Source organism: Pseudomonas asuensis, from assembly GCF_014646755.1.
Lineage (GTDB): Bacteria > Pseudomonadota > Gammaproteobacteria > Pseudomonadales > Pseudomonadaceae > Chryseomonas > Chryseomonas asuensis.
In genome coordinates this window covers 317517-373184 of record NZ_BMNW01000001.1, presented here as the reverse complement: position 1 = coordinate 373184, position 55668 = coordinate 317517, and the positions used below count along the sequence as shown (strand labels likewise).

The 55668-nt window shown below is 52.8% G+C and carries 63 protein-coding genes and 1 pseudogene (2 of these 64 running past the window's edge); 50 read left to right on the top strand and 14 right to left on the bottom strand.

Annotated elements, in window-relative coordinates:
- Nucleotides 1–1376, top strand: partial view of a metalloprotease TldD gene (gene tldD / locus IEX86_RS01785; RefSeq protein WP_188864351.1) — the 3' portion only. Its footprint begins 67 nt before the window's first position; only the last 1376 of its 1443 coding nucleotides appear in the window; its start codon lies off the left edge, out of view; the stop codon is at nt 1374–1376.
- Nucleotides 1377–1398: 22 nt separating this feature from the next.
- On the opposite strand, the gene yjgA is transcribed toward tldD, so the two are convergent.
- The gene (gene yjgA, locus IEX86_RS01780; protein WP_188864350.1) at nt 1399–1923 is read right to left on the bottom strand and encodes a ribosome biogenesis factor YjgA; all 525 of its coding nucleotides are present in this window, start codon (nt 1921–1923) and stop codon (nt 1399–1401) included.
- Nucleotides 1924–2015: 92 nt separating this feature from the next.
- Here yjgA and pmbA point away from each other — a divergent pair, with 92 nt between their 5' ends.
- The 3 genes from pmbA to IEX86_RS01765 all read left to right on the top strand — a co-directional run bounded on the left by pmbA (nt 2016) and on the right by IEX86_RS01765 (nt 5238).
- Nucleotides 2016–3365, top strand: a complete 1350-nt coding sequence (gene pmbA, locus IEX86_RS01775) for a metalloprotease PmbA (protein WP_188864349.1) — start codon at nt 2016–2018, stop codon at nt 3363–3365.
- Between the two features lie 294 nt (nt 3366–3659).
- On the top strand, nt 3660–4271 hold the full coding sequence (locus IEX86_RS01770) for a superoxide dismutase (protein WP_188864348.1): 612 nt from the start codon (nt 3660–3662) through the stop codon (nt 4269–4271).
- Between the two features lie 85 nt (nt 4272–4356).
- Nucleotides 4357–5238 (top strand): ZIP family metal transporter, encoded by an 882-nt coding sequence (locus IEX86_RS01765; RefSeq protein ID WP_229685230.1) that lies wholly within the window; start codon nt 4357–4359, stop codon nt 5236–5238.
- Nucleotides 5239–5248: 10 nt separating this feature from the next.
- Here IEX86_RS01765 and IEX86_RS01760 read toward each other — a convergent pair whose 3' ends face one another.
- The 9 genes from IEX86_RS01760 to IEX86_RS01720 form a co-directional block, all read right to left on the bottom strand.
- Nucleotides 5249–5521: an HPr family phosphocarrier protein gene (locus IEX86_RS01760; protein ID WP_188864346.1), complete on the bottom strand. Its 273-nt coding sequence runs from the start codon at nt 5519–5521 to the stop codon at nt 5249–5251.
- A gap of 21 nt (nt 5522–5542) precedes the next feature.
- Nucleotides 5543–6406 (bottom strand): RNase adapter RapZ, encoded by an 864-nt coding sequence (gene rapZ / locus IEX86_RS01755; RefSeq protein ID WP_188864345.1) that lies wholly within the window; start codon nt 6404–6406, stop codon nt 5543–5545.
- Nucleotide 6407: 1 nt separating this feature from the next.
- A complete protein-coding gene (gene ptsN / locus IEX86_RS01750) occupies nt 6408–6872 on the bottom strand; it encodes a PTS IIA-like nitrogen regulatory protein PtsN (RefSeq protein ID WP_188864344.1) in 465 nt (154 codons plus the stop codon).
- 16 nt (nt 6873–6888) lie between these two features.
- Entirely contained in the window at nt 6889–7197 is a 309-nt protein-coding gene (gene hpf / locus IEX86_RS01745) for a ribosome hibernation-promoting factor, HPF/YfiA family (protein WP_010797283.1), read from the bottom strand.
- A 122-nt stretch (nt 7198–7319) separates the two neighbouring features.
- The gene (locus IEX86_RS01740; protein ID WP_188864343.1) at nt 7320–8816 is read right to left on the bottom strand and encodes an RNA polymerase factor sigma-54; all 1497 of its coding nucleotides are present in this window, start codon (nt 8814–8816) and stop codon (nt 7320–7322) included.
- Nucleotides 8817–8923: 107 nt separating this feature from the next.
- Entirely contained in the window at nt 8924–9652 is a 729-nt protein-coding gene (lptB, locus tag IEX86_RS01735) for an LPS export ABC transporter ATP-binding protein (protein WP_188864342.1), read from the bottom strand.
- On the bottom strand, nt 9649–10194 hold the full coding sequence (gene lptA, locus IEX86_RS01730) for a lipopolysaccharide transport periplasmic protein LptA (RefSeq protein WP_188864341.1): 546 nt from the start codon (nt 10192–10194) through the stop codon (nt 9649–9651). Before lptA ends, lptB begins: the two co-directional genes overlap by 4 nt.
- Nucleotides 10181–10753, bottom strand: coding sequence for an LPS export ABC transporter periplasmic protein LptC (gene lptC, locus IEX86_RS01725; protein WP_188864340.1), 573 nt, complete (start codon nt 10751–10753; stop codon nt 10181–10183). The genes lptA and lptC overlap by 14 nt, the downstream gene beginning before the upstream one ends.
- Nucleotides 10754–10920: 167 nt before the next feature.
- Nucleotides 10921–11895 (bottom strand): KpsF/GutQ family sugar-phosphate isomerase, encoded by a 975-nt coding sequence (locus IEX86_RS01720; protein ID WP_188864339.1) that lies wholly within the window; start codon nt 11893–11895, stop codon nt 10921–10923.
- A 209-nt stretch (nt 11896–12104) separates the two neighbouring features.
- Here IEX86_RS01720 and IEX86_RS01715 point away from each other — a divergent pair, with 209 nt between their 5' ends.
- From IEX86_RS01715 to hisC, 10 genes are all read left to right on the top strand, one after another.
- The gene (locus IEX86_RS01715; RefSeq protein WP_188864338.1) at nt 12105–12914 is read left to right on the top strand and encodes an ATP-binding cassette domain-containing protein; all 810 of its coding nucleotides are present in this window, start codon (nt 12105–12107) and stop codon (nt 12912–12914) included.
- Nucleotides 12914–13708: a lipid asymmetry maintenance ABC transporter permease subunit MlaE gene (gene mlaE, locus IEX86_RS01710; protein ID WP_188864337.1), complete on the top strand. Its 795-nt coding sequence runs from the start codon at nt 12914–12916 to the stop codon at nt 13706–13708. Before IEX86_RS01715 ends, mlaE begins: the two co-directional genes overlap by 1 nt.
- The gene (gene mlaD, locus IEX86_RS01705; RefSeq protein ID WP_188864336.1) at nt 13708–14184 is read left to right on the top strand and encodes an outer membrane lipid asymmetry maintenance protein MlaD; all 477 of its coding nucleotides are present in this window, start codon (nt 13708–13710) and stop codon (nt 14182–14184) included. Before mlaE ends, mlaD begins: the two co-directional genes overlap by 1 nt.
- Nucleotides 14185–14196: 12 nt before the next feature.
- Nucleotides 14197–14844, top strand: coding sequence for an MlaC/ttg2D family ABC transporter substrate-binding protein (locus tag IEX86_RS01700; RefSeq protein ID WP_188864335.1), 648 nt, complete (start codon nt 14197–14199; stop codon nt 14842–14844).
- The gene (locus IEX86_RS01695) at nt 14841–15152 is read left to right on the top strand and encodes an STAS domain-containing protein (RefSeq protein WP_188864334.1); all 312 of its coding nucleotides are present in this window, start codon (nt 14841–14843) and stop codon (nt 15150–15152) included. The genes IEX86_RS01700 and IEX86_RS01695 overlap by 4 nt, the downstream gene beginning before the upstream one ends.
- A gap of 98 nt (nt 15153–15250) precedes the next feature.
- The gene (locus tag IEX86_RS01690; RefSeq protein WP_188864333.1) at nt 15251–15490 is read left to right on the top strand and encodes a BolA family protein; all 240 of its coding nucleotides are present in this window, start codon (nt 15251–15253) and stop codon (nt 15488–15490) included.
- A gap of 22 nt (nt 15491–15512) precedes the next feature.
- Nucleotides 15513–16778, top strand: coding sequence for a UDP-N-acetylglucosamine 1-carboxyvinyltransferase (gene murA / locus IEX86_RS01685; protein ID WP_188864332.1), 1266 nt, complete (start codon nt 15513–15515; stop codon nt 16776–16778).
- 6 nt (nt 16779–16784) lie between these two features.
- Nucleotides 16785–17420: an ATP phosphoribosyltransferase gene (hisG, locus tag IEX86_RS01680; RefSeq protein WP_188864331.1), complete on the top strand. Its 636-nt coding sequence runs from the start codon at nt 16785–16787 to the stop codon at nt 17418–17420.
- A gap of 121 nt (nt 17421–17541) precedes the next feature.
- Entirely contained in the window at nt 17542–18852 is a 1311-nt protein-coding gene (gene hisD, locus IEX86_RS01675) for a histidinol dehydrogenase (protein ID WP_188864330.1), read from the top strand.
- 4 nt (nt 18853–18856) lie between these two features.
- Nucleotides 18857–19918: a histidinol-phosphate transaminase gene (hisC, locus tag IEX86_RS01670; protein ID WP_188864329.1), complete on the top strand. Its 1062-nt coding sequence runs from the start codon at nt 18857–18859 to the stop codon at nt 19916–19918.
- Nucleotides 19919–19932: 14 nt separating this feature from the next.
- On the opposite strand, the gene IEX86_RS01665 is transcribed toward hisC, so the two are convergent.
- Nucleotides 19933–21114, bottom strand: a complete 1182-nt coding sequence (locus tag IEX86_RS01665) for a S1C family serine protease (protein WP_188864328.1) — start codon at nt 21112–21114, stop codon at nt 19933–19935.
- Nucleotides 21115–21238: 124 nt separating this feature from the next.
- Here IEX86_RS01665 and IEX86_RS01660 point away from each other — a divergent pair, with 124 nt between their 5' ends.
- From IEX86_RS01660 to cysN, 3 genes are all read left to right on the top strand, one after another.
- Nucleotides 21239–21997 (top strand): Nif3-like dinuclear metal center hexameric protein, encoded by a 759-nt coding sequence (locus IEX86_RS01660; RefSeq protein ID WP_188864327.1) that lies wholly within the window; start codon nt 21239–21241, stop codon nt 21995–21997.
- 117 nt (nt 21998–22114) lie between these two features.
- Nucleotides 22115–23032: a sulfate adenylyltransferase subunit CysD gene (cysD, locus tag IEX86_RS01655; RefSeq protein WP_188864326.1), complete on the top strand. Its 918-nt coding sequence runs from the start codon at nt 22115–22117 to the stop codon at nt 23030–23032.
- 1 nt (nt 23033) lies between these two features.
- Complete coding sequence (gene cysN, locus IEX86_RS01650; RefSeq protein ID WP_188864325.1) at nt 23034–24932, top strand: sulfate adenylyltransferase subunit CysN; 1899 nt, start codon at nt 23034–23036, stop codon at nt 24930–24932.
- A gap of 46 nt (nt 24933–24978) precedes the next feature.
- On the opposite strand, the gene IEX86_RS01645 is transcribed toward cysN, so the two are convergent.
- Nucleotides 24979–25413 carry a Z-ring associated ZapG family protein gene (locus tag IEX86_RS01645; RefSeq protein WP_188864324.1) on the bottom strand — a complete coding sequence of 145 codons (435 nt, stop codon included), beginning with the start codon at nt 25411–25413 and terminating at the stop codon, nt 24979–24981.
- 134 nt (nt 25414–25547) lie between these two features.
- Between IEX86_RS01645 and IEX86_RS01640 the strand changes: the two genes are divergently transcribed.
- The 4 genes from IEX86_RS01640 to nfi all read left to right on the top strand — a co-directional run bounded on the left by IEX86_RS01640 (nt 25548) and on the right by nfi (nt 29625).
- Nucleotides 25548–26180, top strand: a complete 633-nt coding sequence (locus IEX86_RS01640; RefSeq protein WP_188864323.1) for an alpha/beta hydrolase — start codon at nt 25548–25550, stop codon at nt 26178–26180.
- Nucleotides 26181–26261: 81 nt separating this feature from the next.
- Nucleotides 26262–27614 carry a tryptophan--tRNA ligase gene (locus IEX86_RS01635; protein ID WP_188864322.1) on the top strand — a complete coding sequence of 451 codons (1353 nt, stop codon included), beginning with the start codon at nt 26262–26264 and terminating at the stop codon, nt 27612–27614.
- Nucleotides 27615–27721: 107 nt separating this feature from the next.
- Nucleotides 27722–28816 (top strand): cell division protein ZapE, encoded by a 1095-nt coding sequence (zapE, locus tag IEX86_RS01630; protein ID WP_188864321.1) that lies wholly within the window; start codon nt 27722–27724, stop codon nt 28814–28816.
- Between the two features lie 92 nt (nt 28817–28908).
- Nucleotides 28909–29625: a deoxyribonuclease V gene (gene nfi / locus IEX86_RS01625; RefSeq protein WP_373290375.1), complete on the top strand. Its 717-nt coding sequence runs from the start codon at nt 28909–28911 to the stop codon at nt 29623–29625.
- A 33-nt stretch (nt 29626–29658) separates the two neighbouring features.
- Here the strand turns inward: nfi and IEX86_RS01620 are convergent, their stop codons facing one another.
- Complete coding sequence (locus IEX86_RS01620; protein ID WP_188864319.1) at nt 29659–30696, bottom strand: NADP(H)-dependent aldo-keto reductase; 1038 nt, start codon at nt 30694–30696, stop codon at nt 29659–29661.
- A 226-nt stretch (nt 30697–30922) separates the two neighbouring features.
- On the opposite strand from IEX86_RS01620, the gene rplM reads away from it, so the two are divergent.
- The 7 genes and pseudogenes from rplM (at nt 30923) to IEX86_RS01585 (ending at nt 35610) form a co-directional block, all read left to right on the top strand.
- A complete protein-coding gene (gene rplM / locus IEX86_RS01615; protein ID WP_010797309.1) occupies nt 30923–31351 on the top strand; it encodes a 50S ribosomal protein L13 in 429 nt (142 codons plus the stop codon).
- Nucleotides 31352–31366: 15 nt separating this feature from the next.
- Nucleotides 31367–31759: a 30S ribosomal protein S9 gene (gene rpsI, locus IEX86_RS01610; RefSeq protein ID WP_188864318.1), complete on the top strand. Its 393-nt coding sequence runs from the start codon at nt 31367–31369 to the stop codon at nt 31757–31759.
- Nucleotides 31760–31943: 184 nt separating this feature from the next.
- Complete coding sequence (gene petA / locus IEX86_RS01605) at nt 31944–32540, top strand: ubiquinol-cytochrome c reductase iron-sulfur subunit (RefSeq protein ID WP_188864317.1); 597 nt, start codon at nt 31944–31946, stop codon at nt 32538–32540.
- The gene (locus tag IEX86_RS01600; protein ID WP_188864316.1) at nt 32537–33748 is read left to right on the top strand and encodes a cytochrome b; all 1212 of its coding nucleotides are present in this window, start codon (nt 32537–32539) and stop codon (nt 33746–33748) included. The genes petA and IEX86_RS01600 overlap by 4 nt, the downstream gene beginning before the upstream one ends.
- 92 nt (nt 33749–33840) lie before the next feature.
- Nucleotides 33841–34494: pseudogene (locus IEX86_RS01595) on the top strand (cytochrome c1); the annotation flags it as partial.
- 74 nt (nt 34495–34568) lie between these two features.
- Nucleotides 34569–35186: a glutathione S-transferase N-terminal domain-containing protein gene (locus tag IEX86_RS01590; protein WP_188864314.1), complete on the top strand. Its 618-nt coding sequence runs from the start codon at nt 34569–34571 to the stop codon at nt 35184–35186.
- Nucleotides 35187–35199: 13 nt separating this feature from the next.
- Nucleotides 35200–35610 carry a ClpXP protease specificity-enhancing factor gene (locus tag IEX86_RS01585; RefSeq protein WP_188864313.1) on the top strand — a complete coding sequence of 137 codons (411 nt, stop codon included), beginning with the start codon at nt 35200–35202 and terminating at the stop codon, nt 35608–35610.
- A gap of 34 nt (nt 35611–35644) precedes the next feature.
- On the opposite strand, the gene suhB is transcribed toward IEX86_RS01585, so the two are convergent.
- Complete coding sequence (gene suhB, locus IEX86_RS01580; protein WP_188864312.1) at nt 35645–36460, bottom strand: type III secretion system regulator SuhB; 816 nt, start codon at nt 36458–36460, stop codon at nt 35645–35647.
- A gap of 133 nt (nt 36461–36593) precedes the next feature.
- Here suhB and trmJ point away from each other — a divergent pair, with 133 nt between their 5' ends.
- The 22 genes from trmJ to IEX86_RS01470 all read left to right on the top strand — a co-directional run.
- The gene (trmJ, locus tag IEX86_RS01575; protein ID WP_188864311.1) at nt 36594–37367 is read left to right on the top strand and encodes a tRNA (cytosine(32)/uridine(32)-2'-O)-methyltransferase TrmJ; all 774 of its coding nucleotides are present in this window, start codon (nt 36594–36596) and stop codon (nt 37365–37367) included.
- A gap of 131 nt (nt 37368–37498) precedes the next feature.
- The gene (gene iscR / locus IEX86_RS01570) at nt 37499–37996 is read left to right on the top strand and encodes a Fe-S cluster assembly transcriptional regulator IscR (protein ID WP_188864310.1); all 498 of its coding nucleotides are present in this window, start codon (nt 37499–37501) and stop codon (nt 37994–37996) included.
- A 31-nt stretch (nt 37997–38027) separates the two neighbouring features.
- The gene (locus IEX86_RS01565; RefSeq protein ID WP_188864309.1) at nt 38028–39242 is read left to right on the top strand and encodes an IscS subfamily cysteine desulfurase; all 1215 of its coding nucleotides are present in this window, start codon (nt 38028–38030) and stop codon (nt 39240–39242) included.
- A 28-nt stretch (nt 39243–39270) separates the two neighbouring features.
- Entirely contained in the window at nt 39271–39657 is a 387-nt protein-coding gene (iscU, locus tag IEX86_RS01560; RefSeq protein ID WP_125889373.1) for a Fe-S cluster assembly scaffold IscU, read from the top strand.
- 10 nt (nt 39658–39667) lie between these two features.
- Nucleotides 39668–39991 carry an iron-sulfur cluster assembly protein IscA gene (gene iscA / locus IEX86_RS01555; RefSeq protein WP_188864308.1) on the top strand — a complete coding sequence of 108 codons (324 nt, stop codon included), beginning with the start codon at nt 39668–39670 and terminating at the stop codon, nt 39989–39991.
- An 8-nt stretch (nt 39992–39999) separates the two neighbouring features.
- Nucleotides 40000–40521, top strand: a complete 522-nt coding sequence (hscB, locus tag IEX86_RS01550; protein WP_188864307.1) for a co-chaperone HscB — start codon at nt 40000–40002, stop codon at nt 40519–40521.
- 44 nt (nt 40522–40565) lie between these two features.
- Nucleotides 40566–42425: a Fe-S protein assembly chaperone HscA gene (hscA, locus tag IEX86_RS01545; RefSeq protein ID WP_188864306.1), complete on the top strand. Its 1860-nt coding sequence runs from the start codon at nt 40566–40568 to the stop codon at nt 42423–42425.
- Between the two features lie 7 nt (nt 42426–42432).
- Nucleotides 42433–42771 (top strand): ISC system 2Fe-2S type ferredoxin, encoded by a 339-nt coding sequence (gene fdx, locus IEX86_RS01540; protein ID WP_188864305.1) that lies wholly within the window; start codon nt 42433–42435, stop codon nt 42769–42771.
- An 11-nt stretch (nt 42772–42782) separates the two neighbouring features.
- The gene (gene iscX / locus IEX86_RS01535) at nt 42783–42983 is read left to right on the top strand and encodes a Fe-S cluster assembly protein IscX (RefSeq protein ID WP_188864304.1); all 201 of its coding nucleotides are present in this window, start codon (nt 42783–42785) and stop codon (nt 42981–42983) included.
- Nucleotides 42984–43072: 89 nt separating this feature from the next.
- Complete coding sequence (gene ndk / locus IEX86_RS01530) at nt 43073–43504, top strand: nucleoside-diphosphate kinase (RefSeq protein ID WP_010797326.1); 432 nt, start codon at nt 43073–43075, stop codon at nt 43502–43504.
- Between the two features lie 15 nt (nt 43505–43519).
- Entirely contained in the window at nt 43520–44665 is a 1146-nt protein-coding gene (gene rlmN, locus IEX86_RS01525; RefSeq protein ID WP_188864303.1) for a dual-specificity RNA methyltransferase RlmN, read from the top strand.
- Between the two features lie 15 nt (nt 44666–44680).
- On the top strand, nt 44681–45442 hold the full coding sequence (gene pilW, locus IEX86_RS01520; protein ID WP_373290374.1) for a type IV pilus biogenesis/stability protein PilW: 762 nt from the start codon (nt 44681–44683) through the stop codon (nt 45440–45442).
- Nucleotides 45439–46443 (top strand): RodZ domain-containing protein, encoded by a 1005-nt coding sequence (locus tag IEX86_RS01515; RefSeq protein ID WP_188864302.1) that lies wholly within the window; start codon nt 45439–45441, stop codon nt 46441–46443. The genes pilW and IEX86_RS01515 overlap by 4 nt, the downstream gene beginning before the upstream one ends.
- 138 nt (nt 46444–46581) lie before the next feature.
- The gene (gene ispG / locus IEX86_RS01510) at nt 46582–47694 is read left to right on the top strand and encodes a flavodoxin-dependent (E)-4-hydroxy-3-methylbut-2-enyl-diphosphate synthase (RefSeq protein WP_188864301.1); all 1113 of its coding nucleotides are present in this window, start codon (nt 46582–46584) and stop codon (nt 47692–47694) included.
- Nucleotides 47695–47725: 31 nt separating this feature from the next.
- Nucleotides 47726–49039, top strand: coding sequence for a histidine--tRNA ligase (hisS, locus tag IEX86_RS01505; RefSeq protein ID WP_188864300.1), 1314 nt, complete (start codon nt 47726–47728; stop codon nt 49037–49039).
- A gap of 9 nt (nt 49040–49048) precedes the next feature.
- Nucleotides 49049–49693 carry a tetratricopeptide repeat protein gene (locus IEX86_RS01500; protein WP_188864299.1) on the top strand — a complete coding sequence of 215 codons (645 nt, stop codon included), beginning with the start codon at nt 49049–49051 and terminating at the stop codon, nt 49691–49693.
- Entirely contained in the window at nt 49693–50835 is a 1143-nt protein-coding gene (gene bamB / locus IEX86_RS01495; RefSeq protein WP_188864298.1) for an outer membrane protein assembly factor BamB, read from the top strand. Before IEX86_RS01500 ends, bamB begins: the two co-directional genes overlap by 1 nt.
- Nucleotides 50836–50913: 78 nt before the next feature.
- On the top strand, nt 50914–52401 hold the full coding sequence (gene der / locus IEX86_RS01490) for a ribosome biogenesis GTPase Der (protein WP_188864297.1): 1488 nt from the start codon (nt 50914–50916) through the stop codon (nt 52399–52401).
- 165 nt (nt 52402–52566) lie between these two features.
- The gene (locus IEX86_RS01485) at nt 52567–53715 is read left to right on the top strand and encodes a pyridoxal phosphate-dependent aminotransferase (RefSeq protein WP_188864296.1); all 1149 of its coding nucleotides are present in this window, start codon (nt 52567–52569) and stop codon (nt 53713–53715) included.
- Nucleotides 53703–54494, top strand: coding sequence for an amidohydrolase (locus IEX86_RS01480; protein WP_188864295.1), 792 nt, complete (start codon nt 53703–53705; stop codon nt 54492–54494). Before IEX86_RS01485 ends, IEX86_RS01480 begins: the two co-directional genes overlap by 13 nt.
- 128 nt (nt 54495–54622) lie before the next feature.
- A complete protein-coding gene (locus IEX86_RS01475) occupies nt 54623–55546 on the top strand; it encodes a 3-hydroxyacyl-CoA dehydrogenase family protein (protein ID WP_188864294.1) in 924 nt (307 codons plus the stop codon).
- 20 nt (nt 55547–55566) lie between these two features.
- On the top strand, nt 55567–55668 hold the 5' end (the start) of the coding sequence (locus IEX86_RS01470) for a sigma-54 interaction domain-containing protein (RefSeq protein ID WP_188864293.1). Its footprint extends 1335 nt past the window's final position; 102 of the gene's 1437 nt are visible here — the first part of the coding sequence; its start codon is at nt 55567–55569; the stop codon falls past the right edge of the window.

Here is a 55668-nt window from a genome sequence, read left to right as displayed (position 1 = left end):
TGCCAGCGGTTCTCCATCAATTGGCGGGAGCAGGGATCGATGCCGCCGATCTGTATTTTCAAAGCATGATTTCCGAGTCCTGGCTGCTTGAAGACGGTATCGTCAAGGAAGGCGGTTTTCATATGGACCAGGGCGTCGGTGTCCGCGCTCAATCAGGCGAAAAGACCGGGTTCGCATACAGCAATGCGATTACCCTGGACGCTTTGAGTCAGGCAGCCCAGGCGGCACGGTCCATCTCGCGTAGTGGAGAGAATGGAAAGGTTCAGGTATTTACCCGAATCGAGCCGACGCGTCTTTATCCCAATGAGAATCCATTGGATGTGTTGAGTCGAGCGGAAAAAGTCGAGCTGCTCAAAAATATTGACGTGGCCACGCGAGCGCTAGACCCCCGGATTCAACAGGTTACAGTTAGCCTTTCCGGTGTCTGGGAGCAGGTACTGGTTGCCGCCAATGACGGGACGCTGGCCGCAGATGTGCGACCGCTGGTGCGCTTCAACGTTAATGTCGTGGTCGAGCAAAATGGCCGTCGCGAGCGGGGCAACAACGGCGGCGGTGGCCGTACTGATTACCGCTACTTCCTGCGCGAAGATCGCGCCATGAGTTATGCGCGGGAAGCGGTGCGGCAGGCGTTGGTCAATCTTGAAGCTGTTGCCGCTCCTGCAGGTACGCTGCCGGTTGTGCTCGGCTCGGGCTGGTCTGGCGTACTGTTGCATGAAGCCGTGGGTCACGGCCTTGAAGGCGACTTCAACCGCAAAGGCAGTTCAGCGTATAGCGGACGTATGAATGAGCGTGTGGCGTCATCGCTCTGCACGATTGTCGATGACGGCACTATTCCTGATCGGCGTGGTTCAGTATCGGTTGACGATGAAGGCACGCCAGGGGCTTACAATGTGCTGATTGAAAACGGCATTTTGAAAGGCTACATGCAAGACAAACTCAATGCCCGGCTTATGGGAGTGGCGCGTACCGGTAATGGTCGCCGTGAGTCCTATGCCCATCTGCCTATGCCCCGTATGACCAATACATATATGTTGGCAGGTGAAAGCGATCCGGCCGAAATCATTGCCTCGGTTGAACATGGCTTGTATTGCGCAAGCCTGGGGGGCGGCCAAGTCGATATCACAAGCGGTAAATTCGTATTTACAACCAATGAGGCTTACCTGATCGAAAACGGTAAGGTGACTCGACCGGTAAAGGGCGCCACGCTGATTGGGAACGGTCCGGAGGTTATGACGCAGGTATCAATGGTCGGTAATGACCTGTCACTGGATAACGGCGTCGGAACGTGTGGCAAGGAGGGCCAGTCGGTTCCGGTTGGCGTAGGCCAGCCGACGCTGAAGATCGATGCCATTACTGTGGGAGGAACGGGCGCCTAAGGGGCTGGGCAAGGGCCGCGTATTAACGCAGGCCCCGCTTGGTATCATCCAGTTCACGAATGTACTTGAACAATTTACGTGCCGCTGACGGCGGCTTGTTATGAGCCTGCTCGTGCTGGGCATGGCGAATCAACTGGCGCAGGTGCTGACGATCGGCGTCCGGATAGTCTTCAACAAAAGACTGCAGGGCCTCATCGTTACCACCTAACAGACGATCCCTCCAGCGCTCAAGGGCGTGAAAGCGTTCGTTGTACTGGCGGGTTGAAGAGTCGACCTGCTCGATCATGGCCATAATCGCGTCGAGGTCCTGGTCACGCATGAGCTTACCCAAGTACTGGGTGTGCCGCTTCTTGGCGACATTAGCCTTGTGCTTGGGAGCTTCTGCCAGGGCACGCCGTAGGGGTTCTGTCAGGGGCAGGCGGTCTAGCAGATCAGGGCTCATTCCGGCGAGACGCTCGCCGAGGTCCTGCAGGGCATGCAGTTCGCGCTTGACCTGCGATTTGCTCTTCTCTCCGGAGAAGGAGTCATCGTCAAGAAAATCAGACATGAGGGTGGTCCATAACTAAAGGGCGCCATCATAACGAGTTGAAGGTCGGTTGTCCGGTCCGCCGGGCTGCCAACGCTGTATAGGAGAGAAGCATGAATCAATCCGTGGAAGCTGTCGGCCCGGCTGCCTTGCCTGCCTTACGTGAGCAGGTCGAGCGAATCCTGGCAGAGGCACGTCAGCAGGGCGCCACTGCTTGCGAGGTCTCCGTATCCGTTGAACAGGGATTGTCTACCACTGTTCGCAAGGGAGAGGTCGAAACAGTCGAATTCAATCGTGACGAAGGGTTTGGTATCACGTTGTATGTAGGGCACCGTAAGGGGTCAGCCAGCACGTCTGCTACAGGTGAAAATGCCATTCGTGAAACGGTAGCCGCTGCGCTGGCTATTGCCCAGCATGCTTCCGAAGATGAGTATTCAGGCTTGGCTGATCCGGAAAAAATGGCCAAGGATCTGCCTGATCTTGATCTTTTCCACCCCTGGGGAATTACCCCTGACGAGGCAATCGAAAAAGCACTCCTTTGTGAATCAGCGGCTTTTGCAGCCAATCCCAAAATTACCAATGCCGATGGTACAAGTCTCAATACCCATCAGGGGTGCCGCATCTATGGCAACAGCCACGGTTTCATAGGGGGTTATGCCAGCAGTCGTCACAGCCTCAGCTGCGTTATGATCGCGGAAAGCAACGGTCATATGCAGCGTGATTATTTCTATGATGTCAATCGCGTAGCTGAGGAGCTTATGGATCCGGCCTATATTGGCCAGCGCGCAGCCGAGCGTACGGTAAGTCGCTTGGGCGCTCGGCCGGTTCCAACTGCTCAGGTTCCCATATTATTTGCACCGGAACTGGCCTCGGGTCTGTTCAGTAATTTTCTAGCAGCAATTTCTGGCAGCAATCTCTATCGAAAGACTACTTTTCTAGAAGGTGCGCTAGGTCAGCAGCTCTTTCCTGAATGGTTATCGATCGATGAGCGACCACTGATTCCTCGAGCGCTGGGTAGTGCATCCTTTGACAGCGAAGGTCTGGCAACCTATGCCAAACCCTTTATCGATAAGGGCGAGCTGGTCTCGTATTTGTTAAGTACCTATTCTGCTCGCAAGTTAGGGATGCAAAGCACGGCCAATGCTGGCGGTGTACATAATCTTTTCATCAGCCATGGCAGTGATGATCAAGCTGCTTTGATCCGTCGCATGGGGAAAGGATTGTTGGTGACGGAGCTGATGGGGCAGGGGATTAATCTGGTAACAGGTGATTACTCAAGAGGCGCTGCCGGCTATTGGGTTGAGAATGGCGAAATTCAGTTTCCGGTACAGGAAGTAACTATTGCAGGCCGCCTTCAAGATATGTTCCGCAACATCGTTGCGGTTGGCGCAGACGTAGATCGTCGTGGCGGTATTCGAACCGGATCGGTGCTGATTGAGTCGATGACTCTGGCCGGGCGTTAATTCTGCTCTGTTACGCCTGTTCGCTAATGAGTCCTAGCAGGCAGGCGTAAAACATTGCTTTCGTTTGTCGAATCTTTTAGATATGTTGTTGATAAAGAATCTCATTTCTTATGCGGTTCAGTTGTATATGGGTAATACAGTCTTTAATTCTGTTCAGATAACCCATACCTAATAGTATCAGCGGCGCTAAAAATCTTGGCGCGCCTTCACTCAGCAGTAAACAAGTGAACGTTCGAGCAATACGGGCCTGTCATTTGGCAGGCGGTAGTTATCCTCACATCAGGAGACGACATCATGCCTCATACGCTTCCAGCTTTACCCTATGCCTACGATGCATTGGAACCTCACATCGATGCGCAAACGATGGAGATTCACCATACCAAGCACCACCAGACTTATATCAATAACCTGAATGCTGCACTCGAAGGTACAGGTCTTGAGTCATTGCCTGTAGAAGAGCTGCTGACCCAGTTGGACAAGGTGCCTCAGGACAAGCGTGGCGTTGTCGTAAACAACGGCGGCGGGCATGCTAACCACTCTCTGTTCTGGACAGTCATGACCCCCCAGGGTGGTGGTAACCCAGAAGGCGAATTGGCTCAGGCTATCGACTCCCAGCTAGGCGGGATGGATGCATTCAAGGAGGCCTTTACCAAGGCAGCAGTATCTCGCTTTGGTAGCGGTTGGGCGTGGTTGAGCGTTACACCCGAGAAGAAGCTTGTGGTTGAAAGCACGCTTAACCAGGACAGCCCTATCATGAATGGCAATACGCCCATTCTGGGGCTGGATGTATGGGAGCACGCTTACTACTTGCGTTACCAGAACCGTCGCCCTGAGTACATTGGCGCTTTCTACAATGTGGTCAACTGGCCTGAAGTGGCTCGCCGCTATCAGGCAGCTATGGCCTAATAGGGTTCAAGCATTGTGATCTGCGCGGTGTAAGCATTTTCTTGCACCGCGCCGTCAATCCGTCTTTCTTCGCCTAAGCAGGTCTATGCGTTCGATACAGGCGTTTTTATCAAGTTGCCGCGGGTTGACGTTATGCATCGTCTTTGTCTGTATTGGAGTCACTTTCCTTCAGTTTGACGCACTACAGACTCTATTTCAGAAGCCGACCATGCAGAGCGCTCTAAAGGGCGGCATGCTTTGCGCGCTAGGTACTGCGCTCGGTGCGCTACCTGTTCTTGCGCTTTCCCATATTTCTGAGCGTCTTTCCAATACTATGCTGGGCTTTGGTGCAGGCGTAATGCTTGCGGCTACTGCCTTTTCGCTTTTATTGCCTGCCTTGGATGCTGGGGGCTCGTTAGGCTATTCCAAGTGGGGGAGTGGAGCTGTAGTCAGTTGTGGAATTCTGCTAGGGGTGATTGGCATGCTAGGGCTCGAGCGCGTCATGCCAGAGCAGCGACTGGAGCAGTACGATTCAATTTCCGCAGTAGAGCCGCGTATTCTATTGTTTGTCGCAGCTATTATCCTTCATAACATTCCTGAGGGAATGGCTGTTGGCGTGGCTGCAGGTGGGGGAGTTGAGGGCGCAGATAGCTTGGCGCTTGGCATTGCCTTGCAGGACTTCCCAGAGGGAATGGTCATTGCGTTGGTCCTGGCGGGTGCAGGTGTAAATCGTTACAAAGCAGTAGCTATTGGCGCAGCCTCTGGATTGGTTGAGCCGCTTTTTGCAGTTATCAGTGCCTGGTTGGTAGATTTCAGCCAAGTCATGCTGCCGTGGGGATTATCACTGGCCGCTGGTGCGATGCTGTTTGCTGTAACCCACGAAGTCATTCCTGAGGCACATCTTAAGAAAGGTCACCGCAGCGCTGCTACCATGGGGCTTGCCATTGGTTTTTGCCTGATGATGGTGATGGATACAGCGCTAGGGTAGGAAAAGGCGATTACTCGCCTTCGTCGAAGCGGTCGTTGATTAGCTTGATTAGCGCTTGCAAGGCTTCTTCGCTCTGTTCGCCTTCCGTTGCCAGGTGAAGCATCGTGCCTTTGCCAGCAGCCAGCATCATGACAGACATGATGCTTTTTCCATCGATTGTGCTTTCAGCACTTCTACCGACTTTGACTTCGCACGGAAAGCGCCCAGCCACACCGACGAACTTAGCAGCTGCGCGTGCATGCAGCCCTAGCTTATTGATGATGGTAATTTCTTGGGCGGGCATTACGTTAAGTGTCCTTAATGACTATTGCCCAGGTAGATCGCGATGACGAATCTGGACTTTCTTCAATTTTGATTTTAGGGCTGCTCCCAGTCGCTGGGCTAAGTAAACCGAGCGGTGGTGACCTCCGGTGCAACCAATCGCGACTGTTACATAGGAGCGATTGTTGGCAGCGAAGTTAGGCAACCATTTAGACAGATAATTATAAATGTCTTGGTAGAGCTCTTCGACCTCGGATTGCTCCTCCAAGTACTCGATCACAGGTTGATCAAGGCCTGATAGCTCCCTGAGCTCTGCTTTCCAGTAAGGATTAGGTAGAAAGCGGATATCAAACACCATGTCTGCATCGACGGGTAAGCCCCGCTTGAAACCAAACGACTCGATCAGAAATGCAGTGCCAGGCTCTGGTGCATTAAGCAGGCGCAGCTTAACAATATCCTTGAGCTGGTAAAGATTTAGATGAGTGGTATCGATTTTGAGGTCAGCCAGATCCGCAATAGGCATTAAAAGCTGCCGCTCATCCTCAATGGCCTCAGCCAGGGAACGGTATTCACTGGTAAGCGGGTGACGACGACGGGTTTCCGAGAATCGCTTGAGCAGTGTCTGGTCATCTGCGTCCAGATACAGCACATCGCACCGGATATGACGTGATCTAACCTGCTCGAGCAATTCAGGAAAGCGCTGCAGTTGGCTAGGCAAATTGCGAGCATCAATAGACAAGGCTATCTGCGACTGTGTCCCCTCGGACTCGGTCAGGGCGCGCTCGGACAGATCCGGCAAAAGGCCTGCAGGTAGATTATCGATACAATAAAAGCCGTTATCTTCAAGCACATTTAATGCTGTGCTTTTGCCGGATCCGGAGCGTCCACTGACGATAATCAGATGCATGTTAATGACCGCTTTGAGCGTCGATAACTATTTGATAGAGCCCAGCACTGGTAGTTGCATGACGCAGGCGATCCCGGATCTCAGCTTTATCCAGCATGGCAGCAATCTGACGTAGCAACTCCAGATGCTGTTCAGTAGCGGCTTCGGGTACCAACAGAACAAAAATCAGGTCTACCGGCGCTCCGTCCAATGAATCAAAATCGACTGGAGTTTGTAGATGACACAAAACGCTGATGGGCTCTTTAGAGCCACTCAGGCGGCAGTGGGGAATAGCTATTCCATTGCCAAAGCCTGTCGACCCTAGCTTTTCTCGAGCCATCAGGCTTTCAAAAATCGAGTGAGCGTCATGCCCTGGCAGGTCAAGCACAGCAATTTCAGCAATCTGCTGAAGCACGCTTTCTTTGCTGACGCCTGGCACGTTCACGTGTGAACGGCCAGGGGTCAGAATGGTTTCTAATCGAATCATAGGGTGATGTTAAGTCTCAACGGACGCCCAACCCTTGCTGCCTCTCGAGCTGTTTCTCTTTGTGCTTGATCAACTGGCGATCGAGTTTATCGGTGAGGAGGTCGATGGCTGCGTACATGTCTTCATGTTCGGCATTTGCAACGACCGACGCACCTGCGACGTGCAGGGTGGCTTCAACTTTCTGTTTCAGTTTGTCGACCTGCATGATTACCTGAGCACTGGTAATGCGATCGAAGTGGCGTTCAAGTCGGGCGAGCTTTTCTCCAACGTAGCTGCGAAGGGAGTCGGTAACATCCAGTTGATGCCCACTGATGTTAACTTGCATACCGCGTTCTCCTTATTGCCGTGGTGTAACAGGCAGGCGTTAGGCCTGCCAAAGAAACACTGTTGAGCGATAAGCGCCTCTAGCCTCCGCGCTCGCAGTCCGCTCGTGGCGAGTCGCCGAGTCTACACTAACCTTTTCCGCTCACTCGATGGGGCAATGCCCAGGGACTCGCGGTATTTGGCTACCGTTCGACGTGCGACTTGTATGCCTTGTGACTCCAGTAAACCAGCGATCTTGCTGTCGCTCAATGGCTTTTTTGCATTTTCGGCAGCCACGAGTTTTTTAATGATCGCGCGAATGGCGGTTGACGAGCATTCACCGCCCTCAGCTGTGTTTACATGGCTGGAGAAGAAGTATTTCAATTCGTATATGCCACGAGGCGTGTGCATATATTTTTGAGTGGTAACACGAGAAATGGTGGACTCGTGCATGCCAACGGCCTCGGCGATGTCATGAAGAACCAATGGCTTCATGGCCTCTTCGCCATACTCTAAAAAGCCTCGCTGATGCTCAACGATTTGTGTCGCTACCTTCATCAGGGTTTCGTTGCGGCTTTGCAGACTCTTGATAAACCAGCGAGCCTCCTGCAACTGATTGCGCATGAAGGTATTGTCGGCACTGCTGTCAGCCCGCTTTACGAAGCCGGCATACTGCGAGTTCACACGTAGCCGTGGTACGGATTCCTGATTCAACTCGACTAGCCAGCGATCGTTATGCTTGCGCACAATAACATCGGGAACCACGTACTCAGCCTCGCCAGATTCGATCTCCGAGCCTGGGCGAGGGTGAAGGCTTTGAATCAGTTCGATTACGCCACGTAACTCATCTTCCTTGATCTTCATGCGACGCATGAGCTGGCTGTAATCCCTGCTGCCTAGCATGTCCAGATAATCACTGACCAGGCGTTTGGCCTCTGTAAGGCGAGGTGTCTTAACAGGCAACTGATTGAGTTGCAGCAAAAGACACTCTTTGAGGTTGCGGGCACCTACGCCGGCAGGCTCAAATTGCTGGACACGACGCAGGACCACCTCAACTTCATCGATCTCTACGTCTAGTTCAGGATCTAGCGAGGCATGAATGTCCTCAAGGGACTCCTCAAGGTAGCCATCATTGTTGATGCCATCAATGATCGACATGGCGATCATGCGATCTATATCTGACATGGGCGCCAGATTTAGCTGCCAGAGCAGGTGGCTCTGCAAGCTTTCACCGGTCGACGTTCTTGAGGTGAAGTCCCATTCATCATCATCAGAGCTAGGAAGGTTGCTTGCGCTTGTCTGATAAATGTCTTCCCAAGCGGTATCGACGGGAAGCTCATTGGGAATGCGGTCACTCCACTCCGACTCGTCCGACTCTGAGGCCTCTATCGAAGGAGCTGTATCTTTGTAAGTGACCTCTTGGCTACCAGGTTTAGAGAGCTCATCACCATCAGCAAGCGGGTCACTGTGATCAAAATCCTCACCTTCTTCTTGCCGCTCCAGCATTGGGTTGGATTCCAGGGCTTCCTGAATTTCCTGCTGGAGATCAAGCGTCGAAAGTTGAAGCAGTCGAATGGCCTGTTGCAGCTGAGGAGTCATGGTCAGCTGCTGGCCCATCTTTAATACTAACGATGGTTTCATGGCTGCGGGCTTAGCACCTTAATCTACAGACGCGAACTGCGCCACGGAGCCCACCAGATAACTTGGTAGGGATGAGCAAATTATATGCCTGGTTTTTACCCTTTTGCCTAGAGGCGGAACTCATGCCCCAGATAAACTTCCTTAACCAGGTCATTGGCCAGTACGCTTTCGGCGTCGCCTTCAGCAATTAACTGTCCAGCATTCACAATATAAGCCATCTCACAGATGGTGAGCGTTTCCCGGACATTGTGATCCGTGATCAGGACACCAATGCCTTTGGCTTTCAAGTGGCGAATGATCTGTTTGATATCGCCCACCGAAATAGGGTCAACACCGGCAAAAGGTTCATCCAATAGAATGAATTTGGGAGCAGTTGCCAGTGCGCGTGCAATTTCAACGCGACGACGCTCACCGCCCGACAGGCTCATGCCTAAGTTGTCGCGGATGTGAGTAATATGGAACTCTTGAAGCAGCGATTCAAGCTCTTGGGCACGACCGTTTCGGTCCAAGTCTTTACGCGTTTCAAGAATAGCCATTATGTTGTTGGCCACGGTAAGTTTGCGGAATATCGATGCTTCTTGAGGAAGATAGCCAATTCCTGCTTGTGCTCTGCCGTGCATGGGCAGGTTGGTCACGTCCTGGTTATCAATCAGGACACGGCCGTGGTCGGCATTGACCAATCCTACGATCATGTAGAAGCAAGTCGTCTTGCCTGCACCGTTAGGACCAAGCAGTCCAACGATCTGGCCGCTTTCAATGGTTAGGCTGACATCCCGAACCACTTGACGGCCTTTGTAGCTCTTGGCCAGATGCTGCGCTTTGAGCAGTACTGTCATTGAGCTTGCCCCGGCTGCTGATCTTTATTCTTGGGCTGTATGACCATGTCGATGCGTGGTCTTGGCGTAGTGATCTTGCTGCCATTCGCACGACCAGCATTCACAATCTGACGCTGCGTGTCATAGACGATCTTTTCGCCCTCGAACGTATTGCCTTGTTGTTCGACACGTGCCTGGTCGATCAGAACGATACGATTTTCATCTGCATAGTACTGAATGGTCAGGCCATAGGCCTTCACAGTGTCTTTGTCAGCTGAGGGCTTCTGCTCATAGTGAGCCGGTTTGCCAACGGCGGTTGCTACCTTGATATTACCGTTGTTGTCCTGGGTGATGGTCACGGTATTGCCCGTGATCTTCATTGTCCCTTGGGTAATGATAACGTCGCCTCGATAAACCGCTACGTTCTGCTTGTCATCAAGCTCGGCGCTATCGGCTTGCACCCGGATAGGTTGATTGCGGTCAGAAGGCAGGGCCCAGGCATTTACGCTTCCGAACGTAGTGCCCAGGGTCAAAAGAAGGGATAGAGATTTAACGAACCTCATGCTGGCCTCTTACATTGGACAGCAGGAGCATTCTGCCGTCATTCAGGTACGCTTTCATGCCTTTCGCTGTGGTCACGCTATTAGCGGCCTCAATCTTAACGGCTTGCTCAGTCTGCGCATAATTTTTGTCAGGAAAAACAGTCATCCGAGTCGTCGTCATTACGATAGGGCGGCCCTTTTCGTCTGTACGCTCGACTCTGACATCATCTATCAGTTCGGCTTGTGTACCTTTTGGCGCTACCTCGGCTCTTGCGCTACGAACATGCCAAGGCAGGTCAGTACCTCGGTATGCCAGCATGTCAGGTTTTGAAACCAGCGTGACATCGGTAGCTTGCACATGATCAAGCCGTTCGGCCGTCATTTCATATTGTATCTTTCCATCGGTGCGGTACTGGATCGTTTTGACATTGGTCGCATAGGCATCAATAGCATTATCGATCTGTGCATTGCCTGCTGGATCATCGATAAAACGTTGCGGCAAAAGGTTCCAATAACCAACAGCGACCAACGCTAGGGCGATCAAGACATAAAGCACGGGTTTACGCAGTGTACGGAACATGACAAAAGGCCTGCAAAAACATTGTAGTCAAACGGTGTGATAAAGCACTGCAAGGGCTTTGGGTCGTTTGAGGTGTAAAGCATTTATAACCATTATCACAACCATACAATAACAGTGATAGGCTGTGTTTTTGATGCGACGTGCACGAGTGTACTGATCCCCTGTGCTCACATAACGCCTGCCCTTAGCAGGTCATGCATGTTGAGTGCTCCGAGAGGATGGTTTTGTTCGTCGACCACGACCAATGCACTAATTTTGTGATCTTCCATGACTTTCAGTGCCTCGGCTGCGAGCATGTGCGGTCGCGCCGTGCGGCCGTGCTCGGTCATGACCTGATCTATAATGGTTGAGCGTACGTCAATTTCCCGATCCAGCGCACGCCGAAGATCCCCGTCAGTAAAAATACCTGCCAGTCGGCCATCAGGCTCAATAACAACCGTCATGCCAAGGCCTTTCTGTGACATCTCAAGCAATGCACCGCTGAGTGAAGTGCCCCGCGGAACCTGTGGTAGCTCTTTGCCGCTGTGCATGACATGTTCAACTTTAAGGAGCAGGCGTCGACCAAGCGCGCCGCCCGGGTGAGAGAAAGCAAAATCCTCAGCCGTAAACCCCCGCGCATCGAGTAAGGCAATAGCGAGGGCATCCCCCAGAACAAGACAGGCAGTAGTGGACGAGGTCGGAGCAAGATTCAGGGGGCAGGCCTCCTGAGTAACGCCTGCATCCAGATTGACAGTAGCCGCTTGTGCCAAAGGCGACTGAGGATTGCCTGTCATGCTAATCAGGGTTATTCCGAGTCGCTTGATAAGGGGCAACAGTGTCACTATCTCAGGGGTAGAGCCCGAGTTCGACAAAGCCAGCACAATATCTGCCTGGGTAATCATCCCCATGTCGCCATGGCTGGCCTCGGCGGGATGAACGAAAAACGCCGGTGTACCGGTACTGGCTAAGGTAGCGGCAATTTTGTTGCCGATATGGCCCGACTTCCCCATGCCCAGAACAACAATGCGTCCCTTGCATTCGAGCATCAGCTCGCAGGCTTTGACGAAGCGCTCGTCTATACGCCCACGCAATTCGTTCACGGCGTCCACTTCATAGCTGATGGTACGATTTGCGGATTCAATGAAATTTGCAGCGTGGGTCATTTGTCTACCAGTTTGCTGGGCAGCGGTTTGATTGAAAACGCAGAATTATAGCGACAATAAATGCCCCCTCCTATGAAAACGATTGAATTATGTTGATGTTGGGGAGGTGGCACTGAAATGTTATGCTGTGTCCTTGTCGGATAGGCCCTTAAAGTGCCTTGGATGCTATTCGATGCGTCTGCCAGGAGGGCTGTAAGCTAGGAGTTTAGATGAACACCGATAGCGAGTATGCGGTCGAGCTTAAAGGCATTACCTTCAAGCGAGGCGAGCGTACCATCTACGAAAATGTTGATATCCGCATCCCGCGTGGCAAAGTCACCGGTATCATGGGGCCTTCAGGGAGTGGCAAGACAACGTTGTTACGCTTGATTGCAGCCCAGTTACGCCCTGAAAAGGGTGAGGTATGGGTTAACAATCTTAATCTTCCTACCTTGTCTCGAAGTGATCTCTTCAACGTGCGTAAACAAATGGGCGTTCTGTTTCAGAGCGGTGCATTGTTTACGGATCTGGATGTTTTTGAAAACGTGGCATTTCCCTTGAGGGTGCATACCAAGTTACCCGAGGAAATGATCAGGGACATCGTTCTGATGAAGCTCCAGGCGGTAGGTCTGCGAGGCGCTATCGAACTGATGCCTGACGAGCTTTCTGGCGGTATGAAGCGCCGTGTTGCCCTTGCTCGGGCTATTGCATTGGATCCCCAGATCCTAATGTATGACGAGCCCTTTGTAGGGCAGGACCCTATTGCCATGGGTGTTCTAGTGCGCTTGATCCGTCTGCTTAACAATGCGTTGGGGTTGACCAGCATTGTTGTTTCGCACGATCTAGCCGAGACGGCCAGCATTGCTGACTACCTCTATATTGTAGGCGACACCCAGGTGCTGGGTCAGGGAACGCCGGCAGAACTCAAAGAGTCGTCTGATCCGCGAGTGCTTCAGTTCATAAAAGGTACCCCGGATGGCCCGGTACCCTTTCATTTCGCCGCGCCTAGCTACAGCGAAGATCTTTTGGGGAGGCGCTAATGCGTCACGTTTCATTGCTTGAGCGCATCCGCTTGCTGGGGCGCGCAGGCCTGGATGTATTGGCGGCGGCCGGTCGTTCTGTCCTTCTACTATTGCAGTCATTGCTTGGCCGGTCCGGCGCGGGCAGGGGCGGGCAGCTGTTGGTTAAGCAGCTCTACTCGGTAGGTGTTTTGTCGCTGCCTATCATTCTGGTTTCCGGTCTTTTCATCGGGATGGTCATAGCCCTTCAGGGATACAACATCCTGGTGACTTATGGCTCTGAGCAGGCTGTTGGGCAGATGGTGGCTCTTACCTTGTTAAGAGAGTTAGGACCTGTCGTCAGTGCACTTCTTTTTGCAGGTCGTGCCGGTTCTGCGTTGACCGCTGAAATTGGCAACATGAAGTCAACCGAGCAGCTGTCCAGTCTCGAAATGATTGGTGTAGACCCGCTGAAATATATCGTGGCTCCGCGTCTGTGGGCTGGCTTTATTTCGCTGCCTTTGCTCTCGGCCATTTTCAGTGTCGTCGGTATCTGGGGCGGTGCAATGGTTGCGGTTGACTGGCTTGGCGTCTATGACGGCTCGTTCTGGAGCACCATGCAGAACAGCGTCCAGATGGCTGATGTCATTAACGGAATGATCAAAAGCCTTGTATTTGCCTTTGTTGTGACCTGGATTGCCGTGTTTCAGGGGTACGACTGTGATGCCACTTCCGAGGGGATCAGCCGTGCAACGACCCGAACTGTTGTCTATGCCTCTTTGGCTGTGCTGGGTCTCGACTTTCTTTTGACTGCTTTGATGTTTGGAGATATCTGATGCAAACCCGCACCCAGGAAATTGGTGTCGGCCTGTTTCTGCTCGCTGGCTTGCTAGCCTTGCTGCTGTTGGCTCTGCGAGTCAGTGGCTTGACTATTGGCGAGCAAAAGGACACCTATAAATCCTATGCCTACTTTGACAATATTGCCGGTCTGACCGTGCGCGCAAAAGTTACGATGTCAGGCGTCACGATTGGTCGAGTAACGGCAATCGATCTGGATCGTGATAGTTACCGAGGCCGAGTAACCATGCAGATCGACAGGCAGGTCGATAACATTCCGGTTGATTCTACTGCTTCTATCCTGACAGCAGGCCTGTTAGGTGAAAAGTACATTGGTATCAGTGTCGGTGGCGATGAGGAGGTTGTTAAGGATGGGGGAACTATCCGTGACACCCAGTCGTCGCTGGTATTGGAAGATCTAATCGGCAAATTCCTGCTCAACACCGTCAACAAAGATTCATCTGACGATAAGTAAGAAGGATACGACATGCTCAAATTATTGCGAAACAGCGTTCTGGCTCTTCTTGCAGTAGTGCCGCTACTGGCTACTGCTGCGCCTTCGGCTCATGAAGTCATTCAGAACACCACAGACAGACTGCTATCTGATTTGCAAAGTAACAAGGAAACCTATCGGAGCAATCCAGACGCTTTCTATAATTCCTTGAACGATATTCTTGGGCCTGTAGTCGATGCCGAGGGTATTTCCCGCAGTATCATGACGGTAAGATACAGCCGTCAGGCATCACCTGAACAAATGGCTCGTTTTCAGGAAAACTTCAAGCGCAGCCTGATGCAGTTCTATGGCAACGCGCTACTGGAGTACAACAACCAGGGTATCAAGGTCCTGCCATCGAATGACAAGGATCCCGAGCGCACCAGTGTCGGTATGGAAGTGCGTGACAGCCGCGGTACTGTGTATCCTGTTTCCTATACCATGGTAAATATCAATGGCAGTTGGAGAGTACGTAACGTAATCATCAACGGCATTAATATTGGAAAACTGTTCCGCGATCAGTTCGCTCAGTCCATGCAGGCCAACGGCAATAACTTGGATAAAGTGATCGATAACTGGGCTAATACTGTTGCGCGTGCAAAGAACTCCCCTGAAGCTCAAAAGGCCCAAGCTGGCTCATGAGTACACAGGCGCATTTGATAGAGAAGGTACCGGGTGTGATGACGCTGACGGGTCTTCTCGATCATGAAACAACAGTGGCACTGCGCCAGGAAGGGCAGCGTTATATACAGCAAAGCAGTGCCGATGTGATCGTGATCGACTGTGCAGGTGTCGAGCGCTCTAACAGTGCAGGGCTTTCCCTACTGCTGTCCTTTCAGCGCGATGTGCTGCAGGCAGGAAAAAAACTTGAGATTTGGAATCTGCCTGCGGATATGAAGCAGATCGCAAGTGTGTCCGGTTTATTGGACATCCTTCCTCTATCTCATTGAATATCTCGTCAGTCCTCTATCAGCAACCTTGGGGTTCGCAGGTGGAGGGCTTTTTTGTATCATGTCTGGCTGCGGAATAGGTTGCCAGGAGGTTGAACATGCAGGCTGAAGAAGTTAAACGCTTATTAGAGGCGCAACTGCCAGAAACTCAGGTTGAAGTGGAAGGCGAGGGCTGCAATTTCCAATTGAACCTGATTGGCGATGAATTGGCTGCAATGAGCCCGGTTAAGCGCCAACAGCAAGTCTATTCCCATCTCAATGCATTGATCGCTGATGGCAGCATCCATGCAGTTACTATGAAATTCTATACGCGCGCCGCTTGGTCTGAACGGGCTTGAGTTCGGCGCCGCCGAGATACCTATGGATAAATTGATTATTACCGGTGGCGCCAGCCTAAACGGAGAAATCCGTATTTCAGGCGCAAAAAATTCTGCACTGCCGATTTTGGCTGCCACCCTGCTTTCGGATACGCCCGTAACGGTTTGCAACCTGCCGCACCTGCACGACATTACTACCATGATCGAGCTGTTTGGTCGTATGGGTGTCCAGCCCGTTATCGATGAAAAGCTCAATGTTGAAGTGAATGCCTCGACCATCAAGACGCTTGTGGCGCCTTATGAATTGGTCAAGACCATGCGCGCTTCCATTCTGGTGCTGGGGCCGATGCTGGCTCGCTTTGGTGAGGCTGAAGTTGCGCTGCCTGGCGGATGTGCCATTGGTTCGCGTCCAGTCGATTTGCACCTGCGTGGCCTTGAGGCTATGGGCGCGCAAATCGAAGTAGAAGCTGGCTATATCAAGGCTAAAGCCCCCGCGGGTGGTCTGCGTGGCGCACATTATTTCTTCGATACCGTCAGTGTGACCGGCACTGAAAACGTTCTGATGGCTGCGACATTGGCTAAAGGGCGTAGTGTTATCCAGAATGCGGCACGTGAGCCGGAGGTTGTAGACCTGGCGAACTGCCTGATCGCCATGGGCGCCCATATCGAAGGTGCTGGTACCGATACCATTACTGTAGAAGGTGTCGAGCGCTTAGGCGGTGCCCGTTATTCCGTATTGCCTGATCGTATCGAGACGGGTAGCTATCTGGTTGCAGCTGCAGCTACCCGTGGTCGTGTCAAGCTGAAGGATACCGATCCCTCTATTCTTGAAGCCGTCCTGCTTAAGCTGGAAGAGGCCGGTGCCCATGTTTCCACTGGATCCAACTGGATCGAGCTGGATATGAAGGGTAATCGACCCAAGGCGGTTAATGTCCGCACTGCACCTTATCCCGCATTTCCAACGGACATGCAGGCACAATTCATTTCCATGAATGCTGTTGCGGAAGGTACAGGCACTGTAGTTGAAACGATTTTTGAAAATCGCTTCATGCATGTCTATGAAATGACCCGCATGGGTGCCCAGATCGCAGTAGAAGGCAATGCCGCTATCGTGACCGGTATTCCTCACCTGAAGGCGGCTCCAGTCATGGCGACTGACCTGCGTGCATCGGCCAGCTTGGTTATTGCGGCGCTGGTAGCGGAGGGCGACACTCTGATTGACCGCATCTACCACATTGATCGTGGTTATGAGTGTATCGAAGAGAAGCTTCAGCTTCTTGGCGCTAAAATTCGCCGTGTTCCGGGTTAAGGGCTCATGCTAACTATCGCGCTTTCAAAAGGCCGGATATTGAACGATACGCTGCCGCTTCTTGCGGCAGCGGGCATCGTGCCAACTGAAGATCCAGACAAGAGCCGTAAGCTCATCATTCCAACAAGTTTAGATGATGTGCGTCTTCTCATTGTGCGTGCCACTGACGTGCCGACGTATGTTGAGCAAGGGGCTGCTGATCTGGGTGTCGCAGGTAAAGACGTGCTTTTGGAGCACTCAGGTCAAGGGCTTTACGAGCCGTTGGATCTCAGGATTGCTAAGTGCCGCTTGATGACGGCGGGTGCAGTGAATGCTCCGGAACCCAAAGGCCGTCTTAAAGTGGCAACCAAATTCGTCAATATTGCCAAGCGTTATTATGCCGAGCAGGGACGTCAGGTCGATATCATCAAGCTCTATGGTTCAATGGAGCTTGCGCCATTGGTGGGGCTGGCTGACAAGATCATTGACGTAGTCGATACCGGTAATACATTGCGTGCCAATGGTCTTGAGCCGCAGGAACTCATTGCTCACATTAGCTCCCGACTAATTGTTAACAAGGCTTCGATGAAGATGCAGCATGCGCGTATCCAGGCGCTGATCGATGTATTGCGTGCTGCGGTCGAAGCGCGACACCAGGCCTAATCTTTTGCACGGCTCATGCCGTGCCTGCCTATCCGTGTCATAGCCAATTTTCTCAGGTACCCGCACGGCAGGGCTGATACTCTAGCGGTGCCTGAGATTAGCCATTATAAGAGGCTTCGCTATGACCGCACCGATTACGCTTCGCCGACTCGACGCCGCCGATCCTGACTTCGCGCGTCATCTGGATCATTTGCTGAGCTGGGAAAGCGTTTCTGACGCTGGCGTCAATCAGCGAGTCCTGGAAATCATTGAGGCCGTACGCAGTCGAGGTGACGAAGCCCTGGTGGAATTCACTCAACGCTTCGATGGCGTCCAGGCCAGCTCAATGGCTGATCTGATTCTGCCGCGGGAAAGACTTGAGCTCGCGCTTACACGCATCACCGATGAGCAGCGGAGTGCTCTTGAGCATGCAGCGAACCGGGTTCGTAACTACCATGAGAAACAAAAGCAGGATTCCTGGCGTTACACGGAAGCGGACGGTACCGTCCTTGGCCAGCAGGTAACCCCTCTGGATCGGGCCGGGTTGTATGTGCCTGGTGGTAAGGCTTCCTATCCTTCTTCTGTATTGATGAATGCTATTCCTGCCAAGGTTGCTGGTGTTGCTGAAGTTGTGATGGTTGTGCCCACGCCTCGCGGCGAAATCAATGAGCTGGTACTTGCTGCCGCTTGTATTGCAGGCGTAGATCGCGTTTTCACTGTGGGTGGCGCACAAGCTGTAGCTGCCTTGGCCTATGGTACTCAGAGCGTTCCGCGCGTAGATAAGATAGTCGGGCCGGGTAATATCTACGTCGCAACGGCCAAGCGTCACGTATTCGGACAGGTTGGTATCGATATGATTGCTGGCCCTTCTGAAATTCTGGTGGTGTGTGACGGGCAGACCGATCCTGACTGGATCGCCATGGATCTATTCTCTCAAGCTGAACATGATGAGGATGCTCAGTCGATTCTCGTGAGCCCTGATGCGGTGTTTCTGGATAAGGTCGCTGCAAGCATCGCTCGACTTCTGCCCACCATGGAGCGCTCGGAAATCATTCGAACCTCGCTGGAAGGACGGGGCGCTTTGATTCATGTTGCTGATCAAGCGCAAGCCTGTGAGGTCGTCAATCGTATCGCGCCTGAGCATTTGGAACTCTCCGTGGCTGATCCTGAAGCCTGGCTGCCAAGCATTCGTCACGCCGGTGCGATTTTCATGGGCCGTTATACTGCCGAGGCATTAGGCGATTATTGCGCTGGCCCCAACCATGTTCTGCCCACTTCGGGTACAGCTCGCTTCTCTTCTCCTTTGGGTGTTTATGATTTCCAGAAGCGTTCATCTTTGATCTTTTGCTCTGCTGATGGTGCTTCGGAGTTGGGGCGTACGGCCTCTGTGCTTGCACGTGGCGAGTCTCTGACGGCTCATGCACGTAGCGCCGAATACCGGGTCAAGGAGTGAGACCATGAGTCGATTCTGGAGTCCCCTCGTTAAGAATCTGGTGCCTTATGTACCCGGTGAGCAGCCCAAGATTGCCAATCTGGTGAAGCTTAATACCAACGAGAATCCATACGGCCCTTCGCCCACGGTAATCGAGGCGATACAAGCCGAGCTGGGCGAGAGTCTACGTCTGTACCCCGATCCTAATGGGGATTGTTTGAAGCAGGCAGTGGCAGAGTATTATTCAGTCAAACCAGAACAGGTGTTTGTAGGTAACGGCTCGGATGAAGTGCTTGCCCATGTCTTTCATGGTCTGTTTCAACACAACGCACCTTTGCTTTTTCCAGACATTTCATACAGTTTCTACCCTGTTTATTGTGGATTGTATGAAATTCCATTCGAGGCCATCCCGCTGGATGAGCACTATCAAATCCGTCTGGAAGATTATGTTCGGCCTAATGCGGGTATTATCTTTCCTAATCCCAACGCGCCTACGGGGTGCTTGGTAGGATTGGATAGTATTGAAGCGCTTCTACAGAGAAACAGCGATTCGGTCGTAGTGGTTGATGAGGCGTATATAGACTTCGGTGGTGAAACCGCTATTACATTAGTGGATCGCTACCCAAATCTTCTCGTGACTCAAACGCTGTCCAAATCTCGTTCCTTGGCGGGATTGAGAGTCGGTCTAGCTGTAGGTCATCCTGATCTGATAGAGGCGTTGGAGCGGGTCAAGAACAGTTTCAATTCTTACCCTCTTGACCGGCTGGCGCTCACAGGTGCTGTTGCGGCTTTCAAAGACAAGAACTACTTCGACCACACGTGTGGGGCAGTAATCGAAAGCCGAACGGCGTTGGTGGCTGAGTTGGAAGCGCTGGGCTTCTATGTTCTACCGTCTGCTGCAAATTTCGTGTTTGCCCAGCATCCTTCATATGAAGGGTCTGAACTGGCCGCAGCGCTGCGTGAGCGTCGCGTTATTGTGCGTCATTTCAATAAACCTCGAATCGACAAGTTCCTGCGTATCACGATTGGTACGCCAGAGCAGAACGCTATGTTGATTCAGGCCCTGAAAGATCACGGGCTGGCATGATGAAAAAACGGCGCCTATGAGGCGCCGTTTTTTTGTATTGAATCACTGGTTGGCTCGGGAGGGGGACTGGTATCGACGGGAGGTCTCAAGCCAATAATGCCGGTGAGCTTCAATGGTTTTCCGTTACGCAGTACCTCTATCAAAATCTTGTCCCCAGGCCTGCTGCGAGCGACTTGATTCATGGATTGACGGCCATCCAGAGCGGGCTCGTTATCCAGCTTAAGCAGGACGTCGCCTGGCTGCAGGCCAGCACGTTGCGCGGGACCATCAGGATAAACCCCAGAGACAACAATGCCATCCTGGTTAGGGAGATTGAATGAGGCTGCAAGTTCTGGGGAAATACGCTCCACTTCCACACCCAGCCAGCCGCGGATTACCTGGCCATGGGCAATAATGGACTGCATGACCTCCATGGCCAATTTAATCGGTATGGCAAAGCCGATCCCTTGTGAGCCGCCAGATAGAATAGCGGTGTTAATACCAATCAGATTACCGTTGGCATCTACCAGTGCCCCGCCAGAGTTGCCCAGATTGATGGCTGCATCCGTCTGGATAAAATCCTCGTAGGTATTTAGCCCTAACTGATTACGGCCTGTGGCGCTGATAATTCCCATGGTTACCGTCTGACCAACGCCGAACGGATTGCCGATAGCCAAAGCCACATCGCCGATTCGAACGCCCTCCGAATGACCAATGGATATGGCTGGAAGGCTGTCCAGGTCAATCTTGAGCACTGCCAAGTCAGTATCGGGGTCGCTTCCAATCAGGGTCGCCACTGTCTGGCGGCCATCCTGCAACGCCACCACGATAGTATCGGCATCGGAGGTAACGTGATTATTGGTCAGTAGATAGCCTTCATGGCTCATGATTACTGCTGAACCCAGACTGAGCTCTTCGTTGTTCTTCGGTGGATTCTTGTCGAAGTATGGCTTGAACAGGGGATCATTCTGAATGGGGGCGCTGGGCTTCTTGGGGTGCTTGGTCGAGCGTAGCGAGGCCACCGCTGGCGCCGCCTTACTGGCAGCATCAGCATAGGAGACCGGACCTTGGGTGCGAGGGGAGGTCGCAGCAGTTTGCTCGAAATGCACCTGTTGCTTGGGTAAGCCTACCCATTCAGGAAATCGAATGACTACCAACGCTGCCAGCAGGATGCCTACCGCGATGGGCCAGCCGTAAGAGCGCAAGGCCTTTAACATTATTACCGATCCTTGTTGCGAGGCCTGTTTGCGGCCGATAAGGTGCGGCCATTATACGGAGCTGCCCTTGTCTATAAAGACATGAGAACCAACTGGCAGAGCCTGTTTAGTGGAGAGCATAACTATGACCATTGCTTTGGCAACATTACTGGAAGAGGCGAATCGCTATCTTGATGCCGCTTCAATCAAAGACTACTGCCCTAACGGTCTACAGGTGGAAGGCCGCGCTACGGTGGGTCGGATTGTCAGTGGTGTCACTGCAAGTCAGGCCTTGCTAGATGCAGCGGTGGAAGCCGGTGCGGACATGGTACTTGTGCATCACGGCTACTTCTGGAAGAACGAAGATGCTCGTGTAATAGGAATGAAGCATCGTCGACTCAAGACATTGCTGGCTAATGACCTCAATCTGGTGGCTTATCATCTGCCGCTCGATTTACACCCTGTGGTTGGTAATAACGTTCAACTGGCGCAGCGACTGGGCATTGCGGTGGAAGGGGGTATAGAGCCGGGAAATCCGCGTTCCATTGTGTTGCAGGGCACACTCAGTGAGCCCTGTACTGCTGCCGAGTTTGCTGCTCATATTGGGCGGGTTTTAGGCCGGGAGCCACTCACGATCGAAGGTGATCGTCCTATCAAGCGGATCGCCTGGTGTACCGGTGGCGCGCAAGGCTATATCGATCAGGCAATTGCTGCGGGTGTTGATGCCTATCTGACTGGTGAGGTCTCGGAACAAACGGTCCATAGCGCGCGTGAAAATGGCATCAGTTTCTTTGCCGCTGGCCATCACGCCACTGAACGTTACGGCGTTCAGGCATTGGGCGCGTATCTCGCCAATCGCTTTGGCATAGAGCATCTCTTCATTGATAGCCCTAATCCGGCTTGAATATATGTATATAACGCTTGGTTCTAAGCCGCTGCCTGATTAGAAGAGTTATGCTGTGGTATCGTGAGTATTCGTCCACGGCCCGCTGGCCGTCCCTCCGCAATTCCGTGAGTAGCCATGCTCGATAAACTGACTCATTTGAAACAGCTTGAGGCGGAAAGCATCCACATCATTCGTGAGGTGGCCGCCGAATTCGATAATCCTGTGATGCTGTATTCCATCGGTAAAGATTCCGCGGTAATGCTGCATCTGGCGCGCAAAGCCTTCTTTCCTGGCAAGCTGCCATTTCCTGTCCTGCACGTCGATACAGGCTGGAAATTCAAAGCCATGTACGAATTCCGCGACCGTATGGTCAAGGAAATGGACTTGGACCTGCTGATCCATACCAATCAGGAGGGCGTAGCCCAGGGGATCAATCCCTTTACGCATGGTAGTGCCAAGCATACCGACGTCATGAAAACTCAGGGCTTGAAACAGGCGCTGGATAAGTACGGCTTCGATGCTGCGTTTGGTGGTGCTCGTCGCGATGAAGAGAAGTCACGTGCTAAGGAGCGTGTCTACTCGTTCCGCGATAATAAGCATCGTTGGGATCCCAAGAATCAGCGCCCTGAGTTGTGGAGTATCTACAACGGCAACATCAACAAGGGGGAGTCGATTCGTGTATTTCCGCTTTCCAATTGGACTGAGCTAGATATCTGGCAATACATCTATCTCGAAAGTATCCCGATTGTGCCCCTTTACTTCGCGGCTGAGCGTGAGGTGATCGAGAAGAATGGCACTCTGATCATGATTGATGATGAGCGCATTCTCGAGCATCTTTCCGATGAAGAAAAGGCTCGCATCCAAAAGCAGCAGGTCCGCTTCCGTACCTTGGGTTGCTACCCCCTGACCGGTGCGGTCGAGTCTTCAGCGGCTACGCTGCCCGATATTATCCAGGAAATGCTGCTGACCCGAACTTCCGAGCGTCAGGGTCGAGTCATCGATCACGATGCCGCAGGTTCGATGGAAGAGAAGAAACGTCAGGGGTATTTCTAATATGTCGCATCAATCCGAATTGATTAGCCAGGATATCCTGGCGTACCTGGCCCAGCATGAGCGTAAGGAGCTTCTTCGCTTCCTGACGTGCGGCAATGTAGATGACGGCAAGAGCACCCTGATTGGTCGTTTGCTGCATGACTCCAAGATGATTTATGAGGATCATCTTGAGGCGATTACCCGGGACTCCAAAAAAGTAGGGACTACGGGTGAAGAGGTCGACTTGGCGCTGTTGGTGGATGGTCTACAAGCCGAGCGCGAGCAGGGCATTACCATTGACGTAGCCTATCGTTATTTTTCCACGGCCAAGCGCAAGTTCATTATTGCCGATACGCCTGGCCATGAGCAGTACACCCGAAATATGGCGACAGGTGCATCCACCTGTGATCTCGCAATCATCCTGATCGATGCGCGCTACGGTGTTCAAACCCAGACGCGTCGCCATAGCTTTATCGCATCGTTGCTAGGTATCAAGCACATCGTTGTTGCCGTAAACAAGATGGACTTGCTGGGCTTTGATGAGGCGGTTTTCAATCGCATCCGTGAGGACTATCTAGGCTTTGCCGAGCGTATTAATCTAGGTGCCAAGGATATTCATTTCGTCCCCATGTCGGCGCTTAAGGGCGACAACGTAGTGAATCGCAGCGAGCAGACGCCCTGGTATACCGGCAAACCGCTAATGGAGATCCTGGAAACCGTAGAAATCGCAGCGGACCGTAACGTCACTGATATGCGCTTTCCGGTCCAGTATGTAAATCGTCCAAACCTGAATTTCCGGGGATTTGCCGGTACGTTGGCTTCAGGTGTTGTGCATAAGGGCGATGACGTTGTTGTGCTGCCGTCAGGAAAGAGCAGCCGCGTAAAGTCCATCGTGACCTTTGAGGGCGAGCTTGAGCAGGCGATTCCTGGGCAGGCAGTTACCTTGACGCTTGAAGATGAAATCGATATTTCCCGCGGTGATCTACTGGTTCATCCAGATAATCGCCCACAGGTTACGGACAGCTTCGAGGCCATGCTGGTCTGGATGGCTGAAGAGCCTATGTTGCCGGGCAAGAAATATGACATCAAGCGCGCCACCAGCTATGTGCCAGGCTCTCTGCCCAGCATTGTGTATACGGTTGATGTGAACACGCTGGAAAAGGGGCAGGCCAGCCAGCTCAAGCTGAACGAGATTGCACGGGTCAAAGTGAGTTTGGATGCGCCCATTGCTCTGGATAGCTATGAGCGTAACCGTACTACGGGGGCTTTCATTATCGTTGACCGCCTCACCAATGGTACGGTTGGGGCAGGCATGATCATCGCAGAGCCGAAAGTAGGCGGCGCTACTGGCCAGCAAGGCCATCAACTGCATGTCGCTACCGAAGAGCGCGCGGCTCGGTTTGGACAGCAGCCTGCTACTGTATTGTTCACAGGCCTTTCGGGCGCAGGCAAGAGCACGCTGGCTTATGCGGTCGAGCGCAAGCTGTTTGATGCCGGACGTGCCGTGTATGTGCTTGATGGGCAGAATCTGCGTCATGATCTCAACAAAGGGCTTCCGCAGGATCGTGCTGGACGTCGTGAAAACTGGCTTCGTGCGGCTCATGTGGCCCGCCAGTTTAATGAAGCCGGCCTGTTAACGCTTGCAGCGTTCGTAGCGCCTGATGCGGAAGGACGCGAGCAGGCCAGGACGCTGATCGGTCCCGAGCGGGTTATTACGGTTTACGTTCAGGCTTCCCCACAGGTATGTCGTGAGCGTGATCCGCAGGGATTGTATGCAGCGGAAGGCGATAACATCCCTGGGGAGTCCTTCCCATATGACGTGCCGTTGAATGCCGATCTGGTTATCGATACGCAAAGCCTTTCCGTTGAGGAAGGGACCAAGCAAGTCATAGCTCTGCTACGAGCCAGGGGCCATATCTAAGCGCCAATAAAAAGCCCGGCAATTGCCGGGCTTTTTATTTATCTATTCAGCGATGGTTCTTAAGGCCATAGGCCTCATCTAACCCGCTATCGGTGTCTCCCTTCGGTGCATAGTCTTTAGGCGCCTCTGCAGGTCCGTCCAAACGATCCCGTGGGGATGGGTAGCTATCTTGGCTATGTAGGGCGGCCTGCAGACGCTGGCGCGTCAGCTCGTCCAGTGCAAGCCGGTCAGCACCTTCAGAAAGATGACGCTGTACGTCTTGGTAATTCTGGGAAAGTTTTTTTACAAGTCCTGCCGTTGTGCTGAAGTGACTGGTCACTTCATGCTGATAGGTATCGAAGCGCTGCTGAAGGTCATCGAGCTGGCGCTGTACACGGTTAGGTGCCGTGCCAGGCATCACGCGCGCAATTAGAAAGCCGATGCCTATACCTACGAGCAGGGCAATAACAGGCACTAGCCAAATAGTCAGGGACTGGTCCACAAATCTTCCTCTCTGAACGTCTTTTGCATTACGGTAACGGCTTCTTGCTGCGCTTGTACACTGTCCATGTTAAATAGTGAGCACAGTTAATGAGCTAGACGAGTCGACCCGATAGAGGGTCACGGAGTTCAGGTGTGTCTACACGAGAAAATCCAGTTTCGATCGAAGGGCCCTCAGGAGCACTTGAGGCCTTGTATCTTGATCATCCCGACGCCCGCGGTGTAGTAATTATTTGCCATCCCCATCCCTTGCTTGATGGGACTATGCACAATAAAGTCATTTCCACGTTGCAGCGCGTTGTCAGGGATGCAGGCTTTTCCACGCTGCGTTTCAACTTTAGAGGGGTAGGGCGGAGCGCAGGAAGCTATGGAGAGGGTGCTGGCGAGATTGATGATGCCTATGCGGCTGCTCAATGGCTGCTGGAGCGGCATCCGGGCGTACCCTTAACTGTCATGGGCTTTTCATTCGGGGCCTGTGTAGCAGGATGCCTTGCAGGGCGCTTGGAGAAAGAAGGGCAGTCATTGACCCGTCTCTTCATGTTGGCTCCTTCTGTTGAGCGTTTCGATGTTGAAGGTAAGCTGCCGCTACGCTGCCCTCTAACGGTTATTCAGCCTGAAGCTGATGAAGTCGTTACGCCAGAAAAGGTCTATGCCTGGTCCGAATCGCTGCAGCAAAGTCATGAGCTCATCAAAGTCCCTGAGTGTAGCCATTTCTTTCATGGCAAACTGACCGATCTCAAAGCCTTGGTTCAGCCGCGACTGGACTGATTTAAGCCGTTGCGTCCGAAGACGCCCTAATTGGCGGTCATGCCCATGCTGGCCGCCCTAGATGAGAATGCACCATACGCTATGACCACACGTATCCTGACCGGCATCACCACGACCGGTACTCCTCACCTGGGTAACTATGCAGGCGCTATTCGTCCTGCCATTGTAGCCAGTCGTTCGGCTGATACCGACTCGTTCTATTTTCTCGCCGACTATCATGCCCTGATCAAGTGCGATGACCCGTTACGTATTCAGCGCTCTCGCCTTGAAATTGCAGCTACGTGGTTGGCGTGTGGTCTTGATCCTGAAAGGGTTACGTTTTATCGCCAGTCGGATATCCCAGAAATACCCGAGCTGACCTGGCTTCTGACCTGTGTAACCGCCAAGGGACTGCTCAATCGCGCCCATGCCTATAAAGCCTCAGTAGACAAGAACGTAGCCGCTGGTGAAGACCCAGATGCAGGCGTCACTATGGGGCTATACAGTTATCCAGTGCTGATGGCGGCAGACATTCTGATGTTCAATGCGCATCGTGTGCCGGTAGGTCGGGATCAAATTCAGCATGTTGAAATGGCCCGTGATATTGCCCAACGTTTCAATCATCTCTTTGGTGCAGGTAAGGACTTTTTTGCACTGCCCGAGGCGCTAATAGAAGAAACTGTTGCTACGTTGCCGGGGCTGGACGGACGTAAGATGTCCAAAAGTTACGACAACACGATTCCCTTGTTCGGGACCGCCAAACAGCTCAAGGATGCCATTGCCCGTATCGTCACCGACTCAAAAGAGCCGGGCGAGCCAAAGGATCCTGATAGTGCTCACTTATTTACCCTTTATCAGGCGTTTGCCACATCTGAGCAGGCAGCGGAATTCCGTAATGATCTATTGAGTGGTCTGGCTTGGGGCGAGGCTAAGCAGCGCCTGTTCCTGCTTCTGGATGCAGAGTTAGGCGAGGCAAGAGAGCACTATAATGCCCTGATTGCCAAGCCGGATGACATTGAAGATATCCTGCTGGCTGGCGCTGCAAAGGCGCGTAAGATTGCGACGCCTTTCCTCGGCGAGCTGCGCGAAGCCGTAGGACTGCGTTCCTTAAGCGCCCAGGTTAAAACCGAAAAGAGTAAGAAAAAGGCTGCTAAGCGTGCGCGCTTTGTCAGCTTTCGAGAGAGCGATGGCAGTTTCCGTTTCAGATTGCTGGCAGCCGATGGTACCCAATTGTTGCTCTCGCAAGCCTTCGCAGATCCCAAAGCCGCTGGGCAAATGACACAGCGGCTCCAGAGCGAGGCTCAGCATCTTGATATTCAGCCAGCAGAGCTGCGGTTTACCGTATGGTTGAATGGTGAACTTATTGCCGAAAGCCCTGATTTTGCTACAGCGGATGAACGGCAGCACGCAATGATTGCCTTACAGGATTCACTGGTAGAAATGACCGCTGAGTGATAGCGGCTATCGTCGAGGCAGGCCGCTTAGGTCGGCTCGCCTCGTTAATTGTCAATTCGGGAACTCGCCGCTAAAGTGAGGTCCCCTTCGAATCTATGCAGCTTGTCATGACACCCTTAGAGCGCTACAAGGCCGATCTGGAACGTCCCGACTTTTTTCATGATCCTGCTCAGGAGCAGGCAGTAAAGCATCTTCAGCGGCTTTATGATGACTTGGTCAGTCAAGCAGACAACAAGCCTGGATTGCTAGGCCGCCTTTTAGGTAAAAAACCTTCTGGTCCTATAAAAGGGATTTATTTCTGGGGTGGAGTAGGGCGCGGCAAAACTTACCTGGTTGATACCTTTTACGATTCCCTGCCCTTCGACAAGAAAATGCGCACCCACTTTCATCGATTCATGAAGCGTGTGCATGAAGAGCTGAAGACGCTCAAGGGCGAGAAAAATCCGCTGACTATCATTGGTCGGCGCTTCGCAGATGAGGCCCGCATCATCTGTTTTGACGAATTTTTTGTGTCTGACATTACTGACGCAATGATTCTGGCGACCCTACTGGATGAGTTGTTTAAGAATGGCGTGTCGTTGGTGGCTACCTCCAATATTGTTCCTGATGGGCTTTATAAGGATGGCTTGCAGCGAGCAAGATTTTTGCCTGCCATTGAACTGCTAAAACAGCACACCGAGATCGTCAATGTCGACAGTGGTGTCGATTACCGTTTGCGTGCCTTGGAGCAGGCTGAACTCTATCACTGGCCGCTAACACAGCAGGCAGAGACGGAAATGGCCAAAAGCTTCAAGGCGCTTACAGTAGAGTGCGGTAACGCTACTACAGGCGAGCCTTTGGTTATCGAAAACCGAGAAATCAAGCCGCGCAAGACGTGCGACGATGTCGCCTGGTTTGAGTTTCGCGAGCTGTGCGACGGTCCACGTAGCCAGAACGACTATATTGAGCTTGGTAAGATTTTCCAGGCCGTACTGGTTTCTAACGTCGAGCAGATGAATGCGACAAAGGATGATATGGCGCGCCGCTTCATCAATCTTGTCGATGAGTTTTACGACCGTAACGTTAAATTAATTTTATCGGCAGAGGTCGAGCTTAAGGACTTGTATGCCGGTGGCCGACTCGAATTTGAGTTTCAGCGCACGCTGAGCCGTCTGCTTGAAATGCAGTCGCATGAGTATTTGTCGAGAGCCCATAAGCCTTAAGAAAAAGGGCTGCATATGCAGCCCTTTTTCCGTCTGGAACTGGCAGTAACCAATCCTGTTCGAATCCCATAATGGTAACGGCAGGAGTCTATGTGACTACTTCACCTTTTATTGGCTGGGACGGTACACCCGGCGATGCGCGCAGGCAGCAGGTTGAACTGGCCAAGCAGGTTAGGCTGGAGGATGATTTTCCAGCGCTACGGTTGATTGCAGGTGTTGACGTCGGATTTGAGGAGGGAGGCGCTATCACACGTGCAGCTGCCATCTTGCTCAATGCTGACACGTTGGATCCTATCGCTCAGGCTGTTGCACGTATTCCAACCAACATGCCCTATATTCCTGGGTTATTGTCTTTTCGAGAGTTGCCGGCGGTGCTGCAAGCATTATCTGAATTGCCTGAGACACCTGATCTGATCTTTTGCGATGGTCATGGCATTGCGCATCCAAGGCGATTGGGTATCGCAGCACACCTGGGAGTGGTGACTGGATTACCAACCATAGGCGTTGCGAAAAAAATTTTGACAGGCAGTCATGAGCCGCTAGGTGAGGTTCGTGGCTGTCGAGTGGACTTGTTTGCCAAAGGAGAGTTGATCGGTACTGTTTTGCGCAGTAAGGATAAAGTAAAGCCTTTGATTGTGTCGCCCGGTAACCGAGTCAGTCTTAAGACTGCACCAGAATTGGTCATGGCCTGTGTACGCAAGCATCGTCTGCCCGAGCCAACACGCTTGGCTGACCGATTGGCTTCTCGGCGAGACAAGGTAGATCATGCAACAAGTCAGCTTGCCGAGCAGAGCGATTTGTTCTCGTAGCACTGGCGCTCTCCCGAAGGAAAGCGCCATTACTTAGGGGGCTGGATTAGGTTGAGTCTTATGAATGGCCTCAATTTCAGCAACAACCTCTTCGGACAGAGTCAGTTTAACGCTGTCGAGATTGCTTTGGAGTTGTTCCAGAGAAGTTGCCCCTATGATATTGCTCGTGACAAAGGGACGGCTCGTAACATAAGCCAGTGCCATTTGGGCAGGATCAACTCCATGCTGTTTGGCCAGTTGAACATACTGATCAGCGGCGCGCGCTGTTTCGGGGTTGTTGTAGCGAGTGAAACGGCTGAACAGGGTCAGGCGCGCGCCCTCCGGCTTTGCCCCGTTGGCATACTTGCCAGTCAGCATACCGAACGCTAGGGGAGAGTATGCAAGAAGCCCGCACTGTTCTCGAATGGCGATTTCTGCCAGTCCGACTTCAAAGGATCGATTCAGGAGGTTGTAGGGGTTCTGGATAGTTACTGCGCGTGGCCAGCCGCGCTCTTCAGCCAGCTGAAGGAAGCGCATTGTGCCCCATGGCGTCTCATTAGAAAGGCCAATGTAACGAATCTTTCCTGCCTTGACCTGTTCGTCTAATACCTCAAGGGTTTCCTCAAGCGGAGTAAACACCTTGTCGCTATGAACATAACCCAGCTTGCCAAAGAAATTGGTTTCTCTGTCCGGCCAATGCAATTGATAAAGATCGATATAGTCTGTTTGAAGACGCTCAAGGCTGCCATTCAATGCTGTAACGATATGCTGACGGTTGTGCTTGAGGTTGCCGTCGCGAATGTGTGAAATGTTATTGCCCGGTCCGGCAACTTTGCTGGTCAGAATCCATTGGTCACGGCTGCCACGTGCTTTGAAGTAGTTGCCAATGATGCGCTCCGTCTGACCGTACGTCTCGGGACGCGGCGGGACAGGATACATTTCTGCAGCATCCATAAAGTTGATGCCATGTTCGGCTGCTCGGTCAATCTGAGCGAACGCCTCGTCCTGCGTGTTCTGCTCTCCCCATGTCATCGTGCCCAGACAAAGCTCGCTAACGCTGATTTCGGTTTTTCCAAGGTTACGGTAACGCATCTAATTTCCTCTCTTGGTCTCATAACAGTTGATATTTTCGCAGTAATCGTCATAATTCCGCAGCTTTATTGACAGGGGATGCCTAGCCTGTCTGTTTTTGCCGTAGCGGACGCGCTGACCCGAGCCCCCGATTAGCGTCTGTTTCCGGCTGCCCTTGACTTGTCAAGGATCGTACTGTTCTGTAAGATTTGCCGTCTTTTTTCAGGCGGCCCTGAGGCCATAACGAATGAAAACCTTCACAGCAAAACCGGAAACTGTTAAGCGCGACTGGTACGTCGTCGACGCTGCCGGCCAGACCCTGGGTCGTCTGGCTACTGAAATTGCTAGCCGCCTACGTGGCAAGCATAAGCCGGAATACACTCCCCATGTTGATACTGGCGACTACATCGTTGTTATCAATGCGGAGCAGGTTCGTGTAACTGGCGCCAAAACTACCGACAAGATGTACTACCACCACTCCGGTTTCCCGGGTGGTATCAAGTCGATCAACTTCGAAAAGCTGATCGCTCGCGCTCCTGAGCGTGTTATCGAAACCGCAGTTAAAGGTATGTTGCCGAAGAACCCGCTGGGTCGCGACATGTACCGTAAGCTGAAGGTTTACAAGGGTAGCGTTCATCCGCATACCGCTCAGCAGCCTCAAGAACTGAAGATTTAAACGGGATAGTACATAATGTCGGCGACTCAAAATTACGGTACTGGCCGTCGTAAGACAGCTACCGCTCGCGTTTTCCTGCGTCCGGGCACTGGCCAGATTTCCATCAATAATCGTACCATCGATACATTCTTCGGTCGTGAAACTGCTCGCATGGTTGTTCGTCAGCCGCTTGAGCTGACCGAGACCCTCGAGAAGTTTGACGTATACGTGACTGTTGCTGGTGGTGGTGTTAGCGGCCAAGCCGGTGCCATTCGTCACGGTATTACTCGTGCTCTGATCGAATACGACGAAACCTACCGCAGCTCCCTGCGCAAGGCGGGTTATGTTACTCGTGACGCGCGTGAAGTTGAGCGTAAGAAAGTCGGTCTGCGTAAAGCGCGTAAGCGTCCGCAGTACTCCAAGCGTTAAGCTCCAGCAGCTTTGCTTGCGAAACCCAGTCTCTTTCGAGACTGGGTTTTTTTTTGCCTTGCGTCTGATGTGTAGTGCTTTTGAAGCTGTCTCGCTCGCACACGTCAATAGGTTCTCTCCTTGATTTTAAGTATGCTCTGCTTTCATTTCGTAGCTTGAATGATATGTACCGAAGGGGTTATGGATGAGTGACGGGGGTATCAATCAGGGACGTCGTCGATTGCTCGTGGCCGCAACATCGGCAATAGGCGCGGTAGGCATAGTTGGGGCTGCTATCCCATTTATTAAGTCATGGTCTCCTAGCGCCAGAGCAAAGGCTGCAGGTGCCCCTGTAAGGGTAAATATTTCTAAGTTGGAACCAGGGCGGCAGATTGTTGTGGAGTGGCGGGGGCAGCCTGTCTTTGTGCTCAGGCGTAGTTCAGAAGTTCTAGCGAGCCTGTCGAGACTAGAGGATCAATTGGCAGACCCAGACTCAGCGGAGTCGGTTCAGCCAAATTACGTAAACAGCCGATTGCGCTCAATTAAACCGGATATTCTCGTTGTTGTGGGGATTTGTACTCATTTAGGATGCGCTCCCGTATTTCGTCCTGAGGTTGCCCCTGTTGATTTGGGCGCAGATTGGCTGGGGGGGTACTTTTGCCCATGTCATGGCTCCCGTTATGACTTGGCGGGTAGAGTATACAAGGCACAACCTGCCCCGCTTAACCTAGTCGTTCCGCCTTATGCTTACGAGTCCGAGCACATTATTGTAGTAGGTATGAGTCAAAAGGAGATGGGATGAGTAGGCTGAAGGCTTGGGTAAATGCTCGCTTCCCTGCTTCACGTTTATGGCGCGAACATTTAGGTCACTATTACGCGCCCAAGAATTTTAATGTTCTTTATTTTTTTGGATCCCTGGCTTTGCTGATTCTATTTAATCAGCTAATGACAGGTATTTGGCTGGCAATGAGTTATACCCCTACAGCCGAAGGCGCTTTTGCCTCTATTGAGTACATCATGCGTGATGTCGACTACGGCTGGCTCATTCGTTACCTTCATTCAACAGGTGCTTCTGCCCTTTTCATCGTTGTCTATCTGCATATGTTTCGGAGCTTGCTCTATGGTTCCTATCAGAAGCCACGTGAGCTAGTTTGGGTTTTTGGGATGCTGCTTTATCTTCTGCTTATAGTGGAAGCGTTCATGGGATACCTGTTGCCTTGGGGACAGATGTCCTATTGGGGGGCTCAGGTAATAATTTCATTGTTTGGCGCTATTCCTGTAGTAGGCGAAGATCTGGCTCAGTGGATCCGTGGCGATTACTTAATCTCCGGCATTACGCTAAATCGTTTTTTTGCCTTGCATGTTATTGCTCTGCCATTGCTGCTGATAGGGCTTATGGTATTGCATATTTTTGCTTTGCATGAGGTGGGTTCTAACAACCCGCTTGGTGTGGATATCAAAAAGAGTCTTGATGAAAAAGGTAAGCCGCTTGATGGTATTCCCTTTCATCCGTATTACACCGTCAAGGATCTATTGGGCGTGGCGGTTTTTCTATTTGTTTTCTGTGCTGTAGTGTTTTTCTTTCCTGAGGCAGGCGGCTACTTCCTTGAGAAGTCTAACTTTGAAATCGCTGACCCCTTAAAAACCCCTGAACATATCGCCCCTGTTTGGTATTTCACCCCCTTTTACGCAATGCTTCGGGCTGTGCCTGACAAGCTGATTGGCGTCATGGTTATGGGGGCGGCTATCGCTATTTTGTTTGTGGTGCCCTGGCTGGATCGTAGTCCTGTCAAGTCAATGCGTTTCAAGGGGTGGCTAAGCCGGTTGGCGCTGATGCTTTTCTGCTTGGCATTCGTGGTGCTTGGGGTTCTAGGGGTTCTTCCGCCTACATCTGAAAGAATCCTTATGTCTCGCCTGGCTACCGTGTTGTATTTTGGCTATTTCCTGTTCATGCCTTTTTACACGCGTGTTGAGCGGGTAGGGCAGGTGCCTGAGAGGGTGCCAAGGTGATGCTGCTGCTTAGGTTGCTGGCATTGCTGTCGGTTCTAGGCGTGCCTCTGGCTTCAATGGGGGCAGAAGATATTCCTCCTGAAAAGGTTCGTGTCACTACTACTGATAAGCATGCACTACAGGATGGGGCGCGCACCTTTGTTAATTACTGCATGGGATGTCACGGCGCTCAATATCAGCGTTACGAGCGAGTAGCTAGGGATCTTGAGATTCCTGAAGATATTCTGCAGCAGGCGCTTATATTTACAAGCGCTAAGCCAGGCGATCATATGCGTTCAAGTATGCGTGCTGAGGATGCAAGAAGTTGGTTTGGTGCAGTGCCGCCTGATCTGACGCTGGTAGCTCGCGTTCGAGGAGAAGACTGGCTGTACGGCTATCTCATGGGGTTTTATGAGGACGCTTCCAGGCCTTGGGGTGTCAACAATATCGTATTCCCTAATGTTGCTATGCCAAATGTTCTTGGCGCCTTACAGGGTCGCCAGGTTTGTCTGACTGATAACCCTGGGGCAGACGCCTCCGTGAATATCGCTATATGCAGAGAGCTCGCTGTTGTTCCTGGTACAGGTGCGCAGAATAACGAGCAGTTCGATCAAACGGTTCGTAATCTTGTGGCTTTTCTAGCGTACTCGGCCGATCCGAATAAGGAGGTATCTGAGCGGATTGGGCGGTATGTTCTGGCCTATTTGGCAATTCTTTTTGTATTTGCCTACCTGCTCAAGCGAGAATATTGGAAGGACATCAAATGATGTCTGTTTTGAATCAGGATCTGTGCCGTGAGGCGCGATCGTTTGCCCGTTAGGGCTGCATAGCGAAGAAGTGTATGGCTAACGTAACGCGTCTCACCTGTTTTTCTGATCCTAGAGATCCTTATTCACACCGTGTTCGTCTTGTGCTTGCTGAAAAGCAGGTCGATGTGGAAATTAAGGATACCGATCCTGTCCAATACCCTGCAGATTTGGCAGATGTGAATCCTTACAGGACGCTGCCTGTATTGCAGGACCGGGATCTTGTGCTGTACGACTCGGATATTGTTCTGGAGTACCTGGAAGAGCGATATCCTCATCCTCCGTTGTTACCGGCTTACCCTGTTGCTCGAGCACAGATGCGGCTGCTTATGCATCGTATCCAGAAGGATTGGTGTGATAATGCGGATATCATTGCTGGCATGCAGAAGGGAAAGTTCGATGTTCAACAGGCTCGTCGGCAGCTTGCGGATAGCCTTGTCTCGGTCGCTCCTCTTTTTGCAGATAAAAAATTCTTCTTAAATGAAGAAATGAGCTTGGTTGACTGTTATTTATTGCCTTTGCTCTGGCGTTTGCCTAGCTTAGGTGTTGAGTTGCCTCGACAAGCCAAGCCGATTTTCGATTATATGGATCGCCATTTCGTCCGCGATACCTTTCAGGCGAGCTTGTCGCCAGTTGAGCGCGAGATGCGCTGATAGGAGGAACATAATGAATTCAAGTCGTCCCTATTTGATTCGGGCGCTGTACGAGTGGATCGTAGATAACGATTGCACGCCGCATATCCTGGTCAATGCGGACTATCCGAATGTACTGGTTCCGCCGGGCTATGCAAGTGATGGTCAGATTGTTCTCAACGTTGCTCCGGGTGCCATACGTCAGTTGCATATGGATAACGAGGCGGTCAGTTTTGATGGGCGGTTCGGTGGTGTGGCCCATAGTCTTTATGTGCCTACTCAAGCTGTTCTAGCGATTTATGCGCGTGAAAATGGACAGGGCATGGTTTTTGATCTGGAGCCTTCCTCTCCAGATGATGATCCAAAGGGCAAGTCAGAGGGGGCTGCGCCTAAGTCGGCGCCAACCAAGCCGCAAGGCCGGCCAAGCCTGAAGGTGGTCAAGTAAAACAAAACCGCCCACTAAAGTGGGCGGTTTTTATTTAGCGCTTCAACGAGGTGGGGAGGTGAGGCTGTAGCGTGGTCAAAAGTGCCTTGAAGCATTTTGTATTACCGGCCACTACATGACCTCTTTCAAGATAATCATGGCCGCCGTTGAAGTCACTGATCAAGCCGCCCGCTTCCTGGATCAATAGCGCGCCAGCTGCCATGTCCCACTCGGACAAGCCCATTTCCCAGAAGGCATCGAATCGACCGGCAGCCACATAGGCTAGATCCAATGCGGCAGAACCTGCACGGCGAATACCAGCGGTTTGAGTGCTTAAGGCGCGGAACATACCCAGGTAGTTATCCAGATAGTCCATGTTGCTGGAGCGGTATGGGAAGCCTGTACCAATCAACGCGCCCTCAAGACTCTTGCGAGTACTAACGCGTAGACGTCGGCCGTTAAGAGCGGCGCCGCGCCCCCGACTGGCGGTAAATTCTTCCTGACGAACCGGGTCCAGCACGACAGCATGCTCGATGCGGCCGCGATATTTACACGCAATGCTGACCGAGAAATGGGGGACGCCATGAATGAAATTGGTGGTCCCATCCAGCGGATCGACGATCCATAGGTAGTCAGCGCCATCACCCTGGCCTTCAATGAGTCCAGATTCTTCGCCCAAGAAGCCGTGGTTGGGGTAAGCCTTACGTAAAACGGCGAAAATAGCTTGTTCGGCGGCCCGGTCGACCTCGGTCACAAAATCGTTGGCGCCTTTTTCGTCGATAGCGATGAGGTCCAGGCGCTCGATTGAGCGAAAGATCAATTCACCGGCACTACGAGCTGCGCGCAGCGCAATGTTCAGCATGGGCTGCATGAGAAACCACCTGGTTGTAAAAGAAAGCCGGTTATTCTAGCAGAAAAGAATGCTAAGAGAGGTTGCCTTGTCGGCATGAATGGTTTTGCTGAAAGGGGTCCGGTAAGATTCGCACCTTTAAAGGGGGTGCTACTTGCTCGAGAACATACGCGTTGTCCTGGTGAATACAAGCCATCCTGGCAATATTGGTGGTGCAGCTCGCGCCATGAAAAATATGGGATTGAAGCGGCTGTACCTTGTGCAGCCTGAACAGTTTCCTCATGGCGATGCAATCGCACGCGCTGCTGGCGCCACGGATGTGCTGGATAGTGCTTGTGTTGTCGATACGCTGGAAGAGGCGCTGACAGGATGCAGTGTTGTTCTGGGAACCAGTGCAAGGGATCGGCGCATCCCTTGGCCGCTGCTGGACCCCCGCGAGTGCGCACAGACTTCTCTGCAGTATGCTGAGGCGGGAGGAGAGGTCGCGCTCGTGTTTGGTCGTGAGTATGCGGGTCTGACGAACGAGGAGCTTCAGCGGTGCAATTTTCATGTCCATATTCCCTCCGATCCAGAATTTGGTTCATTGAATCTGGCAGCGGCTGTACAAGTGCTCGTTTATGAGGTGCGTATGGCTTGGTTGGCTTTGCAGGGCCAGCCGACCAAGATGAATAAGGTAGAAAGCACCGCCATGCTCAATACTCAGCTAGTAACCGTTGAGGAGTTGGAGCTTTTCTATCGGCACCTCGAAGAAACGCTTATCGATATTCGTTTCCTTGATCCTGAGAAACCTCGCCATCTCATGTCTCGTCTGCGCAGGCTTTATGGGCGTAGTGCAATTACTAAGCTAGAGATGAATATTCTTCGAGGCGTTTTGACGGAAACACAAAAGGTCGTTCGTGGAGAAAAGTGCAAAACAGACGACGTTTGATCAGGATTAAGAGGGGCATGTGAACACCTCTGGTCGGCTTTAATGGTTGACTGTATTGATAGGACTTATAGTTGACTTAAATAGTCAGGAATTGCATAATTGCCTTATCTAAAGCACATCCTGGTTTTGCCATGAGACTGACAACCAAAGGACGATACGCCGTCACCGCCATGCTCGATCTGGCGCTGCATGCGCAGCGTGGACCGGTCTCCCTGGCTGACATCTCGGAACGCCAAGGTATATCGCTTTCCTATCTTGAACAGCTGTTTGCCAAGCTGCGCCGTGGCACTTTGGTAACCAGCGTGCGTGGTCCAGGCGGCGGTTATCAGCTATCGCGCGATATGCAGGACATTCATGTCGCTCAGGTCATTGATGCCGTAAATGAATCCGTTGATGCGACCCGCTGTCAGGGGCAAGGTGACTGTCACTCCGGTGATATATGCCTGACGCATCACCTGTGGTGCGATCTGAGTGATCAGATCCATACGTTTCTTAGCGGTATCACGCTAGCGGATCTAGTGGCGCGTAATGAGATACAAGCTGTAGCGAACCGTCAGGATAAGCGAGTCTGCAATAGCCGAACTCGTGCCTCGGACATTGAAAAGATTGAAGCGTCCGCTATTGAGTGAGCCGGCCGCCAGCCTGATATAGGAGTTACCGATGAAACTACCGATCTATCTTGATTATTCTGCAACTACTCCCGTCGATCCCCGTGTCGCTCAGAAGATGAGTGAGTGCCTGTTGGTGGACGGTAACTTTGGTAATCCGGCTTCCCGCTCGCATATGTTTGGCTGGAAGGCTGAGGAGTCGGTTGAAAATGCCCGCCGCCAAGTGGCTGAGCTGGTAAATGCCGACCCGCGCGAGATTGTCTGGACATCGGGTGCAACCGAGTCGGATAACCTGGCAATCAAGGGTGTGGCTCATTTTTATCAGAGTAAAGGCAAGCACATCATCACTTCGAGGATTGAGCACAAGGCCGTCCTGGATACGACTCGCCAGCTCGAGCGTGAAGGTTTTGAAGTAACTTACCTTGAGCCGGGCGAGGATGGCCTGATCACTCCTGATATGGTTGAGGCGGCGCTGCGTGAGGACACCATTCTGGTCTCTCTCATGCACGTTAACAATGAGATTGGCACTGTTAACGACATTGCTGCGCTGGGCGAGCTCACACGTTCCCGTGGAGTTTTGTTCCATGTCGATGCTGCACAGTCGACCGGCAAGGTTGAGATCGATCTTGAGAAGCTGAAGGTTGACCTCATGTCGTTCTCTGCTCACAAGACCTACGGTCCAAAGGGCATTGGTGCGCTTTATGTTCGTCGTAAGCCGCGTGTTCGTCTTGAGGCCCAGACTCATGGCGGCGGTCACGAGCGTGGCATGCGCTCAGGCACGTTGGCAACTCACCAGATTGTAGGTATGGGTGAAGCCTTCCGAATTGCCAAGGAAGAAATGGCTCAGGAAAACGTCCGAATCAAGGCGTTGAGCGATCGCTTCTACAGCAAGCTTCAAGATATGGAAGAGCTGTATGTAAACGGCAGTCTGATTTCGCGTGTACCGCACAACCTGAACCTGAGCTTCAACTATGTAGAGGGTGAGTCCTTGATCATGGCGCTTAAGGATCTGGCGGTGTCGTCCGGCTCGGCCTGTACCTCGGCTTCGCTTGAGCCTTCCTACGTATTGCGCGCCTTGGGCCGCAACGATGAGCTGGCTCATAGCTCCATCCGTTTCACCTTTGGCCGTTTTACGACTGAAGAAGAAGTTGATTATGCCGCCGAGAAAGTGCGTGATGCAGTAACCAAGCTGCGTGAGCTTTCTCCGTTGTGGGATATGTACAAAGAGGGCGTTGACCTGACCACTGTTGAATGGCAGGCACACTAAACCGCTCCTGATGAGTGAGGATTGAAAAATGGCTTACAGCGATAAAGTAATCGATCACTACGAAAACCCGCGCAATGTTGGCAAGTTCGATGCGGAAGATCCCGACGTCGGTACAGGCATGGTTGGCGCTCCGGCATGTGGTGACGTCATGCGCCTGCAGATCAAGGTCAACGATCAGGGCATTATTGAAGATGCCCGCTTCAAGACCTATGGTTGCGGTTCCGCAATCGCTTCGAGTTCACTGGCTACCGAGTGGATGAAAGGCAAGACAATTGATGAAGCGGAAGCGATCAAAAATTCCATGATTGCTGAAGAGCTGGCTCTGCCTCCAGTCAAGATCCACTGCTCGGTGTTGGCTGAAGACGCCATCAAAGCAGCGGTGCATGACTATAAGCAGAAGAAAGGTTTGGCTTGAGGAGGCATTGATGGCCATTAGCATGACTGAATCCGCTGCACGTCATGTGCAGCGCTCTCTGGAAGGGCGCGGCAAAGGCGAAGGCATTCGTCTGGGCGTACGTACCACCGGATGTTCTGGCTTGGCCTATGTGTTGGAATTCGTTGATGCGCTGGCAGAAGAAGACCAAGTGTTCGAAAGCTACGGCGTCAAGGTGATTATTGACCCGAAAAGCTTGGTCTATCTTGACGGCACTGAGCTTGACTTTGTCAAGGAAGGCCTTAACGAAGGATTCAAGTTCAATAACCCCAACGTGCGCGGTGAGTGTGGCTGCGGCGAAAGCTTCAACGTCTGAGGTTACCCGTGGGAACGCTTTGTCACTTTGCCTTGTTTGAGATCAAGCCAGCCTTCAAGCTTGATCTTGAGCAACTTTCGAGTCGCTACCGTGAGCTTGCGCGCACGGTGCATCCTGATCGCTTTGCCGATGCGCCCGAGCGTGAGCGCCGGCAAGTGCTCGAGCGTGCGGCACAATTGAATGAAGCGTATCACGTCCTCAAAACGCCTTCTCGGCGAGCCCGCTACCTGTTATCGCTTAAAGGCCTTGAAATGTCTGTTGAGGCGACCATACAGGATCCTGAGTTTCTCCTTCAGCAGATGCAATGGCGTGAAGAGCTGGAGGAGTTACAGGAGGCAGGTGATGTTGACGGTATTGCGCCTTTTAAACAGCGCTTGAAGAAATCCCAGGCTGAACTCGAAACCGAATTCGATTCGTGTTGGGAGCATTCTTCAAAACAGGAAACAGCAGAACGGCTTGTTCGTCGTATGCAGTTTCTTGACAAGCTGAGCAGCGAAGTGCGTCAGTTGGAAGAGCGCCTCGACGATTAATCTGGCGCCTGCTCACAGGCGCCCCTAGCACAAGCTGAATAGCAATGGCTTTATTGCAAATTGCCGAACCCGGAATGGCGGCCAAACCGCATCAACGTAAGTTGGCGGTAGGAATCGATCTGGGCACTACAAATTCCCTTGTCGCTGCTGTACGCAGCGGCGTCTCCGAGCCGCTGCCTGATGAGCAGGGCGACGTTATTCTTCCTTCAGCTGTCCGCTATCTGGAAAATGCTATTGAAGTGGGTATGGTGGCCAAGCAAAGCGCTGCTGAAGACCCCTTCAATACTATCCTTTCTGTAAAGCGTTTCATGGGGCGCGGTCTGGCTGACATCAAGCAGTTAGGCGAGCAGTTGCCCTATCGATTCGCTGACGGCGAATCCCATATGCCTTTCATCGAGACGGCGCAGGGGCTTAAAAGCCCTGTTGAAGTCTCGGCTGATATCCTTCGTGTGCTGCGTACGCGTGCGGAAAAAACCTTGGGCGGTGAGCTGGTCGGCGCGGTTATTACCGTTCCGGCTTATTTTGATGATGCTCAGCGTCAGGCGACCAAGGATGCTGCCAGGTTGGCCGGCTTGAACGTGTTGCGCTTGCTCAATGAGCCAACTGCGGCCGCGGTAGCGTATGGGCTGGATCGTGGCGCTGAAGGTCTCATCGCTATCTATGACCTGGGTGGTGGCACGTTCGATATTTCCATCCTGCGCTTGAGCAAGGGTGTCTTTGAGGTCTTGGCTACCGGTGGCGACAGCGCACTAGGCGGCGATGATTTCGACCATGCTATTGCCACTTGGGTTATCGAGCAGGCTGGATTGTCTACGAATCTTGCGCCCTCTCAGCAGCGACAACTGCTTCAGCTGGGTTGTGCTGCCAAAGAGCAATTGTCAACGCAGGCATCCGTCACGCTCAATTATGGTGATTGGCAGGGCGAGCTTACCCGCGAGCACTTCGAGATTTTGGTTGAACCATTGATCGCTCGAAGCCTGAAGGCTTGCCGCCGTGCAGTGCGCGACTCAGGCTGCGAGCTTGACGAGGTCAAGGCCGTAGTCATGGTGGGTGGTTCAACACGCGTACCTCAGGTGCGTTCTGCTGTAGCCAAGCTGTTTGGTCGCGAGCCGCTCACGGATATTGACCCTGATAAAGTCGTTGCAATCGGCGCGGCTATTCAGGCGGACACCCTGGCGGGTAACCGTGGGGGTGAAGAGCTCTTGTTGCTGGATGTCATTCCACTTTCCCTTGGGCTTGAAACCATGGGCGGTCTGATGGAAAAGATCATCCCGCGTAATACGACTATTCCCGTAGCGCGTGCGCAGGACTTTACAACTTACAAGGATGGCCAGTCAGCCATGATGATTCATGTGCTGCAAGGTGAACGAGAGCTGGTAAAAGATGCTCGTTCGCTGGCTCGCTTCGAGCTGCGAGGTATTCCGCCTATGGTGGCTGGCGCGGCCAAGATCCGAGTAACCTTTCAGGTCGATGCGGATGGCTTGCTCAGTGTTTCCGCGCGAGAGCTGTCCAGTGGCGTAGAGGCTAGCATTCAGGTCAAGCCGTCTTATGGTCTGACCGACGGTGAAATTGCACGCATGCTGCAGGATTCTTTCCAGTATGCCGGCGATGATATGAGTGCCCGTGTGTTGCGTGAGCACCAAGTCGAGGCGCGGCGTCTCCTTGAGGCGGTTCAGGCAGCTGTCACCGAAGATGGCGACCGGTTGCTGGATGCTGAAGAGCGTGAAGTTATAACAGCTGAAATTGGCAAGCTGAAAGATCTTGTCGACACTTCAGACGCCTCAGCTATCGAAACACAAACTAAACGTCTTTCCCATGTGACTGATGCATTCGCGGCTCGCCGAATGGATGCATCGATCAAGGCGGCCCTGGCGGGTCGTCGTCTCAACGAAATCGAGGAGTAAGTTCACCATGCCGCAGATCGTTTTTCTGCCCCACCCAGAGCATTGCCCCGAGGGCGCGGTGATCCAGGCCGAAGAAGGTGAAACTATCATCGATGCAGCGTTGCGCAATGGTATTGAAGTCGAACATGCCTGTGAAATGTCATGCGCCTGTACGACATGTCATGTCGTAGTTCGAGAGGGCTTTGGTTCTATGGAGCCTTCTGACGAGCTTGAAGACGACATGCTGGACAAGGCATGGGGGCTAGAGCCTGAGTCCCGGTTGTCCTGCCAGGCTAAGGTCGGCACTACCGATCTGGTCGTGGAAATTCCGCGCTATACCATTAATCAGGTATCGGAACGTCACTAAGGAAGATCATCATGGCGATGAAATGGGTCGATGTGCTGGATATCGCAATCGCTCTTTCCGAGGCACATCCGGATGTAGATCCGCGTTATGTAAATTTCGTGAAGCTACGTAACTGGGTGACGGCTCTGCCTGAGTTTGAAGATGACCCGCAGCGGGGTGGCGAGAAAGTACTCGAAGCCATCCAGTCAGCGTGGATTGAAGAAGCAGACTAACCTATTATTCGTTAGCCTACGCTTTTGACCGAAGCCCGCGTATAATCCGCGGGTTTCGTTTTTGCTAAATGCCCAACTTTGGAGTTGTCATGTCTGTTCAACGCACCCTTTCTATCATCAAGCCGGACGCTGTAGCCAAGAACGTTGTTGGTGAGATCATCACTCGCTTCGAAAAGGCAGGCCTGCGCGTTGTGGCCGCGAAGATGGTTCAGCTCTCCGAGCGCGAAGCCGGTGGCTTCTATGCTGAACACAAAGAGCGTCCTTTCTTCAAGGATCTGGTGTCATTCATGACTTCCGGCCCGGTTGTTGTTCAGGTTCTGGAAGGCGAAAACGCCATTGCCAAGAACCGTGAGCTGATGGGCGCTACTGATCCTAAGAAAGCAGACGCTGGTACCATCCGCGCTGACTTCGCTGTTTCCATCGATGAAAACGCTGTTCACGGTTCCGATTCCGAAGCATCGGCAGCCCGTGAAATCGCTTACTTCTTCGCTGCAACTGAAGTTTGCGAGCGCACTCGCTGATCCACAGGTGAATCCATGAGCAATACAGTCGGCAAGACTAACCTGCTGGGGCTTACCCAGCCACAAATGGAGCAGTTCTTCGAGTCAATCGGAGAAAAGCGCTTTCGTGCCGGCCAAGTGATGAAATGGATTCACCACTTTGGCGTTGATGACTTTGACGCCATGAGTAATGTCGGCAAGGCCTTGCGCGAAAAGCTCAAGGCCTGTGCCGAGATTCGCGGCCCTGAGGTTGTGAGCGAAGATATTTCGGCGGACGGCACCCGCAAGTGGGTCATCCGCGTGGCCTCCGGTAGCTGTGTTGAAACCGTTTATATTCCTCAGGACAAGCGTGGCACCCTGTGCGTATCATCACAGGCAGGCTGTGCGCTTGACTGCAGTTTCTGTTCGACCGGAAAGCAAGGTTTTAATAGCAATCTCACAGCGGCTGAAGTAATCGGCCAAGTGTGGGTTGCTAACAAATCATTTGGTACCGTGCCTGCCAAGATCGACCGCGCGATTACAAACGTAGTGATGATGGGCATGGGTGAGCCTTTGCTCAACTTCGATAATGTCGTGGCAGCCATGCAGATCATGATGGACGACTTGGGCTATGGCATATCCAAGCGCAAGGTGACGTTATCCACCTCCGGCGTAGTGCCTATGATCGAGGAGCTGGCCAAGCACGTCGATGTTTCCTTGGCATTATCACTGCATGCGCCCAATGACGCCCTGCGTAACGAGCTGGTACCGATCAACCGTAAATATCCTCTGGCCATGCTGCTTGATGCTTGTCAGCGTTATATTGGCCAGTTGGGTGAAAAACGTGTTCTGACTATTGAATATACGTTGCTCAAAGACGTTAATGATCAGCCTGAGCACGCTGTGCAGATGATCGAATTGCTACGCAACGTGCCCTGCAAGATCAACCTGATTCCTTTCAATCCATTCCCTCATTCTGGTTACGAGCGTCCCAGCAAGAATGCGGTGCGCCGCTTCCAGGAACTTCTGCAGCAGGCTGATTTCAATGTCACCGTGCGTACCACGCGTGGTGATGATATTGATGCGGCATGTGGGCAGCTGGTCGGAAAGGTCATGGACCGCACCCGGCGAAGCGAGCGTTACATTGCTGTACGCCAGCTGAGTAACGAAAAAGAAGCGGCCTTGGATGTTCGCCAGAATTAATTAAGGAGAGGGTTAGTGATGTTGCGTGCAGTATTGGCTTTGGCAGTTGCAGGACTTTTAACCGGCTGCGTCACTACTGGCTCCACTGACCCCTTGAGTACGGGAAAAGGTCGTGATCAGGCCCGGGATGCCTATATCCAGCTGGGCCTGGGTTATCTGCAGGAAGGGAATACCGAGCAAGCCAAGGTTCCTTTGAAGCAGGCGCTCCAGCTCGATTCTTCCAGCGCTGATGCCCATGCTGCATTGGCATTAGTCTTTCAGACCGAAATGGAGCCCAAGCTGGCTGATGAGGAATATCGCAAGGCCATGTCGGCTCGCCGAAATGATCCTCGTATCCTCAACAACTATGGAAGCTTTCTGTTTGAGCAGAAGCGGTACAGCGAAGCCTATGATCGCTTCACCGAAGCTTCCCAGGATCCCTTGTATCCTGAGCGTTCACGAGTCTTTGAAAACCTTGGTCTGACTGCGTTAAGGTTGAATAAACCTGAACTGGCACGCCAGCATTTGGAAAAGTCGCTGAGACTGAACAGCAACCAACCAAAGGCTCTGCTGGAAATGGCGGAGCTTTCTTATGCTGCCCGTGAATATGTGCCTGCACGTGGATACTACGAAAGCTTTAGTCGTATTTCTCCCCAGGATGCGCGTAGCCTTTTACTGGGCATCCGGCTGGCCGAAGTATTCAATGATCGTGATACGGCTGCCAGTTATACCCTGCAATTGAAGCGGCTTTATCCCGCTTCGGAAGAATATAAACAACTTCAGTCGGAGCAACGATGAGTAATGTGCAACCTGAGGCTGTAATGTCAGCTCGTGGTAATCCAGGCGACATACTGCGCCAGGCTCGCACCGCCAATGGGTGGAGCATCGCTCAAGTAGCTGCTCAGATGAATCTGAGTGGGCAAGTCATCGAGTTGCTGGAAGCTGGAGACTATCAGAAGCTGCCAGGCCATACCTTTGCTCGTGGCTATGTGCGTTCCTACGGAAAACTGTTGGGCCTGGATCAGGCTGAACTTGTAAAGGTTTTCGACCAGTATACGGGTACCGATGCCAAGGGCAGTACGGTTCATACGATCAACCGGGTCGAAGAGCCTGTACGCTTGTCGCGCAGTGTGCTGCGTATTGTCAGTTTCATTCTCGTTGTCGTAATCATTGGTCTTGGGCTGTTCTGGTGGCAGGAGCGCTCCGGGCTAGGTATGGGCGGTAATGGCCTAAGTCTTGAGCATGTCGAAGTAGAGAGCGCAGACGGTACTACTGAAATCCATACGCTGGATGAGCCTGAAGATCAGGCTGTGGCTGAGGCTCAGAAAGCAGAAGTGCCCGCTGCGCCAGAGGCAGGCACTACTGGTACGCCGGCTACCTCAACTGGAAATGCCGTGGCACAAACGCCCGCGCCTGCCGCAACGGATAGTGCTGCAAGTCCTGCTGCTACTCCGGCTCCGGCGTCACCTGCCGCTTCAGTTGTATCAACAGACGCTGCGCTGGCACCTGTAGCGCCGCCAGCCAGTGAGCCTGACCCAGCAACAGGGCAAGGCGGTTTAAGCGTTCAATTGGTAGCAGACTGCTGGATGCAGATCACGGATGCATCCGGGAAAGTTATTTACAGTGGCCTTAAACGAAAGGGTGATACCCTGCAGTTTGAAACTGTAAAGGCTCCCGTGGAAATTCGTCTGGGTTATGCCCGAGGTGCTCAAATCACCTATAACGGCCAGCCTGTAGACATCAAGCCTTATGTACGTGGGGAAACGGCTCGCTTCAAAGTAGGGCAGGCGTCCCAGTAACCAATAATGGCGTTACGATCAAAGCGGCAGAGCAGTGTTGCTTTGATTAGGCTGTTCGACCGTATCCCTTTATGTTTCTCCGGTTTTTTAACCAGCCCCTGCTAGAGGTTGGTGTTTATCAGGAAGAAGAGTCCTGTCATGCATAGCGAATCGCCGATCAAACGTCGCCCTTCTCGAAAGATTTGGGTAGGCTCCGTGCCAGTAGGAGGCGATGCTCCTATTGCGGTACAGAGCATGACAAACACTGAAACCTGTGATGTTGCCGCTACAGTAGCGCAAATTCGCCGTTTAGAAGATGCTGGCGCAGACATCGTTCGGGTGTCTGTTCCAGATATGGATGCGGCAGAAGCGTTCGGCAAGATCAAACAGCAAGTGAACGTACCTCTAGTAGCAGACATTCACTTTGATTATCGAATAGCCCTCCGTGTAGCTGAACTGGGTGTTGACTGCTTGCGTATCAACCCCGGCAATATTGGGCGTGAAGACCGCGTCAAGGCGGTAGTTGACGCTGCCCGCGATAAAAACATTCCGATTCGAATCGGCGTGAATGCGGGCTCTCTGGAAAAAGATCTTCAGAAAAAATATGGTGAGCCTACTCCCGAAGCGTTGCTGGAGTCGGCAATGCGCCATGTAGACCACCTTGATAGGCTGGACTTCCAAAATTTCAAGGTTAGCGTGAAGGCAAGCGATGTCTTTATGGCGGTGTCGGCTTATCGGCTGCTGGCCAAGCAGATCGAGCAACCTTTGCACCTGGGTATTACCGAAGCGGGTGGTCTGCGTTCGGGCACTGTCAAGTCAGCAGTTGGCCTCGGCATGCTACTTGCCGAGGGTATCGGCGATACCATTCGTATTTCCTTGGCCGCAGATCCGGTAGAAGAAATCAAGGTTGGTTTCGATATTCTGAAGTCGTTGCGTCTGCGTTCACGAGGCATCAACTTTATCGCCTGCCCAAGCTGCTCTCGCCAGAACTTCGACGTGGTTAAGACCATGAATGATCTGGAAGGGCGTTTGGAGGATCTCCTGGTTCCGTTGGATGTGGCCGTTATCGGTTGTGTGGTCAATGGTCCCGGAGAAGCCAAAGAGGCTCATGTAGGGTTGACTGGCGGTACGCCTAATAACCTTGTGTATATCGATGGCAAGCCAGCACATAAGCTGACCAATGAAAATCTGGTGGATGAGCTGGAACAGCTGATTCGCCGTAAAGCGGCTGAAAAAATGGAAGCGGATGCGGCCGTTATCGCCCGTAGCTGATGCCGTTAGAGAAATGAATTAAGGACTCTTCGTGAGCAAGTCTTTGCAAGCCATTCGTGGCATGAACGACATATTGCCAGAGCAGGCGCCCGCTTGGCGCTATCTGGAAATGACCTTTGCTAATCTGCTCGATGGCTATGGCTATAAGGAAATTCGCCTGCCCATCCTCGAGTTCACCGAATTGTTTGCTCGGGGTATCGGTGAAGGTACCGACGTGGTTGACAAGGAAATGTATACGTTCCTAGACCGTAACGGAGAGTCACTCACGCTCCGCCCGGAAGGAACAGCAGGATGCGTGCGTGCAGTGCTTGAACATGGCCTTACCGGCGGCGGCCAAGTGCAAAAGCTCTGGTATACAGGGCCTATGTTCCGCTATGAGAAACCGCAAAAGGGACGTTACCGCCAGTTTCATCAGATTGGTGTAGAGGTTTTCAACCTGCCAGGGCCGGATATTGATGCTGAATTGATCATTATGACGGCTCGCCTGTGGCAGCAGTTGGGAATTGATGATTCCGTTACGTTGCAATTGAACAGCCTTGGTTCGAGCGATGCGCGTGCAACGTATCGTGATGCCTTGGTTGAGTATCTCAAGCAGCATTTCGATCAGCTCGATGAAGATAGCCAGCGCCGTCTGACAACCAATCCGTTGCGTATCCTGGACAGCAAGAATGCCCAAACGCAGGCATTGCTGGCTGATGCGCCAACCTTGTCGGACTATCTGGATGAAGAGTCTCGCGCTCATTTTGAGGGCTTGAAGGCACGTCTTGAGGCAGCGGGCATCGCCTATACGATCAACCCTAAACTTGTACGGGGCCTCGACTATTACGGCCGTACCGTGTTCGAGTGGGTGACCGACAAGTTAGGCGCGCAGGGTACTGTATGCGCTGGCGGTCGCTACGATGGCCTGATCACTCAGTTTGGTGGAAAACCTACCCCGGGTGTTGGCTTTGCCATGGGCGTCGAGCGTCTGGTTCTGATGCTTGAAACGCTGAATAAAATCCCTGCTGAGCTTAGCCGTCCAATGGACGTCTACCTTTGTACATTTGGTGAAGCGGCGGAGCTTGCGGGACTAACCTTGGCTGAGCAGCTGCGTACGGCGTTACCGTCCTTACGCCTGGCAGTTAACGCTGGCGGCGGAAGTTTCAAAAGCCAGTTCAAGAAGGCAGACAAGAGTGGAGCATTGTTTGCTCTGATTCTGGGAGAGAATGAGCTGGCAGAGCGCCAGGTCGGCCTCAAGCCTTTGCGTAATGATAATGCCCAGGAGATGGTCGCCTGGGATCAGTTGTCCGCACGCCTGCACGATAACTTGCAGCAGCAGACGTCCGCACACAGCAAAAGCGAATAGGAGTGACCGGTGAGTTCGCAGAATGAAGATCCAAATATCGCCCACTTTCAGGATTGGTGGCAGCGTAACGGCAAGTCGCTCCTCACCGGTGGCGTAGTGGCCCTGGTTGCTGTACTGGGCTGGCAATGGTGGGAGCGCCATCAGGCTAATCAATCCCAGGCCGCGTCTATTGTGTACCAGGAACTGGTTCAGGCAGCGCTGGATCCCAGTGGTAAGCCGGATACAGCCCGTGTAATGGATTTGTCTAGCCAGCTTAAACAGGAATATTCAGGTACTACGTATTCCCAGTATGGCAGTCTCTTCGTGGCCAAGGTTGCGGTTGAAAATGGCAAGCTGGACGATGCAGCCAACGAGTTGAAGACGATTGTCGACAAGCCGGCTGACGATACTCTTGGTGAGCTGGCACGCCAGCGCCTTGCACGTGTATTGGCCGCACAGGGTAAGGCTGAGGATGGCTTGAAGCTGCTGGAAGGCAAGGTTGCCGAGCCGTATGCCGCCAATCGCGAAGAGTTGCGTGGCGATTTGTTGGTCAGTCTGGGCCGTGTCGATGACGCACGTGCTGCTTATGAAAAAGCCAAGTCCGAATTGCCTGCTGATGCCGCTGAAGGCACCTTGCAGATGAAGCTGGATGACCTGGCAAAAGGAGATGCCTGATGCTGCGTTGGAAACATGTTGCACTACTGGCCTTGGCTCTGACTGCTGTTGGTTGCAGCAGCAATAGCAAAAAAGAGCTGCCACCTGCCGAATTGCAGGACTTCAAGGCGGATGTTCAGCTGCAGGAGCAGTGGAGCCGTTCCGTCGGTGAGGGGCAGGGCGATACGTATAACCTGTTGACGCCAGCCATTGATGGCCAGTCGTTGTATGTTACAGACAACGAAGGGCTGGTCATGGCATTGAACCGGGAAAACGGTGATGTCATCTGGAAGAAGAAGCTGGACCTGCCCGTTTCTGGCGGCGTAGGGGCTGCCTACGGACTGGTTCTTGTAGGCACGCTACGAGGTGATGTCGTTGCCCTTGATGCAACCTCTGGCGATGAGAAATGGCGTGCCAAGGTGTCCAGTGAAGTCTTGGCCCCGCCAGTCAGTAATGGCGACATCGTCGCTGTTCAGACTCAGGACGACAAGCTCTATGCCCTTGATGCCGAAACTGGTGATCGTCGCTGGCTGTATGAAGAGAGCATGCCCGTTCTGACCTTGCGTGGCACCGGTGCTCCGGTTGTGACCAATCGCTATGTTGTTGCCGGTTTGGCCAGCGGCAAGGTGATCGCGTTGGATGAGCAGCGTGGTTTGCCGATCTGGGAGCAGCAGGTTGCAATTCCACAGGGTCGTTCCGAACTGGATCGTATGGTAGACATCAATGGCGGACTGCTGCTTTCTGGCACTACGCTGTATGTGGCTACGTACCATGGCCGCGTCGCCGGGTTGGATCTGGAAAGCGGTCGCGTGCTCTGGCAGCGTGATGCGTCCAGCTATAACGGTGTCGCTGAAGGCTTCGGTAACGTCTATGTGAGCCTGGAAAATGGCACAGTTGAAGCGGTGGACCAGAATTCGGCCTCTGCTCTGTGGAGCAATGACTCCCTGGCACGTCGTATGCTGTCTGCACCTGCCGTGCTATCGAGTTACGTCGTGGTAGGTGATTATGAAGGCTATATTCATCTGCTAAGCCAGACGGATGGTCACATGGCCGGCCGTCAGAAATTAGGTAGCGGCGGTGTTCGGGTTCGCCCGTTGGTGGATGGTGACTGGATGTACGTATACGGCAACGGCGGTAAGCTGGCTGCCTATACCATTCGCTAAGCTGTCCTGTATTTGTATGGCCGCTATCGCCCTCACGATAGCGGCCTTTGTGTTTTTTGAATTCCTGTGGAGAGCCGTATGGTTCCCGTTATTGCTCTGGTAGGACGCCCTAATGTAGGCAAGTCCACCTTGTTTAATCGACTTACCAAAACCCGTGATGCCATTGTGGCAGATATCGCGGGTCTGACACGTGACCGCAAGTATGGCGAGGCGCGTTGGCAGGGACGGACTTATATCGTTGTTGACACTGGAGGTATCTCCGGGGACGAAGAAGGCATCGACATGAAGATGGCTGAGCAATCGCTTCAGGCCATTGAAGAAGCTGATGCTGTTCTGTTCATGGTTGACTCCCGTGCCGGGATGACTGCAGGCGATCAGATGATTGCCGAGCATTTGCGTACGCGTAACAAGCGCTGCTTTCTGATCGCCAACAAAGTTGATGCGGTCGATCCGGATATTGCCCGAGCTGAGTTCAGCCCCATGGGTCTGGGTGATGCGGTGACCATTGCTGCTGCCCATGGTCGTGGCGTCAATAGCATGCTTGAGCAGGTACTGGGCGCCTTCCCCAAGGATGAAGAGGAGGAGTTCATTGTTGATGCCGACGAGGATGGTGAGCAGGCTTCAGGCGAGAATGTCGTTGAGAAGCGTATTCCCGGTCCGGACGAAAAGGCCGGGATCAAGATCGCTATCATTGGCCGCCCTAACGTCGGCAAGTCGACCCTGGTCAACCGTATGCTCGGCGAAGAGCGGGTCATTGTATATGATCAAGCCGGTACGACCCGGGACAGCATCTATATCCCCTTCGAGCGCAATGAAGAGAAGTACACGCTGATCGATACGGCGGGTGTTCGCCGCCGAGGCAAGATCTTTGAAGCAGTAGAAAAATTTTCGGTTGTGAAGACGCTTCAGGCTATTCAGGATGCCAACGTCGTTATCTTCGTGATGGACGCTCGTGAAGGTGTGGTCGAGCATGATCTCAATCTGCTGGGCTTTGTGCTGGAAACCGGCCGTGCATTGGTTATTGCGCTGAACAAGTGGGACGGCATGGAGGCCAGTGAGCGCGACTATGTGAAGACCGAGCTTGAGCGCCGTCTGATGTTTGCCAACTTTGCGGATATCCATTTTATCTCCGCGCTGCATGGCACAGGTGTAGGTCATCTGTACAAGTCCGTGCAACAGGCGTTTGCCTCTGCTGTGACGCGTTGGCCTACCAGCCGTCTGACCAAGATTCTTGAGGATGCGGTGCAAGAGCACCAGCCACCGCTGATCAATGGCCGCCGGATCAAGCTACGTTACGCGCACTTGGGTGGTGCTAACCCACCACTTTTAGTCATCCATGGTAATCAGGTGGATGCCGTACCACGTGCCTATACCCGCTATCTGGAAAATACCTATCGTCGGGTGCTGAAGCTGGTGGGGACGCCTATTCGCATTGAGTACAAGTCGGGTGAGAACCCTTATGCGGATAAGAAGAACACGCTGACCGAGCGCCAGGTGAACAAGAAGCGGCGCCTGATGAGCCACCACAAGAAGTCGGAAAAGAAGCGCAAGGACAAGCGTCGTTAATTGCTTTTTTTCCTGGCGGTCCGGCTCTCCTGCCGGCCCGCTTGGGTAATAGGCCGCTCGGACATCTAACCGGGCAGCCGAACCTTTAGTCATGATAGCGGTGCATCGTGCTTCGCTGAGCCGTCGATGGCATCGAAGCCGACCGCCTTGTAGTCGGAGTGTTCGATGATCCAAAGCAAGCTGCCTTCTCTCGGTGTCACCATCTTTACCCGTATGTCCCAGTTGGCCATGGAAACGGGGGCGATCAACCTTTCCCAGGGATTTCCGGATTTCGATGGCCCGGATGCTTTGCGTGAGGCTGTGGCCCGGCATGTCATGGAGGGTCATAACCAATATGCCCCAATGACTGGATTGCCTGCCTTGCGTGAGCAGGTGGCTCAAAAGGTCGCTACGCTTTACGGGCGTACTGTCGATGCTGAGCAGGAGATTACGATTACTCCAGGCGCGACGCAGGCTATTTTTTGTGCGATTCAATCCGTAGTACGCAATGGCGATGAGGTCATTGTGTTTGACCCATGCTATGACTCGTATGCCCCTTCCGTTGCCCTGGCAGGTGGGCGTTGCGTCCATGTGCCGCTGGCGCTACCGGGTTTTGGGATCGACTGGGATCGGTTGCAGGCCGCTCTTACGCCGCGCACGAGAGCGATTGTTCTGAACACTCCACATAATCCAAGTGGCTCGCTGGCAGGCCGTGATACGTTGGACCGACTCGCGGCGCTTATTCGCGATCACGATATATATCTCATCAGTGATGAAGTATACGAGCACTTGGTTTTTGATGGTGCAGAGCATGCCAGTGTGCTTACCCATGATGAGCTCTACGCACGTGCATTCGTTATCAGCTCCTTTGGCAAGACCTACCATGTTACGGGCTGGAAGACAGGGTATGTCATTGCTCCACGTGCGCTCTCGAGCGAGCTTCGCAAGATTCACCAATATGTGAGCTTTTGCGGCGTGACACCTTTGCAATGGGCGCTAGCAGACTTTATGGCAGCGCATCCGGAACATGTAACCGAACTCCCGGCGTTTTATCAGGCCAAACGAGATCTGTTCTGTGATTTATTGGATTCGTCTAAATGGACGTTTACACGCGCAGCAGGAACCTATTTCCAGCTGGCGGATTACTCCGCCATTCGGGATGACGTAAGCGATGTCGAAATGGCCGAATGGTTGACTCGGGAGCATGGTGTTGCTGCCATTCCAATCTCCGTGTTTTACCAAGAGGCTCCAAAAGACTTGCGTCTGGTTCGTTTCTGCTTTGCCAAACGAGAGGAGACGCTGCAGCTTGCAGCGGAAAAACTGTGCGCGATTTAAGCCTGAGACCTGATTTAAAACTGGCGCTCATCCAGACTGAACTGTTCTGGCACGATGCCTCGGCCAACCGCGACCGGTTTACCGCCTTGCTACAGCAGGCTAAAGGTGCGGATCTGGTTGTACTGCCTGAGATGTTTACCACTGGCTTTTCAATGGATTCGGCTCTACTGGCAGAAGATGAAGGCGGCTTTACCTATGCCTGGATACGTGAGCAGGCGGTAGCCCTTAATGCGGTGGTAACGGGTAGCCTGATCGTTCGGGATGCTCAGGGTCAGTACCGCAATCGCCTCTTGTGGGCGCGACCTGATGGGCCCATATCCCATTATGACAAGCGCCATTTGTTCCGCATGGCAGGGGAGCACGAGCATTACACGGCAGGTGAGGAGCAGGCAGTATTTGAACTGAATGGTTGGCGCATCCGCCCGTTGATCTGTTATGACCTGCGTTTTCCAGTCTGGAGCCGAGATCCGGTCAAGACCGACCTTCTGTTGTATACGGCAAATTGGCCGGCTGCCCGGCGTAACCACTGGAATCGCCTCCTGCCTGCACGAGCCATCGAAAACCTGTGCTATGTCGCAGCGGTAAACCGCATTGGTGAAGATGGAAAAGGCATTGCTTATAGCGGTGACAGCCAGGTACTGGACTTTCAGGGCGAGCCGTTGCTGGACGCTAAAGAGGGTGCAGGCGTGTTTACGGTGTCGCTGTCAGCCGACACGCTGTCACGTTATCGCGATGCCTTCCCGGCTTATCGAGATGTAGACGACTTTGAGCTGCTCTGATCAATACTGGCTTTATATGACGCCCCGGTTACCTTCTTGGTAGCGGGGCGTTACCGTTTCCAGCGCTTGCCCTTCACCTCAAGACGATTGCAGACTGGTTGCCTGGAAGGCCAATCAGGATAAAAACAATGCAAACGCCTCGGATCGCCATCATCGGTGCCGGCCTCATGGGTGTCGGAATTGCCACCCACTTTGCTCGTCATGGACATTCGGTTCTGCTACGTGATGTGTCTGCAGAGCGACTGGCAGATGTCCCGGTAATTGCCAAATCTATCTTGGAAGAGTTGTCGGCAGCTGGATCATTTGACGCTGCCGAAACAACAGCTGTTCTGCAGCGCATTAAAACGAGCGACTCGCTGGCCGATGTGGCAGGTGCCACGCTACTGATCGAGGCCATACCTGAGCGATTGGCACTTAAGCATGCGTTATATGCAGAGCTTGAGTCCATCGTTTCGCCAGACACTATCATTGCGAGTAATACGAGTGGTTTCCCACCTGATCAGCTCGCTCAGGGTATGACGCATCCCGAGCGTTTACTGATTGCTCATTTTTGGAATCCACCTCATTTGATCCCGCTGGTTGAGCTGGTGCCGGGAGAGAAGACCGAGCCCTCCTGCGTGCAGGCAGTCCAAGGGGCGTTGCAGGTAATGGACCTGGAGGTCGTTCTGCTAAAGCACGCAATACCGGGGTTTATTGGAAATCGGCTGCAATTTGCAGTGTTGAGGGAGGCCCTACACATTGTGCAGAGCGGGGCGGCATCACCTGAAGATGTGGACCGCGTCATGCGGGCTTCCCTGGGAAGGCGCTATAGCATGGTGGGTCCGCTGGAGGCAGCTGACATGGGCGGTCTCGATACCTTTCTGGACATTGCCAGCCACCTGATGCCAGTGCTTGCCAAAGATGAAGACGTGCTGAATGCCTTGCGCGAGCGGGTTGCTCAGGGAAAGACAGGGCTGCGCAGCGGCGCGGGATTCTATGCGTGGGATGAAGAGCGCAAGGCACGTATAGCCAAGCGCCGTACACACCAGTTAAGTCACGCCTTGCGGCCATGAGCCGTTATTCAGGTACCAACATGGCCACCGCTAATGACCTAAGCGACTATCAGCAGATTAGTCTTAGAGCAATTCGCTCCCTGTTCGAGAGCATTGAGCAAAGCAGCGAAGGCACGGTAATC

Coding starts and splice junctions, on each gene's coding strand:
- yjgA (WP_188864350.1), bottom strand. CDS start 1,923: ATGTCTGATTTTCTTGACGATGACTCCTTCTCCGGAGAGAAGAGCAAA.
- pmbA (WP_188864349.1), top strand. CDS start 2,016: ATGAATCAATCCGTGGAAGCTGTCGGCCCGGCTGCCTTGCCTGCCTTA.
- IEX86_RS01770 (WP_188864348.1), top strand. CDS start 3,660: ATGCCTCATACGCTTCCAGCTTTACCCTATGCCTACGATGCATTGGAA.
- IEX86_RS01765 (WP_229685230.1), top strand. CDS start 4,357: ATGCGTTCGATACAGGCGTTTTTATCAAGTTGCCGCGGGTTGACGTTA.
- IEX86_RS01760 (WP_188864346.1), bottom strand. CDS start 5,521: ATGCCCGCCCAAGAAATTACCATCATCAATAAGCTAGGGCTGCATGCA.
- rapZ (WP_188864345.1), bottom strand. CDS start 6,406: ATGCATCTGATTATCGTCAGTGGACGCTCCGGATCCGGCAAAAGCACA.
- ptsN (WP_188864344.1), bottom strand. CDS start 6,872: ATGATTCGATTAGAAACCATTCTGACCCCTGGCCGTTCACACGTGAAC.
- hpf (WP_010797283.1), bottom strand. CDS start 7,197: ATGCAAGTTAACATCAGTGGGCATCAACTGGATGTTACCGACTCCCTT.
- IEX86_RS01740 (WP_188864343.1), bottom strand. CDS start 8,816: ATGAAACCATCGTTAGTATTAAAGATGGGCCAGCAGCTGACCATGACT.
- lptB (WP_188864342.1), bottom strand. CDS start 9,652: ATGACAGTACTGCTCAAAGCGCAGCATCTGGCCAAGAGCTACAAAGGC.
- lptA (WP_188864341.1), bottom strand. CDS start 10,194: ATGAGGTTCGTTAAATCTCTATCCCTTCTTTTGACCCTGGGCACTACG.
- lptC (WP_188864340.1), bottom strand. CDS start 10,753: ATGTTCCGTACACTGCGTAAACCCGTGCTTTATGTCTTGATCGCCCTA.
- IEX86_RS01720 (WP_188864339.1), bottom strand. CDS start 11,895: ATGACCCACGCTGCAAATTTCATTGAATCCGCAAATCGTACCATCAGC.
- IEX86_RS01715 (WP_188864338.1), top strand. CDS start 12,105: ATGAACACCGATAGCGAGTATGCGGTCGAGCTTAAAGGCATTACCTTC.
- mlaE (WP_188864337.1), top strand. CDS start 12,914: ATGCGTCACGTTTCATTGCTTGAGCGCATCCGCTTGCTGGGGCGCGCA.
- mlaD (WP_188864336.1), top strand. CDS start 13,708: ATGCAAACCCGCACCCAGGAAATTGGTGTCGGCCTGTTTCTGCTCGCT.
- IEX86_RS01700 (WP_188864335.1), top strand. CDS start 14,197: ATGCTCAAATTATTGCGAAACAGCGTTCTGGCTCTTCTTGCAGTAGTG.
- IEX86_RS01695 (WP_188864334.1), top strand. CDS start 14,841: ATGAGTACACAGGCGCATTTGATAGAGAAGGTACCGGGTGTGATGACG.
- IEX86_RS01690 (WP_188864333.1), top strand. CDS start 15,251: ATGCAGGCTGAAGAAGTTAAACGCTTATTAGAGGCGCAACTGCCAGAA.
- murA (WP_188864332.1), top strand. CDS start 15,513: ATGGATAAATTGATTATTACCGGTGGCGCCAGCCTAAACGGAGAAATC.
- hisG (WP_188864331.1), top strand. CDS start 16,785: ATGCTAACTATCGCGCTTTCAAAAGGCCGGATATTGAACGATACGCTG.
- hisD (WP_188864330.1), top strand. CDS start 17,542: ATGACCGCACCGATTACGCTTCGCCGACTCGACGCCGCCGATCCTGAC.
- hisC (WP_188864329.1), top strand. CDS start 18,857: ATGAGTCGATTCTGGAGTCCCCTCGTTAAGAATCTGGTGCCTTATGTA.
- IEX86_RS01665 (WP_188864328.1), bottom strand. CDS start 21,114: ATGTTAAAGGCCTTGCGCTCTTACGGCTGGCCCATCGCGGTAGGCATC.
- IEX86_RS01660 (WP_188864327.1), top strand. CDS start 21,239: ATGACCATTGCTTTGGCAACATTACTGGAAGAGGCGAATCGCTATCTT.
- cysD (WP_188864326.1), top strand. CDS start 22,115: ATGCTCGATAAACTGACTCATTTGAAACAGCTTGAGGCGGAAAGCATC.
- cysN (WP_188864325.1), top strand. CDS start 23,034: ATGTCGCATCAATCCGAATTGATTAGCCAGGATATCCTGGCGTACCTG.
- IEX86_RS01635 (WP_188864322.1), top strand. CDS start 26,262: ATGACCACACGTATCCTGACCGGCATCACCACGACCGGTACTCCTCAC.
- zapE (WP_188864321.1), top strand. CDS start 27,722: ATGACACCCTTAGAGCGCTACAAGGCCGATCTGGAACGTCCCGACTTT.
- IEX86_RS01620 (WP_188864319.1), bottom strand. CDS start 30,696: ATGCGTTACCGTAACCTTGGAAAAACCGAAATCAGCGTTAGCGAGCTT.
- rplM (WP_010797309.1), top strand. CDS start 30,923: ATGAAAACCTTCACAGCAAAACCGGAAACTGTTAAGCGCGACTGGTAC.
- rpsI (WP_188864318.1), top strand. CDS start 31,367: ATGTCGGCGACTCAAAATTACGGTACTGGCCGTCGTAAGACAGCTACC.
- petA (WP_188864317.1), top strand. CDS start 31,944: ATGAGTGACGGGGGTATCAATCAGGGACGTCGTCGATTGCTCGTGGCC.
- IEX86_RS01600 (WP_188864316.1), top strand. CDS start 32,537: ATGAGTAGGCTGAAGGCTTGGGTAAATGCTCGCTTCCCTGCTTCACGT.
- IEX86_RS01590 (WP_188864314.1), top strand. CDS start 34,569: ATGGCTAACGTAACGCGTCTCACCTGTTTTTCTGATCCTAGAGATCCT.
- IEX86_RS01585 (WP_188864313.1), top strand. CDS start 35,200: ATGAATTCAAGTCGTCCCTATTTGATTCGGGCGCTGTACGAGTGGATC.
- suhB (WP_188864312.1), bottom strand. CDS start 36,460: ATGCAGCCCATGCTGAACATTGCGCTGCGCGCAGCTCGTAGTGCCGGT.
- iscR (WP_188864310.1), top strand. CDS start 37,499: ATGAGACTGACAACCAAAGGACGATACGCCGTCACCGCCATGCTCGAT.
- IEX86_RS01565 (WP_188864309.1), top strand. CDS start 38,028: ATGAAACTACCGATCTATCTTGATTATTCTGCAACTACTCCCGTCGAT.
- iscU (WP_125889373.1), top strand. CDS start 39,271: ATGGCTTACAGCGATAAAGTAATCGATCACTACGAAAACCCGCGCAAT.
- iscA (WP_188864308.1), top strand. CDS start 39,668: ATGGCCATTAGCATGACTGAATCCGCTGCACGTCATGTGCAGCGCTCT.
- hscA (WP_188864306.1), top strand. CDS start 40,566: ATGGCTTTATTGCAAATTGCCGAACCCGGAATGGCGGCCAAACCGCAT.
- fdx (WP_188864305.1), top strand. CDS start 42,433: ATGCCGCAGATCGTTTTTCTGCCCCACCCAGAGCATTGCCCCGAGGGC.
- iscX (WP_188864304.1), top strand. CDS start 42,783: ATGGCGATGAAATGGGTCGATGTGCTGGATATCGCAATCGCTCTTTCC.
- ndk (WP_010797326.1), top strand. CDS start 43,073: ATGTCTGTTCAACGCACCCTTTCTATCATCAAGCCGGACGCTGTAGCC.
- rlmN (WP_188864303.1), top strand. CDS start 43,520: ATGAGCAATACAGTCGGCAAGACTAACCTGCTGGGGCTTACCCAGCCA.
- IEX86_RS01515 (WP_188864302.1), top strand. CDS start 45,439: ATGAGTAATGTGCAACCTGAGGCTGTAATGTCAGCTCGTGGTAATCCA.
- ispG (WP_188864301.1), top strand. CDS start 46,582: ATGCATAGCGAATCGCCGATCAAACGTCGCCCTTCTCGAAAGATTTGG.
- bamB (WP_188864298.1), top strand. CDS start 49,693: ATGCTGCGTTGGAAACATGTTGCACTACTGGCCTTGGCTCTGACTGCT.
- der (WP_188864297.1), top strand. CDS start 50,914: ATGGTTCCCGTTATTGCTCTGGTAGGACGCCCTAATGTAGGCAAGTCC.
- IEX86_RS01485 (WP_188864296.1), top strand. CDS start 52,567: ATGATCCAAAGCAAGCTGCCTTCTCTCGGTGTCACCATCTTTACCCGT.
- IEX86_RS01475 (WP_188864294.1), top strand. CDS start 54,623: ATGCAAACGCCTCGGATCGCCATCATCGGTGCCGGCCTCATGGGTGTC.